The organism is Pseudodesulfovibrio nedwellii, assembly GCF_027923765.1.
Lineage (GTDB): Bacteria > Desulfobacterota > Desulfovibrionia > Desulfovibrionales > Desulfovibrionaceae > Pseudodesulfovibrio > Pseudodesulfovibrio nedwellii.
In genome coordinates, this window is record NZ_AP026709.1 from 2,382,304 (window position 1) to 2,439,974 (window position 57,671).

The window sequence follows — 57,671 nt, forward strand, 5'->3', positions numbered from 1 at the left end:
ATGTCCGGGAAGAGGAAGTCACATTCTCCGGTCCCGCCAAAAACATTGAAGCCGGGATATCCAGACCACCCTATGGCGAAGGCCATGAAGGTGTCGTCGTCATCCATGGTCCAGATTGTGTCAATCCGGGCTTGGTGCAAGGCTTTACCCGCACCTTGTCCATGCATGACCTTGCCACTCTGCATTTTATTCCACGCGGTTGCATGAACGAAGAGCCAACTCCCGGCACAACGGAAGAACTCGTTCAGGATACGACTGCCGCACTGGGCTACTTTGCCGGACGCAAAGAAATAGATGCAAACCATGTTGGTATATGGGGCAATGGTCCGGGAGCACCCGCTGCAATAAAGACCGCAAGTCGAACCAATCCAGCCTTTTTGGTCTGCGTTCTCACGGATACTGTCAAGACTGACGACATCCCTGATCGAAAAACTCTCTCCCAACTAAAAACCCCTGTCCTGTGGTTGATCACAGGCCGAGATACCGCCAAATGGACCCCACTAATTCGCACGCTTGAAGCCTTCCGCGACAAAGACAAACGTCCATTTTCAATCATTGTGGCCCCACTCAAGGCAAGCCAGGACGTACTTGATGCCAAAGGCGAACAATCCGCTTGGGTGGAACAAGTCGCCGACGATCATGCCTCTCTCGCCGCATCCTGGATCCACAACCTAAAAAAATAGATTTTACCCATATCGGGATACTTCCTGCCTTCCATTTGTCATGCGAATACGCTATGGCTGATAGAATGACGATTTCTTGCGAATCGTCTCTATCAAACCAGATATACAGCAACAAAAAAATACGCCAGACATGAATCGGAATCACGCATCCCTTAAGCCAAGCCCCCAACTATTTGAGCACGTTCTCGATGCCTCAGGTGTTGCTATGGCCATACGGACCGTTGACCTGAAACCTATCTTTGTGAATAAGGCTTTTGCTGATTTTTTTGGATATTCGGTTGCCAAAATGTTTTCTCTGCCCCAAGAAAAAGCCCTCCCAGAAGAAACCATGGCCCTGTACGCAACACACATTCGTCCAGCACTGCATACTGGACAAAGTTGGGAAGGCGAATACTTCATTCGCAAAAAGGACAATGAGGTTATTCTGGTCTGGGGTCGATTCGATCCTGTGCTCGACGCATCCGGCAATCTGGCCAATGTCATTTCCATCATGCAGGACAACCTGACATGCACCAAAACCGCCAAAGCCCTCAAAGTCAGTGAAGACAAATTCCGTCTTCTCGCCGAGAATATCACCGACGTCATCTGGACAATGGATGACGCATACAATTTCACGTATGCTACCCCATCTGTTGAAGATGTCTGGGGCTACGCTCTCGAAAAACTCAAAGAGTTGTCCCTGCTCAAAATCACGTTGCCCGAGTCACATAAAATTCTCAAGAAAGCCGAAAAAGCCCGCTCCAGAGCCGAAGCGCAGGGTGACTTCGATCACATTAACCGACTGGAAATGGAACATTATCACGGCAAGGGCGGAACCATCTGGGTCGAAACAGCCGTTAGGCGACTCTTTACCGAGGACGGCAAACCCGGAGGATACCAAGGTGTTTCCCGCGATATAACCCTCCGCAAACAGACCGAAGCCGCATTATTCGAACGTGAATCCAGATATCGCACACTGTTTGAGGATTCTCCCATATCACTCTGGGAAGAAGATCTGTCCCGCCTCAAAATATATTTCGACGCCCTCAAAGAAAACGGCGTCACCGACTTCAGACAATATTTCTATGACAACCCGGACGCTCTGGCCAAATGTGCCACGCTGGTGACCGTCGTGGACGTAAACAAAGCCACACTGGACCTGTTATCCGCGAAATCCAAAGAAGACTTGTTCGGCAATCTGGAAAAAGTTCTGACAGAAAGCTCCATGGCCGCTTTCACCGAAGAGATGATCCTGCTCGCTTCCGGCGGATGCGAATATTGCGGAGAAATCACCAATCGTACACTGGAAGGTGAAACAATCTGGGTCGTGGTCCACTTCTTTGTCCCCCCGGAGTACAAAGACTCCCTGGCTCGCGTCATAGTTTCATTACTGGATGTCACACCGAGAAAACGGGCTGAACAGGCTCTCATGGATTCTGAAGAACGGTACCGGGTACTCGCGGAAAATTCCCAGGAAGGTGTCATCGTTATTCAGGATCGGGAAATTAAATATATAAATGAAAGCATGACTGAAATATTTGGCCTTTCAACGGAAGAACTTGAACAGGTTCATCCTCTTGAAATGGTTCATCCCGAAGACAAGCCTTTCATTCACGAACAATTCAAAAAAATGTACGAGGGCAAGGAAAAGGAAGGGTTTGCCACATTCAGAGTCATAACCACACACGACGAAATCAAATGGTTGACCATCTCAGTCAAACCTATCATGTGGGAAGGCCAGGAAGCACAGTTGGAAATTTTCACTGATATCACGCACCATAAAACACTGGAACGTGAGCTTTTATCCACCCATGCCCAAATGGAAGACCGCATCTCAAAAAGGACCGCAGAGCTCTCCGAAGCCAATGTCCAGCTCAAGGCTTTGGCCGAAGAACGAGGAAAAGCCCAGCAACGCATCCTTGCCCTGACCCAAGAATTAATCCGTATACAGGAAGACGAACGGCAACGAATTGCCCGGGATCTTCACGACAACGTCGCCCAAAATATTTCCTCCATCATGCTGAAGATGGAAACGTTGTTTGACGACCACTCATGTGTCGACGAAAGACTCCGTAAACGGAGCGAATCCGTAACTGACATTCTCAAGGAAGTCGTCGCTTCGGTACGAGACATTGCATATGGACTTCGACCTCCCGCACTGGACCAGTTGGGTCTGGTAAAATCCTTGCAGCACCTCTGCCTCGAAGCAGGCAACAAGCATGGTTTTGCAGTGGATTTCGTAGCCACGGGTGTCGAAGATATCAGCCTGGATTTTGACAGCGAAATTAACATCTATCGGATGATTCAAGAAGCCGTCAGAAATATTGTACGCCACGCCCACGCGAACAAGGCGACAATCCGTCTGGTGAAGAGTCATCCCGACATCTTCATTCGCATTGAAGATAATGGGCAGGGATTCAACGTTCTGGAACGCCAGGCAAAAACCCTGACTGAAAAGCGCATGGGATTGCGCAGCATGGAGGAACGAGCACGCCTAGTCGGCGGCTCCATGGAGATCCAATCACTGGTCGGAACCGGAACCCGCATAATTTTCCGACTGCCTACACATCATTCCAGGAGACATACAGACTATGAATATCATGATCGTTGATGACCACCCTCTATTCAGGGAAGGTCTCAAAGCCATCGTCAACCGGGACAATCGCTACACAGTGTGTGCTGAAGCCGGGAATGGCAAAGAAGGCATTGCCATAGCCAAAGAAAGTCATCCAGACATCATGCTGGTGGATATTTCCATGCCTGAAAAAAATGGCGTTCAGATGATCCGTGAACTCAAGTCTTCATTACCGAAAACACAGTTCATCATCATTTCCATGCACTCTGAAGCCGACTACATCGTGGAAGCCTTCCGAGCCGGAGCCACAGGATACATGATCAAGGAATCTGCTTCATCCCAACTCATTAAGGGGCTTGATACCGTCGCAGCAGGTGAACTTTTCCTGGACAACGCACTCTCTCAGGAAGTGGTATTCAAACTCCTGCAATCAAAACCAGACACTCCCGACGGCAGCAGTGACCCTTACTCTACTCTGACCCCCCGAGAGCAGGAGGTCATGCGCATGCTGGCGGAAGGGCTGACAGCCAAAGAAGTGGCAGAAAAGCTCTTCATCAGCCCCAAAACCGTGGAAAATCACCGCACCAATCTCATGAAAAAACTAGGCCTCAAAAGTACGGTAGAACTTGTCCGTTACGCGGCCCGACTCGGCCTCATCGACATAGAGACCTGGGCCATCTGACACAGTGCCCTACGAAAACACCCCCGGCGACAATGTCACCGAGGGTGTTTGTGTGGACAATGGTATCAAGAAAAATCACCCTTGGGAGATGGAAATCCTCTTGGGCTTGACCTTCTCGACCTTGGGCAGATGCAACTCAAGCACGCCGCCGTCAAGGTTGGCTTTGATCCGTTCTCGATCAACAATATCGGTAATGGAAACGGAACGAACGTATTCACAATCGCCGAATTGCATCTCCACATACTGCTCACTGGGATGCCGGACCAAACTCGTCCTACCCGTGACTGTCAACTCGCCTTCTTGCAAATCAATAGTCATGTCCTCGCGTCGAACACCGGGCATATCCATATAAATATAAAATCCATCCTCGCATTCCAGAATATCCGTGGCCGGACGATAGCGAGCCATGCTTTTGTCTTCTTTCTTCATAATATTGCTCATAGCCATGCCCTCCCTTACTCCACGCTGATGCTGATGTTTTTTGGTTTTACTTCCTCGGACTTGGGCAAAGACACGGTCAAAACGCCATCCTTCATGGACGCTGTGACAGCATCTCTATCCACTGGAACTGAAATGTTGACAACTCTGTGGAAAACACCACTTGGGCGTTCCTGTCGAAAATATTTTCCTTGTGGAGCTTTGCGCTCGCCCTTGATAACCAAAGTTTTGTCAGTCAATGTCAATTCAACATCGTCGATGGACACGCCAGGGACTTCGGCCCGCACATAAATATTTTCCTGATCATTGCTCAGATTGAGCGGAGGGTAAGCCAAACGCCGATCATCGCCCATGGGAGATCGCAGAAACTCTTCGAAAACCCGATCAAACCGGGACGGGAAATTATAGAGAGTATTAAAATCAATAACCATGAAAGGTACCTCCTTTTCTTGCGTTCCACAAAAAAGTAGGCACGTTTTTTTTGTCGTCAAGTCCACTTGTGGGGAAAAATTGCTCCGCACCCTTTTCCGGGGGCGGAGCAACACATGACAACGATGATCAAAAGTTCTTATTTGGAGCTGGTCCAATCCTTTTCAGGGATGGCTTCGTCCACCAACATGATCGGAATCTCATCCTGCACGGGATACACGATCTTGCACTTGGCGCAGGCCAATCCGTCTTCACCGGGCTTTAACTCAAGTTCACCCTTGCATTGAGGGCAGGCCAGTATATCCAATAGTTCCTTATTCAGAGACATAGGTTCCTCCTTGTACTCGCCTGACTCTACCCGCCGTGCCGCTCACTGGCAACTGCCATTGTGCACTTTACCAGACACCATGGAAACGCTACTCTACAGCGTTCAGTTACAGACTGTCCCTTAAATTATAACCCATACCCGAAAATCATGAGCATAGATTTACACTCCCATTCCACGGCTTCTGACGGTACTCTGTCCCCCACCGAATTGATCAAGTTGGCTAAGGAGTCAGGTCTCGACGCCATTGCCATCACTGATCATGACACATTTCAGGGCGTTCCGGAGGCTTTGGCCGCAGGCGAAAAATACGGCATTGAAGTCATCCCGGGCGCCGAATTAAGTCTTGAATCCCCGGAGGGCACAGGTTGGATTCATGTCGTCGCTCTGTGGCTGCCTGAAAATGCCATAGAACTCCAGGAAGCCTTTGACTGGGTGCAGGAAGGTCGCAAAACCCGCAATCAGGAAATCGTCGAAAAGCTGCGCACTCTAGGTATTAATATCACCTATGAAGGTGTTGCCGCCCGCGCCAAGGGAACTATCGGACGCCCGCATTTTGCTCAAGAACTCATGGCGCTTGGCGTGGTTTCATCCATCGACGAAGCATTTAAGGTATGGATCGGTGACAACGGACGCGCATACATCCCCAAACGCAAACTCACCCCGGAACAGGCATTTCCTATTCTCAACAAAATCGGGGCCACCTCCATTCTCGCCCATCCCTTTGCCCTTGGTCTAAATCTCAAGGACACGGAAAAAGTCGTTAAAGATCTCATGGAATTCGGCCTGGACGGTATTGAAGTCTATTATACCGAACACAGCGACGCAGAAGTAAAAGCATACAAGGAAATGGCCGAACGCCTCGGTCTGCTCCTCAGCGGAGGCTCGGATTTCCACGGTTCTGTTAAGCCGAAGATTCGACTCGGCAAAGGCAAAGGCGGCCTCCACGTCCCCACCGAACTGCTCGAAAAAATGAAAAAGAATCGCCGCTCAAAAGGACTTCCCATATAATCTTGCCAACTGACTTCAAAAACACTTTCAATGAGACCAAAACACAGTTCTGGTCTCATTTTTTTTATTTCAACAGATTTCACACCTCGCGAAGCGACACATAAAAATTAGGAAAAGGAAGAAATGGGGTCTGGAAAAAGGGGAGGAAAAAGACCTTTCCAAAGGGTTTTCCCTTCCCTTCCCCCAGCCGCCCGGAGGCCTCAAATTCCACCTAGCGCACCTGTGCAGTTTAATGTAGCGTGGCGACCATGCCTGAGACTCGTACATATATACCTGAATTGCTGGCGCCTGCGGGCGACATGGAGAAGTTGGAAACCGCCATTTTATATGGTGCGGACGCTGTCTATCTTGGCGGCGACGGCCTAAACCTGCGTGCAGGGGCTGGCGGTTTCGACAAGGAAAGCCTTGCGCTGGGATTGGCAAAAGCCAAAAAAGCGGGCGTAAAAGCCTATTATACGTTGAACGTATACCCACGTGAATCGATGATGATGCAAGTCCATGAACAAATAGAGACTTTGGGTGAACTCCAGCCAGATGGCGTGATTGCAGCCGACCCCGGCGTGATTCGCTTATTGCGGCGTGAATTGCCCGAGATTCCGGTCCATGTTTCCACACAGGCCAACACATCCAATTCTGAATCTGTCCGTTTCTGGCGAGAAAACGGTGCCAGACGAGTCAATGTTGCTCGTGAACTCCGCTCTGGAGAATTAACGGAAATGCTCGATGCGGTTCGAAAAAAGATGCCGAACATGGAACTTGAAGTCTTTGTCCACGGTTCCATGTGCATGGCCATATCAGGCCGATGCTACATGTCCGCCCTGCTCAATGACCGTCCCGGCAACCTCGGTGAATGTTCGCACCCATGCCGCTATGAATACCGCCCCACTTCCGTCACCTTTGAAGAACGTACCCGCCCCGGTGAAAATCTCTGGGAGATCCGCGAAGAGGGCGAAGCTCCACCGAATGATTTCACCTTTGAAACACCCTCGGAAGACTTTACTTTCGCCCCTCTTGGCGACGACGATATAAAACCCGCACCTCCGGCCGACCCGGCTTTATCCATAGCCTTGGACGCTGAACGGTGGACCAAATTTTTCGCGGCGGAAGACTTGTGTCTCCTGCATTATCTGGAATGGTTTGCACGCATGAAAGTCGCGTCCGTAAAACTGGAAGGCCGCACCAAAAGTTCTGCCTATCTCGCGCAGGTCGTGGACGCATACCGAACCGGCCTAAACGATGTCGCTGCCAACCAATTCCAAGCTGAAAAATACCTGGCCGAATTGGTCAATGCAGCGACACGCCCTTTGACCACCGGTTTCTTCGACCCACAGAATCGAGGCGCCATTGCCGAACCACCGGCCCCCGGCGAAAAACGTTCGGTTCTTGGCCGCGTTCTCGAACCGGCTGGCGATGGCAGATGGCTCATCCAGACAAAGTCACGCTGGACCACATCCGAAGATATGGAACTTCTCATCCCCGGCATGATCCGCCCCCGCCTTTCTCGCGAAGACTACGGTGTAGAAAACGATCAGGGCATTGGTCTTGACGTCTCCCACCCCGGCCAAAAAGGGCTGCTCATCTGCGACCACCCGGACATCAAACCCGGCATGTTCATCCGCAAACCTTGGGACCTCGATACAATCGAATAACACCCGATCCCCCCAAACAATTCACTTCGCCGAAGGCGCACCAAAAAGTTTAGGAAATTCTTAAGAACCCTTTTCAAAGGGTTCTTAAGCCCCCGGAGGGACCGCCGGTAGGCTTTTATTCTTTCCCGACATATAGTGCGTAGTAACCGCTTGGTACGACAACCAGCGTAAACAGCGTTGATGCCACCAAACCAAATATCAACGCCCATGCCAATCCCGAGAAAATCGGGTCCAAGGTAATGGGCCACGCACCAAGCGCAGTGGTCAATGCCGTGAGCACGATGGGTCGCATACGCACCGCGCCGGACAGAATAATGGCATCTTTGAGCGGCTTGCCGTTCTTGACCTCGGTCTGAATGAAATCGATGAGTACCAATGAATTTCGGATAACAATACCACCGAGCGCAATCATTCCGATCATTGACGTTGCAGTGAAGAAGACCGGATCTCCGAATTCGCCGATCTCCCCACCCGCTATTATGTTAAGCAACCAGAATCCCGGCAAAATACCGAGCAGGGTTAACGGGATGGCCGACATGATAAGCAACGGCATGATGAATGACCCCGTCTCGGCAACAAGCAGAATGAAAATACCGAGCAATGCAGCTGCATTAGCCAACCCAAGATCACGGAACACATCAAGAGTAATCTTCCACTCGCCTTCACCCGCCCATTCAGCACGGGTACCTAGCGGCATGGGGTTTTCCTTCAGTTGCGACTGAAGATCAAGCACGGCCTCCCCCGGCGGGATACCTGCCGTGTCACCAAAGACATACGCTAATCGCTTCAAATTCTTATGATAAATAGGCTGCTCCGAAGAAACCTCGCGAAACCTCCCCAACTCAGCTAACGGGACCATGGCCCCGGACGCACTTTTCATGCGTAATTCGCCGAGCGTGTCAGGACCGGTCCTCAACCCGACCGGCAAAACCATGCGCACAGGCAACGGCTGCCGTTCGCGCTCCATGTGAACAGAGGCCGGGGTTGCACCGGACAGGGCCAGGCGGAGCGTATCCACCACATCAGCAGCTGTTACGCCATGCAAAGCGGCCTTTTCCTTGTCGAGAACAAAATCAACCATCATCCGATCAGTCTCGGCAGAATTATCCAAATCGACCAAACCGGGCTGGGCCGCCATAAGCGACTCCACATGCTTTGCCCCGTCGATGAGTACGGAATAATCCAGTCCTGGCCGACCATATATTTCAGCGGTCAAAGTGGAGATAACCGGCGGACCGGGTGGCGTTTCGATAAGCTTGAGCCGCGCACCATGGCGGACAGCGATTTCATGCAAATCGTTTCGCAGTCGCAAACCAATACCGTGCGACTGCATATCCCGCTCGGACTTGTCCGCCAAATTCACTCGAATGTCGGCTAGGTTCGAATGCTCGCGCCAGTAATAATGACGCACCATACCGTTAAAATCCATGGGGGACGGCGACCCGGTGTACGTGACGAAATTGGTCACCTCCGGTACGGATCGAAGATACGCCTCAAAATCACGTACAGTCCGATCAGACCGCTCCAGTGTCGTGCCTTCGGGCATGTCCACAAGCAGTTGAAATTCGTTTTTATTGTCAAACGGCAGCATTTTGAGTGGCACCAACCGCATAAGCACCAAACCGGCACACAAACCAAGCCCTACGAGAATGCCGCCCAGCAACAAACGGCGATTCCGGGACGATTCAAGAAACGGAATAATAACCTTGGAATACACCACGAGAAGTCGGGCGTTCACCCCCTGCTCCGAGGTTTTCCCTTCCTTGGCTTTTGCCGGGGCACGATTCCTGAGCAATAGATACGCCATCCACGGAACCACTGTCAGAGCGGCGACAGTAGAAAAGGTTACGGTCAGCGGCACATTGGCGGCCATGGGAGCCATGTATGGTCCCATCATGCCGGTGATGAAGAAAAGCGGGGTAAAAGACACGATAATTGCCAAGGTGGACATGATGACGGGCGGCAAAACCTCTTTGACCGCATTCAACGTGGCTTCAAGCGGCGACCGAATACCCATACGAATATGCCGCTGAATATTATCTACATTGGTAATGGGATCATCCACGACAAGCCCTAATGACAAAATCAAAGCAAACAGTGTCACCCTATTGATGGTGTAGCCAAACAAGTAATTAACAAAAAGGGCCAAGGAAAAACTCATGGGCACGGCCAGAGCCACAACAAGAGCTTCTCGCCACCCCAGCGCGAAAGCAAGCAGGGCCACAACCGTAATGATGGCGAACAAGAGCGAAGACAACAACTCGTTGACCTTGGACTGAGCGGTTTCGCCGTAATTACGGGTGACTGTAACGGTTACACCCTCGGGCAAGATCGTCCGCTCAAGCTCCCGCACCTTTTTGATAACTGCATCCGCCACGCCTACCGCGTTGACGCCTTTTTTCTTGGCCAACCCGATGGTTACAGCTGAACGCGAAGTGCTTTCGGCTTGCTGGTCGATCTTAGCCAGATACACGTCGGAAAAACCAATCCGCGAATAACTGGTCGGTTCCTGTGGCCCGTCGATAACATCCGCTACGTCTCGAAGGTAGACCGGCTTGTTGTTGAACACGCCCACCACAAGGGAGGCCGCATCTTCCGCATGGAGAAGAAAGGACTGACTGACCAACTGCGTCTCAACATCACGCCTAACAAACCGCCCCGCAGAAAGTGAACGGTCTGCCCCCTTGAGTGCTGTGTAGACTTCCAACGGCGATACATTAAACCCGGCCAAACGGTCAGGGTGTACCTCCACCCGCACCTCACGACTCCGCCCGGAATGCAGGGAAACGCGGGACACATCCTCGACCTCGGCCAGTCGATGAAAAAGTTCTTCGGCCATGCGCCTCAAATCAAAATCCGAATACCGCTCTTCAAATCCAAAATCTGCATGCAGCGTCAAAGCCACAATAGGAACGTCATCGATTTCAACGGGTTTTACAACCCATCCGGCCACGATATCAGGCGCTAAATCACGGTTCTTGAGGATAGTATTATGCAACTTGATGAGCGAATCCTCACGATCCTCACCGACAAAGAAACGAACCGTGACCGCTGTCATGTCCTTGGTGGAAGTTGAATAAACATACTCCACCCCATCGATCTGCCAGAGCAGCCGTTCAAGCGGAGTGGTCACAAGCTTTTCCACTTCCTCGGCACTGGCTCCCGGCACCTGCACCATGACATCTGCCATGGGAACCACAATCTGTGGTTCCTCTTCACGCGGGGTAATGAGAATGGCAGCCACTCCAAGCAGAATCGCCGCCAAAGCAACAATGATGGACATCTGTGATGTCAAAAAATATCGGACAATAGACGGCAACAAGCCTTTTACCGGAGGAGTCTCCATGCTCATCACTGGCCTCCGCCAACCGCAAGACCGACGGTTTCTCCGCCGGACAGGCCAGACAATATTTCTACCCGCTGATCGTGAACTTCACCGGTACGAACATACACCGATTGCCAGCCGGCTTCAGTCTTGACCATGACTGTTTCAAGCTGCCCGACGCGCACAACTGCGGATTCTGGTACAAGTATGATCTCTTCTTCACCCAACGGCACCATCAACCGACCAAACATACCGGGGTACAAACCAGGGACAACAGGCAATCGAACCTGAACCAAAAAGGAACGGGTCACAGGGTCGGCCAACGGCTCAATCTCATCCACCGTTCCGACAAGCGGTTCGGTTCCGTCCAAAGCCGAAACGATCACGGATAAAGAATCACCAAGCCGCACCTGACTAATGAGAGATTCACGCACCATGGCTTCCAATTGCAGAGACCCACCGGTCTGCAAACTCAATAATTCCTTGCCCGGAAAAGCCAAATCACCGGGTTCAGCCAACCGTTTGGCGACCTCGCCCGATTCCTGCGCTTTGATAGTGGTATATCCAAGACCGATCTCAGCCTCCTGCACCACTTTACCCGCCTCACGAGCACGTGCCTGCGCAGCAGCCACGCCCTGTTCAGCCTGTCCCAACCCTGCCTTGGCCTGAAGATAGGCAGACTCGGCTTTCTCCACTTCCTCGGCTGTGACCACCTTCTGATCGTGCAATGTACTCATACGCTTATAGGTGGACTCAGCTTTGGCAAACGCAGCCTTGGCAGCAGCCAAAACATCACGGGACTGACTGACCATACTGGAGGCTGAAGACTCGGCCTGTCGCGAACGTTCCAGACGGGCCTGGGAAGCTCGACTATCCAATACGACCAGATCATCCCCGGCCTTGACGGTATCACCGGGGCGCACCAACACCTTAAGGACACGGCCTGTCACCTGAGCCTCGACGCGAGTGTCAGTCTTGGCCTTAACCGTCCCCACGGCCTCATGCAGCCGAGGCAATGAAATGCGCTCGACCACGACAAAAGAGGCGGGATCATTGGCTTGACCATGCTTTACGGAAGGGGCCTCATCAGCACCGCAAGCCGACAAGCACAAGACAAGTAAAATAAATAATGAAAGACGGGATATCGTATTCTTCATGTGAACACGCATATCATAAGAGGGAACCTAAAGACTACAATTAATAATGATTCCTATGGATTTCTACAGCATAGACTATGATTAAACAAAAGACGCAAAAAAAGTGCGCCTTGCCTATCCAGGCCATCCCCATCCGGGGCTTCACGCGCACACTATTCTTTGCATGGTCGCGACTCGTTTCGCTGTTTTATGGTGTGAAATGGTTTAACGGACATCACCCTCCGTTGCGGTAATCCGACTATGTCATGGACCCGTCCATCTTGGGTCCTTCCGCTATTTTATAAATAAGCATTAATCACCTGATGTCCAGAGGTACCCAGACTTGAAAAAAGTTATTTAACCTGTTTGATGATGGCACCGCGTTCACGGTCAGGGACAAGCTCAAAAATACGCTGAGCTGAACCGGCAAATAAATCAAGCGGATGGTGCGAAATTACAAGGAGTTGTAACTCAAGGCGATCAGCAATTTCCCCGATAAGTTTCATGAATTTCGGAATAAGCGCGGGCTTGAGCCAACAATCCTGTTCATCAAGAACAAGGAAAGGCCGGTGCTGTTCTTCAGGCAACTGCGACAAAGCGATAAGCCGCAATCCCACAGAGAGGATATTACACACCGAGCCACCCTGACCGGTCATGATATCCTCTATCTCATCTTCCTTACCCTGATTGCGAATCTGGAATTGAATCTGGAGACGATTGTTTTTGACCTCGCGCAAAGTGGTCACGACACGATCCTGCCCCAGAATCTCACGAATGGCGTGGGTCAAATTGGCTTCAACCTCGTCAAGAATCTTGCCAAACAAGGCCGTGGACAACTCTTCAAGCGTATCCCGAGCCTTTGGGGCGAGCGTCAAAAAATCCCGCACTCCACCAAGAGATTCACGCACGCGACCATGTTCGCCGTGCAAGGTTTCGGCCAAAGCCGATAGCCTGTCCAGACGACGCTCAGCCTCACGCAATTCGCCCCTAGCTTGCTCAAAAGGCACTACTTGCCGCCTTCCACTGCGTTTTCAACGTCCGCAAGATCGGCTTGTATTTGTTGTATATGCAAACGATATTTTGTGACAACATCTTCATTTTGCAGTCTTTTTTCTTCCAATAACGATTGGAGTTCCTTGATGTCGCTGGTGCCGTATTCTGCCATGGCCTGCTGTTTCAAAGTCTCCAACTGGCTCGTTAAGTTGGCCACATCCTGCTCGGTGCGCACCTTGCGGTCACGCAGTTGTTCATAGTGACGTCGCAGTTCGTTAAGCTCCTGTTCTACAGCGGAATCCCTGCTTGTCCCAGTTTGGTTGGGGTTGTTAATCACTGTGTATGACCTCCTCGTAAAGTTCCCAGATGAGCTTGCCCTCCGGGGTCTGTGTACTCAGGTTTTCTTCAAGAAATTGTTTCAGGCCAGTGCCTTCATGCGTCCGTTGCCACGCAAGCCGCTCCAATCCATTGATAAAATTGGATTCACCCTCGTCCTCATGTTCTTCGGTAGGCAGTTCCTGATCCGGGAACACCTTGTCGAACGTCTCGAATGGCACCACCCATTTCTCCAGATCATCGCAACCGGGCGTCCAGATGGCAGCGGCAGGCTCCCGTTCCATGGAACGGCGGGTGAAAGTCAACCGCGTAATATTGCCGGGGTTGGCCCATGTGGTCTGCCCCTTGGTGATGGTCGTCTGTGGGCGGTGAATATGCCCGTTCACCAACCAGTCAATGCCGGGAAGTTCCTTGATCGTATAGGCTCGGTCAATAAACTCCGGGAATTGAATATTATGATGCGTGAGCCAGATGACCGTATCAGGGTCATCTGGTTGACGATCATATTTCTTAGGAAGCGGGGTGCCGTCCGGGCTAGCACAGACCAAAACCTGTTCATCGTCGGTCTCAAGAATGAATTGCGGACTGCTTTCTTTCATCAGCCGGACCACTCCGGCGGCCTCCAAAACCGCAAGAGTGACATCTTCAGTAAAACGGGACTGATATTTGTCATGGTTCCCGACCAATGCCCAGACCGCTGAATCACCGGTTCTTGCCCCAAAAATCCGTATCAACTCCACAAGCATCTTGTTGGAGTTGTCACGAGGCCAGTGGAAGAGGTCTCCCAAAAGGACCGGAACCATGCCGAGAGCCTCAGCCTGGTCGAGACAGGCCTCAACCTTGTTCATGATCTGATCGAGATAACCATCAAGCCTCTGACCCGGCGGATGGTCCGCCAAATGGGGATCTGCGATGAAGAACAGACCATTGCCGTGGATATGGTCAACCGTCATGACGACACCCTTGATCAATGAATGTTGCAGTTGTCATATCACCACCACAGGTTGGACAGCAGCCAAGCTGTTTTATACGTTCTTCCACGGTCTCTTCAAGCTTCTTCAAGCTGTTCTCCAACTTGGATAGCCCCACATTGGCCGATTCGAGTCTTGCTGACAGATCATCCATGGCGGACAAGGTACCATCCAATCCTTCTGTTGACTCGACAGAAGGCGGCTCCACAACCTTCCGCAAGATGTTTTCCCAGCGCGATAAACGAGAACGTCGATATTGAACAGATATAAATTCATCAATAAAAGCAGTCATATCATCTGTCGATTCAGGAGAGGGAAAGATTTCAAGATTTGCAAAAACCGTTGTCTGAACTTCAGCCTTCCGCAAACTTCGGTCCGCCGAATCCAGTTTTTGCATCAGCACAGCGAGTGCGCCCGTATTTTCAAGAGGATCAGGCTGTTGCAGTCCGTTCAAAGCCTCAGTGTTGCCTGACGCGTATGAAAGTCGACTTTTAACAGTCTTCATTGATGAGATCAATGCGTCCAACACTCTGACATCATGAGCTTTCGGAGGATCAAGAACACCATCCAAGGTCGTCTTGCATTCTGTTTTTTTCAGGAGTGTATCAGACAGTTTTTCCTGTCTCTCAAGTATTGATTCCAGTGCCGGAATAATTTTGTCGAAGTCGATTGCGGTTTTTTCCAATTCACGAGCTGCCAAAACTTGCAAATCAATATCAGGCAAGGGGGCCAAACGATCTATAACACCTTCAATTCTTTCGGTTTGCCCCTCCAAATCACGAACCTGCCGCTTGGCGTCTGTTGTCTGACGCTTCAACAAGTTCTGCATGGCCAAAAGATGGGCGCTTTCCGTGGATGCGGCAAAAAAAGCGGCGGCGTTACTTGCAGGTTTATTCAACAAAAACACCGGTTCTCGCTGATTACCCACATGAATATCAACCGGATCGCCGGATTCAAGCTCCACCAGGTCCAATCTCAAGGCAGCCCGGATATCTTCCGGTGGAATTCTCCCGAATTTCCAATACTCTTCAGGCTCTTCGGCGCCGGGCTTCCAGAGCTCATACCCGGAGGACCGTTTCTTACGTACCCAGACAACTCTGGTTCCATCGTCAAGCTCAACACTGACCCGGGCTTCTTTGGCACCATGCCGAATGTTGTGGCTCGGCACGGGATTAGTTGCCAGACAGCGCAACGCCTCCACCACAGCGGATTTTCCGGTATTATTTCGGCCGGTCAGGATGGTCAGACCACTCCCGAGTTCCAACTCGGTATGCTCATGAGCCATAAAGTTATCGATTATGATTTTTTTAATCATTATTTATGGATATCTCGGCTTATCGTTACCAATCCTAAAATATTCTTCAACACCATATTTTCGCATCCGCTCATTATTCATACGCCATATTTGCGCTAGCCTATCAGGCATTCCGTGCTCTTCACACGGGAATTTTTTACACTCAAAACAATATGTAACGTTATGCTCTCGTGCACACGCAGGGACAGCGCACGCCTTGAATAAACAGCCTGATTCACGGCAACCTGAACAATGCCCGGAAGCAAAATAGTCCAGCAATTCAGTAAATGGCTGACATTGCCGAAAAACAGCATCGGTCGATTCAAAACGTTTGGCGTATTCTCCAAAGTTGACACCAAGATGCTCTTTCAATGCGGCACTCACCTCTTGAACAGGACCACCTGCATACGCTACGCATTTGCCGCACATCAATCCGCATGAGGCCAACCGTGATGCCATGAAATCTTCCGATCCGACAAGATAGCCATGTTCCCGCAGGATGAAAAGAGAGGTCTTGATCGCAAAGACAACCATTTCAACACATTTTGAATGCAGGTCCAGACGCTTGTATCGCTTCTGTCCTTCCTGAGTGGAAAAATCACATTCAATCAAGTCAAAACAGTTGATACTGTTATATTTATCAACGAAGATTTCTCTAAATTCCTGAACCATGACATACACGGGGTCCAAGTCCGCCCCCGATTCCTGGCGACCTGCATACAAACCGAATCCCATTACAGCGCCGGTCACAGCACCACACGGCCCGCAAGTACGCCCCATGCCGCTACAAAAACCCGTAGCCATTGCTACGGCCTCTTTCGAATCCCTGCCACCAGCTTCGGCAATAAGCTTCAACACAGTCTCGGCACACAGGAATTGATCGCCCGAGAACAATTTTTCCACGCGTTTCTCAAGAATATCAGCCATGAGGCATCATTCCGGTATTGCAGGCCAGATACGGACAAAATTCCACAGCTTCAGGTGTCATACGAGTCTCACGACCTTTTCCCTCATGAAGAATCAATGGAGGCTCGACCGTAAGCCCATGTCCGCCAGCCTTCATTGTCTCCATAAGGACCATTTTGGCGTTATCACCCTCACGGCTATGAACCAATCGCATTCGCTTAGGGACAAGGCCTACTTCGGCCAGATCAACCATCAGTTCCGGCAGTCGTTCCGGCAGATGAACAAAGAAAAATTTACCTCGCGTCTTGAGTGCCACGGCAGCACATCGGGCAAAAGCCTTGAAGGTTCCTTGTGCCTCGAAACGAGCAGTTTCACGCCCAGCCCCTTGGCTCGTTTTTCCCTTTCCTAATTCTCGATACGGCGGATTAGCTACGACAAAATCCACTACTGAATCAGGTCGCCATTCAGCCACGTCACCCTGCTGCAGCGTAAACTTATCGATAAGGTGAAGGTCGATACGATTTTCCTCGGCAACACCTATGCTTTCTGGATTTAACTCAACACCAACAATTGTCATTCCGGGGTGACGAAGGAGCATTCCAATACCAATAACCCCACACCCGCAGCCGAGATCAACACCTGTATGCCGGCGACCTGCGTGGGCAAAACAACTCAAGAGCAGAGAGTCCAATGAAAAACGGTAACCACCTTCCGGCTGCACGAGTCCACGCGGAAACAATTCGCGTCTTTTGAGTATGGCTTCCGTGTCGATGCCAGCCATTATGCCCCCTTCGATGTTTTGCCGCGCCGGATTCGCGCCTTGATCATATCCGCGAAAAGTTTAGCCTCGTTCTGACGCAGAAGAAAGGCCATCCCAATATACACAACGACCCAAACGGGAATGAGGAACAGACACCACGGGGTCCATGCTCCGGTCATGTATGCCCCCCAACCAATCAAGATGGACAGAACTGCAGTTTTAACAGCTGAAACGGCAGGCAAAAGGCGTGTCCTCCGCTTGCGGGTCAAAAACAGATGCAACAGGACAAAATTCAGGAGTGAAGACAGACTTACAGCCAACGCCAATCCAACGTGGGCCATGGACTGCATAAGCCAGACGCCTAGGCCGACATTGGCTATCAAACAGGCAACGGCAATCTTTACCGGTGTCTTCGTGTCCTCCAAGGCATAGAACCCGGCAACCAACGGGCGGGACAGGGCAATAAACGGCAAACCGACGGAATAGGCGACAAGAGCCTGCGAGGTCGCTGCAACTGCCTCTGAAGTAAAGGCCCCGCGCTCAAAAAGCAGGGCGATAACCGGCTCCGCCAACCCGATAAGGCCTGCGGCAGCGGGCAAAGCAATAAAAAGTGTCAACCCGAGCGAGACGGACAAGGCCTTGTCATATTCTTCCAGCTCATTGCGCGCAGCCAACTTCGCAAGGCTTGGCAAGGCCGCAGTACTGACAGCTATCCCAAACACCCCTAGGGGGAACTGAACCAACCTATCGGCATAGTACAAATAGGACACAGACCCCACTGGCAAAAATGAAGCAAGGAGTGTCCCGAGCAAAATATTCAACTGATAAACAGCGGCTCCGAACACCGTCGGAAGCATGAGTAATCCCATACGCGCCACGCCCTTGTTGCGCCACGCCCATGGACCACGCCATGAAAAACCGGCCTTCTTCAAAAAGGGTTGTTGCAAAAACCACTGAGCCGCTCCGCCGATCAACACGCCGTAAGCCATGCAATAGGCCACGTTGTACCCCATGAAATACCCAAACAACGCAGAGCCTATCAATGCCACGTTCAGGGCCACGGGGGCCAGTGCCGGAGCAAGGAAATGACCTCGCGAGTTAAGAATTCCCATGCACAACGCCACGCCGCAAATAAAAATGACATACGGGAAGCAAATACGAACAAGATCTATGGTCACCTGAAACTGCTCGGCATTATCAATAAAGCCGGGAGCAATGGCCATGGTCAAAGGCCGAGCCAGTATTTCCACAAGCACGGTGATGGCGACAAGAATTCCGACCAGCCAAATCATGGCGGACCGGGCCATGGCTTGAGCTGCTTCCTCGCCCTCTTCCTCAATGGTCCGCGAATAAACAGGAATAAAGGCCATGGTCAGCGACCCTTCGCCAAAAAGCCGCCGCAAAAGATTCGGAATACGGAAAGCCACGAAGAAGGCATCGGCAAAAAGCCCGGCACCCAACGCAAAGGCGACGATGATATCCCGGACAAATCCCAAAATACGAGAAATCAGCGTGGCTCCAGCCACGACAGCCGCATTTTTCGCTATTATTTTTGCGTGTTTATTCACTGTATCCTCTGCGCAATGCCTTCAATTTTTCGCCGGCATGGCACACAGTTGTAAACATTATTGAACAAGACAATCCTTTCCTTGCACTCTTTATCTCTTCCAGCGTTAAACCGCTAGTTTATCGCTTTGGCTGACAATGCGGACAAAAAGTAGACGTCCGCCCCGCGACCTTCACGGCTTGCAAAAGGGTGTCACATCGAGCACATTTCTGCCCTTTCTTGCCGTACACATTAAAGCTGTTTTGAAAAGCCCCGGCATCACCGTGGGCATTGACATAATCCGAAATGGAGCTGCCGTTTTCGCGAATCGCCAGTTTGAGAACCGCCTGCAATTCTGAAAACAACTTCAACGCCTTGACATGACTGACTTGATGGCCTTTTGTTTCAGGATGAATTCCCGCTCGAAACAGGGACTCATCTGCATAGATGTTCCCCACCCCGGCTACCACCGATTGATTAAGCAGCAGCCCTTTTATCGCGATCTTCCTTTCAGCGATTCGTTCAGCCAATTCAGCGGGAGCAACCTCAAGTGGCTCAGGTCCGACTTTTCGTAAAAACTCCCAATTTTCAAGCTGTTGGGCTGTGAATAACTTAACGTAACCGAACTTGCGCATGTCAGAAAAAATCAACCATGACCCGTCATCAAGGATAAAAACAATCCGGTCATGCTTATGAATATCACGATGATCACCATGGACCACCCGACCCGTCATTTTGAGATGAAATACAAGCGTGGTGTCATTCGCCAGTTCAACGAGTAAAACCTTGGCTCGACGATATGCCCGACGAACACCCTGTCCCAGAACACCGGGCACAATGATTTCCGCAGCATCACTCAAACGGGTGAGACCCGGAATTTCCACGGATACAATAGTGCGCCCCGTCAGGGTGTCATTCAACCCACGGGCGATGACTTCAACTTCAGGCAGTTCAGGCATGGTTAGGTAGGTACCTGAAAACGGTTATGGTGAAAAGCTCGACCAATGAAAGCGAAAGTCCGACTAAAACCTATAGCCAAGACGAAGACCTACATTGTCCATCCCTTCATTTTCGTTGGCGATATAGGCATTTGACATGTGTTCATACTGCACGGAGACATTGACCTTTTCCGTTAAATCATAGCCTAGGGCTGCACCAAGACGGAACAAGACAGGAGAACCAAGGGACTTGCGATCCGAATCGTCGGTACTACGCTTGCCATTGTTGACAGACAATCCGAGGTTGGCGTCCATGAAAAAATCATCAAAAAGCCCCCACTCCCAAGTCAATCCGCCATAGGCGTGCGAAGTATTTCCAGACATATTGACCGTTGCCCCAAGATGGGGACGAGGGGACCAGATCGCTTCCAAACATGACGGGGAAATAAAAAGGACTTCTCCATTGAGATCAACGCCACTTTCCCTATTAAAACTCCAAAAAGAGATGTCATGTGCATAAACCCCGCCTCGGACTTCAGACAGGATGGACTCCTCCGCCTGCGCAGGGAAGCTCACAAAGACGACTATCAAAACCACTATAAAGGCAAATACAAAACGGCCCATATTCCCTCCACGGATTCAAAAACATAGAGCATATGGAACGTGACGGGAATATTTTCTGTCAAATCAATCGACTATCAACGACAAAAGACATCAAGCAGAACCTGTTCATCCGAGGGCTGTGCGCTGATCCAATAAGCCAGATCGCCTACATACCAAAGAAGGTGCACCTGCCCCATCCCGGTAAATCGATAGACTGACGCACCATTTTTCTCCAATTTTTTTGGATTTTTGAATGGTGATTTCGGATTGTCATACATTTTGTGAACCATGACGCCGATCTGTCGACGCGCTTCATTTTCAGAAGACACACGAGAAAGCCACACTTCGGCCGGACGGACCTTACCGGCATCCTCTGGACGGGCATACCGGGCAATGGCACTGGCCTCAGCTGACAGGGTCTTACCATGCAACTGGTCCACTTCCGCTTGTGCTTGCTGACCAACAACAAGCTGCACTCGATCCAAAGTACCAACTTTTGTCGGAAAAAACTCAGACAAGTCATTGCCAAAAGCCACCAATGGCGTCCATAAAACGACCAACAGAACAAGAACAGCACGACGTATCATTATTTATCTCCACTTTCATCTGATTCGATTTTCATCTTTTTCTTCATAGACTTGGGAGAACCAAGCTTCCCCACATTAGCGGTAAACTCTTCATCACCGCGCCGAACAGTAAACACAAGCTCTTCTCCTGCTTCGTGCACCTTGAATCCCGCAATATGCAAACTGAACAAATGTTCCAAAGGAACTCCTGAAGCCTCGACAAGCAAATCTCCAGGGCGCAGACCGGCCTTGGCCGCACGAGACTTTCTCTGGACCGACTCGACAAGAAGGCCGCCCGTTCCAACGGCCGTTAGTAATGCCCCCATCTTCGACTGGTAACTGTCTGGAGAATAAAAGAAAACATCGCCCGCATCGGCATAAAATTCGTCACCACGCCACGGCATAATGGACAAAACCCGCGCGCCCGGATCAAACCGCCTGATGCGCATGGCAATGCCCCACGCCTGCTCAACATGTCCGGCCCCAGCAACAATCAGTACCGGCCAATCATACTGATGGCGCACCCTGACGGCCTCTTCGGCCATCTTGGAATCCCAAATGGACTGGATCAAATGAAATCGTTCCCGTTGCACTTCGTCCTCAGCATCCTTGGATTCATGCTGCCTAAAAATTTCATCAAGCACAGCCCGTTGGTCACTGGTCGGCGGCACGATGACCTTGGGCAAAAAGGCCTGTTCTTCGTCGGAAAGCGCTTCAAGGCCCTCTTTGGATATTTTTTTGGTCACAAAAGTGGGAACATTCAACCCCGCCACAGGCACACTGTTGCGCTGAGCAAGTTCAAAGTGCCCACGGAATAAAGAAAATGGGTATCCCCATTTTGTTGACCATTGCAGTTCTTCGGCCAGGTCCTCCAATTCAACCTGCCCTTTTCCAAAATCATCGAGCACTTGCTGCATGTCCACGGCCACCATTTCCAACCCAAGTGAAAGGCCTTCACCAGACTCGGAAAGTCCCGCCAAAATACGTTGTTGAACCTTGTGGTCCCATATGTTTCGATGCCCCTCCCCAACAAGGACATAATCATAACTATCTGCCATTGCTATGATCTCTTCAAAAGGCACCTGATCACCATATTTGGAGATAAATTCTCCTTTCTGCGGGAGAAAAGTCACCCGAAGAGGCTCCACAGGCAAAGGTTCAATAGCTTTTTTCACACACGCCCCCATGGACAAAAGCAGACTCAGCAACACAAATAACGTCACGTTGCATTTTCGTGCTCCATTCAAAATATATTGCATCCTTTCCCCTCAAATTCAGTCTTGAAAATCACCATGCCAAATTGCCATTGGCAGCCCGGTTGCATCAATTTCAGGAGAATCAGGTATCGACCGCAGCCGTCCGCCCCCTTTCCACGCCGTAACAGCCAGCACGCAGGCGTCAAGAATATCATCACCAGCGACTCGACTTGCTCTATATTTCAACCGGATGGCTTCAACAAGCGAACGAAGATCACACACCTTTTTTTCCAAAAGGACAAACCGATCCACCATCCCCAAAACATCTCTCTTCGGGAAAGGCATCGGCCCCCCAAACAATTGTGAAAAACACAATTCAGGGTGTGATTCATAAACTCTGTGGCGGGCTTCGACATTTCCTTGCAGAAACCCATCTACTTCATATATCTTTTTCACAATACACAAGGATTGTTCGGATAACGACTTACCGGAAAGTTTCTGACTTATCAATTTAGCTTCACGCTTTGATCCGGCATAAACAGCCTTGCGAACCGGAGTATTAAAGACACTGCTCTTACGTTTTCCCAACCTCTCTCGAGTCAAAACATCGGCCTTTCTCGTTCCTGTTTCAGGAAGTCCAATAGGGATTCCACCAACACGGCTTCAGCGTCCTTATGCTTGTCCCACAGCGCAACAAATTCATCATACAGAGCAAAAGACCACACCCCGTTGATGACCCAAACAGCAAGCCCCCCGCCCTTGCACCCGTCTACGCCTACGTATTTCATCATGCATATATACTCTTCCACCAACATCCCCGCAACCAGATGCACAATTCAGCACAGCCCCCGCAAAACGACACCAAAGAATTTCGGGAATGAAGATTTGAGAAAAAGACAAAAAAACCCGCACCGACTGTTGCCGGTGCGGGGTGTAATTTTCAACAACTCGCGCCTAGTCCCAGGTGCGCTTGTCTTCAATGGGTCGGATCTGCGGAGGCAGGGTCCCGGGTGCAAGCACCTTGAGGATCGGACGAAGCTTGATCTTTTCACGGAACAAATGAAGCAATTCATCTTCCTGATTGAACTGTCCGGCTTCGATGGAAAGAACCATCTCATCAATACCACCCGGGTTGGTGACTTCGATCTGCCAACGCTTGACCTCTTCGAAGCGGGCCATGACCTGCTCGACCTGATGCGGATAGACAAACATACCCTTGATGCGGGCGGTGGTGTCAACGCGACCGACGATGCCGCCGAGACGGGGGCTGGTGCGGCCACAGGCGCACGGTGAGCGATCCAGATAGCCGAGATCGCCGGTGGCGAGTCGGATGAGCGGATAGGTGCGGTTAAACGCGGTAACAACGATTTCGCCAACCTCGCCGTCCTTAAGCGGGATACCCGTGTCAGGATGGCAGATTTCAACGAATGCACGGTTGGAAAGGTGCAGACCGTTCTTGTGGAAGCATTCGTAACCGATACAACCAACGTCTGCGGTGCCGTAGCCCTGACGCATGATGCAGTCGAATTTCTTCTCAAGAGTGGAACGCATCTTTTCGGAAAACTTTTCGCCAGTGACAAAAGCGACTTCGAGGAACAGATCCTTACGCAAAGACAGGCCCATTTCCTCGGCCTTCTGTGCCAGGTGCATGAGATAGCTGGGGGTACCGACGTAGCCGGTGACGCGCAACTTCTGCATGATCTCAATCTGGGAGTTGGTGTTACCGGGACCGGCAGGCACCACGGCGCAGGCCAGGTTACGAAGAGGTTCTTCGAACATCAGACCGGCGGGAGCCAGATGGTAGTTGAAAGTAATCTGAGACAGATCACCGGAACGGAAACCGGCGGCATAAAAACCTTCGGTCCAACCCCAGTAGTCTTCGGAACGATCTTCGGGATCAAAGATCGGGCCGGGAGACAGGAAAACACGCTGCAATTCGCCCAGGTCCTTGGTCAACAGTCCGCCGAGACGGGGACCCATGGACTGAAGAAAGATCAGCTCTTTTTTCTTGATGATGGGGATATGCTTGATGTCGTTGAGCACGCGGAACTTGTCCACATTGAACTGTGCGCGGTCAAAACGCTTCTTGACGTCTTCGGAGTAACGGTAGGCATATGAGAGCAACTCCTTAAGCTGAAGCTGATAATATTGCCTACGTTCCGATTCGTCGAGTACCTCACGGCGGGAATAAATACCCTCGGTGCGATCCTTTCTGGTCATATGTATACTCCTTAGACTGGATGGTGTGCCATTTTTGACAGGGAGCGGGACTATACCATGTCAAAATTAATTTGCAAGGAATATTTTTTTTTGGTCGATATCTCAGCTAGTTAGAAAAAAAACCTTCTAAAAAGCAACTCTTTTTTAAAATAAACTTGACACTTGATAACCAACTGGATAGTGATACGTTCCTCGGAACACGGGTCGTTAACTCAGTTGGTAGAGTATCTGCCTTTTAAGCAGAGAGTCACTGGTTCGAGCCCAGTACGACCCACCATTTCCGTCCCCATCGTCTAGTGGCCTAGGACTCCGGCCTCTCACGCCGGCAACAGGGGTTCAAACCCCCTTGGGGACGCCATAAGAATTTCAAGCGGTTACAGTGAATGCTGTAGCCGCTTTTTTCGTTGCGTGTAAAATTTCGTGTAAAACGATGCTAAAAGCCCCGGAGATTGTTGTCTCCGGGGCTTTTTTCGTATTTTCATTATAAATATGCAACCACCCTCTTGGCAAATGGTATAAAATATAGAACTATGCAGCAAAAGTTTGATTTCAAAATATAGCTAGGAGTTCCAATGGACAGCGCGATGAAGCTCGGTCAGACCACAAAAAGAAAAAGCCAAAAGCCATATGACAAGATCATAGACAGAGAAACTAATGAGTTGGTTATTGCCTTTTGCGGAGCTGCGGGGAGTGGAACTACAAAGATTGCTGAAAGATTAAGGAAAGAACTGGAAGAGCGAGAATACACCGTCCGACCTATTCAATTAAGTGCCCTTATTAAGCGACACTCCAAAAAGGGTATTGATGAAAAAGATCATGCAAAACGCATCCAGATGCTGCAGCAAGAAGGAACTGAACTCAGGACACAATATGGCGAAGATGTCTTAGCAATGCTCTCTATCAAAGACATAAAATACCACCGAGAAGAAACCCATCCATCTACCGGAATCTTACAAGATCCAACAGAAAGAAGATATGCAACAATAATTGATAGCCTTAAACACCCACACGAAGAGCGCCTTCTTAGAAAGGTGTATGGAGACATGTTTTATTTATTCGGGGTTCTTTGTCCTGAAGATATTCGCATCCAACGGCTACAGCATGAAAAAGAAATGAGTCCGGCAACAGCTCATACGATCGTTGAAACAGATAAGTCAGAAGAAGAAAAAAAAGGGCAGCAGTTACTCGACACAATTCATTTATCGGATTTTTTCTTTCGGAATACAGATGTAGACAGCAAAGAAATTAAAGCAAGCCTTGTGAGATTTGTAGACCTCATATTGGGCGCAAATACCATTACACCCACTGTTGAAGAATACGGAATGGCTCTAGCATATTCTTCATCGTTGCGTTCTGGATGTATTTCGCGACAGGTCGGTGCTGCAATTGTCAAAGATGGAGATGTAATCGCAACGGGTAGAAACGATGTCCCTCGTTATGATGGAGGCTTGTATACAGCTACCGATTCTCCTGATGGACGTTGTTTTAAATGGGGGACTGAAACCTGTAGGAACGACGTGAAAAAACAAGTCATGAAAAGAAAGATGCTTGGATTGATTAATGATGAATTGCCAGAGACAAGCAGCTTGGATGAAGAAAAGTTCAACAAAATATGTAAGGCTGTGGGTATTAATAACATTATAGAATATTCAAGGGCTATTCATGCTGAAATGGACGCGCTAACGACCTTGGCTCGAACGGGAAGCTCTGGAGCTAAAGGCAGTACTTTACTATGCACGACATACCCCTGTCATAACTGTGCCCGCCACATCGTTGCTGCGGGCGTACGCCGCGTTTTTTACATTGAACCATATGAAAAAAGTCTAGCAACCGAACTGCATAATGATTCCATCAGCACGACAGATAAACCATCTGAAAAACCCAAAAAACTGGAAATCGTTGCCTTCGAGGGGGTAGGACCTACGAAGTACTCTCGACTTTTCCGACAAATGGATCGCAAGGACAAGCGAACTTGTGGCGTAGAGGAAATTAACACCAGAAAATCAAAGCCGTTTTTAGGTCACGCTCTCGACCGTTTTACCGATTACGAAGCGAAAGTTGTCGATTATCTTTCCGAGATCAAACTTGACCAAAAAAGATTGCCCGAATAGACAGACACTCTTTACAGCGTATTAAAAAGTAGACTTGTTTTTTTTATATTCATCACATAGATTGTGAGAGAATGAACAAGGGAGAGAGTCATGGGTAAGCCGAGCAAGCGAGATGACCAGTACAAACTCCCACTCGACCCGCCACCTAGTGGATCAAGTGATCAGGTTTGTTTGTCAAATTCACAGAAATCTCAAGACGAAGGGAATTATTGTAAGGTTTTCAATTTTGCTTCTGCGGTCCAAAAACGTGAGTCTAAACGAGAGGATGAAGTACTCCAAAGAATTTTAGCTCATTCAGAAGCACTTGAATGGTAAATCCTTCTACAATCACATAATTCGCCTTTTTCTACATAGTATAGGGCTTAATAAGACACTGAAAAGCCCCGGAGAACCCACTCTCCGGGGCTTTCTTTAATATTAACCGAACACGTCCTCCAAGACGTTCTTTGTGATGCCCAGCCGGGTATGTATCGGGTCGTGGTCATCGGATTCTTGTGCCGCAGTATGGCCTGATTGGTGGGGATGTCCACACCCAAGGACAAAACACAACCTTGTGGCGGCACAAGTAAAAGATATAGAGGCCGAAGCTCAGGCTTCCGAATCCCCATCGGCTTTGCGGGTGGCCTGCACGACCATGACCTCGGCTTAGTTCGCTTTGGCTGGCGAGACTATGACACCTTCACCGGCAGATGGACTGCGCCTGATCCCATCGGCGACAAGGGCGGCGACCCGGATTGGTATGGGTACTGCTTGGATGATCCGGTCAACGCCAATGATCCGACTGGGCTTTTGGCCTTCCTGCTGCCCTTTGCCGCAGGCATGGCCGGGGCTACCGCCATCGGCAGTACTGGAGCGTATGCGGCAGCGAAAGTTGCTGATTGGTTCGGCTCGAAAACCGATAAGGATTATGGGAAAAACAAGCCCACGGCCACCGAAGGCGTCCACAATGCCATGGATAAGGTCATAGGAATCAACGCCGGCATCGTTGGTACGGCTGGAACGGCTGGAGCGGCTGGAGCGGCTGGAGCGGCAAAGGCGGCTCCGGCAGTAGCCGCAACAGGAAAATCGCTTATTAATCAAGGAAATAAGGCTGTTAAAGCTATCGGCGACAAAGCAAAACAAGTCGCACGAAACCCAAAGGTGAGCAAGCTGGGCAATGCTGCTGGAGATTCTATAAACTCAGCACTGCCCACCGGAACACCTGCCCCTAGTAAAGCTGGATATGCAGGCGGCATATATGGACACTTGTTCGATGTCGAAGATCAGGTAAATGAAGGAATCGGATGGATAAAAAAACAACGAAAATAAAATGGCTCCCCTTGCTTGGAGGGGGAGGTCTTTTTGTCTACAGCTTCTTTATGTCTCCAAAAACAATGCGAGCATACGGAGATATCCCCGTGCCCGAATATGCAAATTGGGTATGGGGGGGACTCGGCCTGTTACTTGTTTGGTATGGAGCCATAGGGCATAGGCTTCGCTACAATACGAAAAAGGGCCTCAAAATATGTCCATCATGTCAAAACCTTTGGCCCAACGACAAACAAAACTGCTCCTCATGCAATGTCCCTCTTGAGCCTCTGGAAGGCTTTTATGAACGACACCCGAAACTAAAAGAATAGCAAGAGGAGGGCCCGGTTCTTTCCCCGGAGCCCTCCTCTGTTATTCCCCAAAAACATCCTCAAGCACGTTCTCGGTGACACCGAATCGCAGATACCGAGTTGTGATCATCGGATTTTTGTGCCGCAGTATGGCCTGAATCGTGCCCCCCCTCTTTGGGATACTAAAAGAAAAATCAACGGGTTACACCGAAAGATGCAACCCGTTTTCTTATTTTATCGATGAACCCCGCTGGCTCGCCTCTGTTTCCGGCTTTCAGCGGTAAGTCAAAAGCCCTACAGGAATATTTCCGGCTCTTTCGGCTCGGAACACTTTTCGTGTAAAACCGTGTTTATCTCACGTATTTTTGGAGCATCCCAGAAGCGGGCCTGAGTAGGGCAGGCCTTGATGCATGCCCCACACCAAATACAGCCTGTCACATCGGTTTCCACACCCGTTTCGGTCACGCTCACGACCTGTGAGGGACACATCTGAGCGCACTCGCCACACAAAGTACACGTGTCCTTATCAGTAACCGGGCTGAACGTGGATGGCGGCATGCCATCGCGGTGGGGGGTATTACCGGGGACTTCCAAAGTATCAAGCTGCCCCAGCGTTGCAAGAGCTTGTATTTTATCGCGAACCTGAGAACCGAAAAGGTGAGCCTTGTCGATGTCCTTGTCGTTTGGACGTCCGGGGGCAACCGGAAGTTCGGAAGAGGAATAGGAATGCTGTGCGATAAATGCACCTGCAGCGCAGGGAACAAATCCCAGTTCATCAGTCAGATTACGAAGCTCCAGCAGTGCGTCTTCATAGGCTCGATTGCCGTACACGGCCACGAGAACGACGGGACGGCCTTCGCCCTGAATATACTGACGAAGACGCTCCACCGCCAAATTGGGAACCCTCCCGGCATACACCGGCACACCAACGATTACGACCTCTCCGAGGGCTTTTACAGATTCGCTTTCCACAGGGAATGTTAGGTCGGTACGGGTGACAGAGTCAAAACCCATGCCCTCGGCAACAGCCTCGACAACCTTCAAAGTCGATTTGGTAGGAGAAAAGAATATTATTTGTCCGGTGTTGTATTTCATGTTTAGCTCCTTATTTTTTTTGGGATACTTATGCCTTTCGATGCATGAATGCAAACAACGTCCATTCACATGTTCCTGAGAAAAGGTTCTCTATGCCTTTTCATATTCATGCAACGTTCAGCATCGCGTTCCTCAAAAATGCCAAGAGCTAACCGTAGAACCGGCCTTGGCTATCAAGACCTCGCCTCTAGTACGTCACTCTCTATCAACAGACCTCAACGCCTCATAGGGGGCATCAAGCTCAATGCCGAAGTACGTCTTCAGGGCATCCATATATTCCTGCCCTTCGGGGAGTTGTATTTCGTTTTCCTGTCCATCCCGAAACAGGGTGAGCCTGTTGTTGAACAATGTGACCATGCCGTCCTCAAGAGGTTTCATGGCGACACGAGAGGTGGTGAAAAATGAATTGGAATTGGTTGACGTGTAGTGGGCGCCGTAGTTGATGTCTCCCTGGCAGACGTGCTCCATGTCAAAACTGTAGAGGTTCTGCCATCCCTCTTCAGAACGCGCCTGAAGCATATTCCCGAAAACACCGCCGTCGACCAGACGGATATACTTCCCGCTAATATCCTGAATTGTATCTCGTTCAAGCAGATAGGGACCACGTGGATTATTCTTTCCAAACCCCACATCCACCAACCATTGACGGCCTTCCACATTCACAAGGGAAAGCTGGTGGCCTCGCCCGGAGGGTTGCCCCGACAAATGAACCCGAGCCAAAAGCGGACGGGCGTCGAATCCGAAAGCACGAAGTGCCATAAGCAACAAACCGTTCAGCTCAAGGCAATAGCCACCACGGGGGCGGCGTACGAGTTTATCAAAGAGATTTGCCGGATCGAGGTCGACGCCTCGGCCTAGTTGGATGTCAAAATTCTCGAATGGGATGTTGTGAAATTGCGCCCGTTGCAAGGTGTGCAGCCCCTCCGTCGTCGGCAATACTTTTTCTGAAAAATGCAATCGCTGAAGGTACGCTGTCGAATCGAATTCGAAGACTTTCATTTGTTGCCCCTGTTCTACGAAAAAAATTTTCTCCAGACACTACATACTCATCCCGGTGGATTCAAGACGAAAGGATTAGCAGGCCTCTTCGTATGATTAAAGCCGTTCCAAATGTATTTACTCTGTCTCCTATGTTGAAACACATCGTCTGAAGCAACAACATCATTTGTTACAGAACCTCTCACGCTAGCAACAAGGACGCCCTCTATGCACATAACAAAGCCCTTGGGAAAATATCCAAGGGCTTTGTTCATAGTCTCAGGCCGACGAGATTCAAACTCACGACCTCGAAATCAGAAACTGCCATTCGGAAAAAACAATCCCGAACGCAATCCGATAACAGCTCTAGCAACAACTAGGGCTTGTACGTTTGTTTGGCCTTCATCAACTTCAACTCCTTGTTAGTAAACGGTTCGGAATAAACGCCGAGTTGTACCAGTGGAGGATCTTCAGGAGTGAAAACTACCCATTTGCCATTTTTCTTTTCCAAAAACGGCCAATCCAAAAGAGTCGGAGCCAAAGGTACTACGCCCTTCTTAAAAGTAAGCTTGCCATTTTCAAACACCGCAGGAGCATACCGTTTACCTTGAGCCAAACTCGTCACCGCCTCGGTGCCATGGCATTGCTCGCACTTACGACCTTCGGGCAACACTGAATGGGTAAAATACGGCACATAGGTCACAAACGCATAATTATCCGGTCCGACCAAAGTTTGCATTGTGCCGCTAGTGACTTTGCCGTTGTACTTGACCAACAACAGGAAATCCTTGGTTTTGGCTGCAAAACTCTCGGACTTCTTCCCGGTTTCCTTGAGCACACCAAAATGACAGTTGTAGCACGACATGGAGTTCGACACGTGACATGCAGTGCAATCGAGCTTGGCCTTATGTACCATATGAGACTTCGTGTCTGGGATCTCGGGCCCTTCGCTCTCTGTTTTAGCGTGGCAATTGGTACATTTGGTATCCATGGCTCCCGGCGCACGCAAACTTTCGTAGCAAGTGCCGTCACCGTGTACCTCACGCTGAGAATGACAATCCGCACACTTCATATCTTTCATATGGACACTTTCAACGCCTCGCGCCTTGTCCATGCCGAACGTCGCTTTTTCCCGAGAATGACATCTCAGGCAGGTGTCAATATTTCGGGCCTGTTCAATGGAGTAGACGTATCCACAATCCGTTTTCTTCAAATGGCAATCGTTACAAGAGGACACATGGCAACTCTTACACCCCAAATCTTTGTAAGGGACCCCCGTGACAGCACTGAAACCGTCCTCGGCATCATACCAACGAGCCATGCCTCGAGTGGTATGATGCAGGCTTGAGGCAAAACACTCTTCTTTGCACTTCGAATCCTCGGCAAAGGGTGTTCCTGTCACCAACGCACAAACCCCTGCAATCAATAAAAAACAGAACAGCACTGCCCGCATTACTCCCTCCTTGTTCCAGATAGAAAGATTCCATTTCCCAGAGTGCTCCAGCCAAAATGACACGGCGTCCCAACTGACTTTTGCACTGCGTATGGCCCATCAGGATACCAAGGAAAAGCAACAGTCATGCCATGATGTATTTTTATAACACTCTAATTTTTATGACTTTTTGTCGCGATGAGAATACGAAGACCGAACGGATTCATGCAAAATGCACGATGGCAAAGCTCACAACTTGCAATATGCACTATTAGCGGATAATAACAAAAATGGGAAAAATCTTAACAGAGAGCATTCCTGTGAAAAAAGCATCTCGCAATCGTTTCCATGACACTATTCTCGATTCCATCAACGAGGGGGTCTTTACCGTGGACCTGGAACGACGAATACTGTCTTTCAACGCTGCAGCCGAACGCATCACCGGCATCTCGCGCCACGAAGCCAAAGGGCGCAAGTGCAGCGAGATCATCAGGGCAGACCTCTGCAAAAGGTCGTGTGCCATGGAGCAGACGCTGCGTTCGGGCACTCCGGTGGTCAACGCCACCACGCACCTCTCCACGGCCCGGGGCGAACGCGTGCCAGTTCGCATCGCCACGGCCCTTTTGAAAGACGAGAAGGGAACGGCTATCGGCGGAGTTGAGACCTTTCAGGATCTTTCCCAAGTGGAACAGCTACGTAAGGAACTCAAGGCCCGATACACGTTCGAAGACATTATCGGACACAGCTCGGCCATGACCAAGATATTTTCCATTCTCCCTTTGGTATCCGAAAGCGAAAGCACAGTGCTCATCGAAGGAGCCACAGGAACCGGCAAGGAACTTTTCGCCCGCACCATTCACAACATCTCTCCCCGCAGAAACGGTCGTTTTGTAGCCGTCAATTGCGCGGCTCTGCCAGACACGTTGCTGGAATCCGAACTGTTCGGCTACAAAGCCGGGGCTTTTACCGACGCCAAGCAGGACAAGCCGGGCCGATTCACCCTCGCCGAGGGCGGGACCATCTTTCTGGACGAGATCTGCGACCTCAGCCCGGTGGTCCAAGTCCGGCTGCTGCGGGTCTTGCAGGAACGATATATCGAACCCTTGGGTGGAGTAGACCCGGTCAAAGTGAATGTACGCATCATTGTAGCCGCCAAGCGGGATCTGACCCAACTGGTTGAGCAGGGCACATTTCGGGACGATCTGTATTATCGCATTCGAGTTATACACATGGTCTTACCACCTCTTGTGGAACGTCGTGGCGACATCCCCCTTCTGGCCGACCACCTAATAAACAAATTCAATCAGTTACAAAACAAAGCGATAACAGGTCTTTCGCAACGCGCAATGACCAGGCTCCTTGAATACAACTATCCGGGAAATGTACGTGAATTGGAAAATGTCATTGAACAGGCGTTCGTGCTCTGCCGGGGTGAACGCATCAAATACCACCACCTGCCCCGGGAGTTACGCGAAAACGATTCGCCCCTTTACGGGCACAAACAATCCTGCTCCCTCAAGGAAATGGAACGGGCCCTCATTGGCAAAGCCCTGCAACGTCACAACGGCAACCGCAAGCAAACCGCCAAAAGACTTGGAATAAACCCCAGTACTCTGTATCGAAAAATGCGCAAGCTCAACATTTCGTTTCCAACTCACGATGTGTAAAGAAATACCAGACTCTCCTAAACAGGAGTTCCTATGAAGAACGTATACAGCTTTAAATCCAAAGCCCTTCTCATAAGTCTTGTCGCTCTTCATATATTCGCCGGATTCTTGGCAGGTTCCTTTTTCCCGCCCGGTCCTTGGGTTGAACAACTTTCCAAGCCTTCTTTTTACCCCCCTCCTTTGGCTTTCCCTGTTGTCTGGTCGCTTCTCTATGCTCTTATGGGGGGCTCTGTTTGGCTTCTCTTGCACTCTGACAAGCAGGGCAAAGGAAAAGCCCTCTTATTATATACGTCCCAACTGGCAGTAAATTTACTCTTCACACCATTGATGTTCGGTCTGCGCAATGTGTTTTTGGGCTTTTTGGATGTCCTGATTCTATTACCATTATTGGTTGTAACGATTGTTGTGTTATACAAGTTCTCTCCAAGGGCTTCATTGCTCCAGATTCCATATCTCCTCTGGGTCGGTTTTGCTCTGACCCTCTCTTTCTCTCTATGGAGATTGAATTCGTAAAAGCGCTAATGCCGGAGGGCATCATGAAAAAACAGGAAAACCAAACAAACGGTAAAATAAAATTGGGAATTGCCAAATGTCTGCTTGGACATAAGGTGCGATACGATGGTTCTCAAAAACTTGACCGCTTCCTGCGAGACACCCTCGGAGGATACGTTGAATGGGTGCCTGTTTGCCCTGAAGTCGAAACCGGCATGCCTGTTCCGCGGGAAGCCGTCAGGCTGGTTGGAGACGTTGATGCTCCGAGACTGGTTGGACGCAAGACCGGAGAGGATTGGACCGACCGTATGCAAAAATGGGGAAGCAAACGGTTGAAGCAACTCGAAGAGCAAAACATCTGTGGCTATGTCTTCAAATATGGCTCCCCTTCCAGCGGAATGACTCGTGTGAAGGTATATGCAGATAATGGAATGCCCCGGCTTGAAGGAAACGGAATGTGGGCGCGCATGGTCATGGATCGCTTCCCTCAATTGCCATTCGAGGATGATGGACGACTCCATGATCCAAGATTAAGGGAAAACTTTATATCGAGGATATTCACGCTCAAACGATGGCGGGAAACAATGGCCACCGGCCACACGCCCGGAAAACTGGTCGAATTCCATACAAGACACAAGATGCTGATCATGTCGCACAACGAAGTGATATACCGCGCTATGGGGAAACTGGTCGCTCAAGCCGGAACCGACAAAACCGATGTTCTTTTCTCGCAATATTTCGAGATGCTTTTCAAGGCCCTTTCCTACAAACATACAGTGAAAAAAAATGTCAATGTCCTGACCCATGCCGTCGGTTTTTTCAAAAAGGATCTTACATCCTCCGAGAAAGTCGAGCTACTTGAACTCATTGATCAATATCAGAAAGGACTTGTCCCACTTATCGTTCCCATGACCATGATCAATCACTATGTCCGAAAGTATGGAAAGGAATATTTGGAAAGACAGTATTACCTGCATCCCTATCCAGCAGAGCTCATGTTAAGAAACCATGTCTGATACAAATAAAAATTCAAGCGTGGAGTAGAACGATAAGGTTTTTTGCGTTCTCAATTCTACGGGACTGTTGACGGATCTTTTTTCTCAACAGGATAATCCCCAATATTTCAATCTTAAAAACGAGTTACAGTATATCGCTGTAACCCGTCTTTTCATCTTCACGAGATCTCCACCACCTATTGCCCCCTTCATACAAGCCGATTCTTCGATAGATACATCGGGTTTCCTTTTTTTTATTCATGCTAAGTCTTTTCAATTGTCGTTCTTTTTGTAAACATCCTTTCTTTCCGACGGGTACAGGCTCGCCATACTATATATTCAGGAGACTATTGATGAACGCCAAAATCGGACGTAATGATCCCTGCCCCTGCGGTAGTGGTAAAAAATACAAGAAATGCTGCATGAATACGACAAATGCTGAAGATCTGAATCTGTCAGAAACCTATTTCAAACGCTATAAGGTCCGCCTGAAAACACCGGAACAAATCGAAGGAATACGTCGCTCCGGTAAACTGGTCATGAAAACGTTCGATGCCATCAAAGACATGATCAAGCCCGGCGTGCAGACCGAAGAAATCAACAAGGTCGTCCACGAATTCACCATCAAGAACAATGCGCGTCCCGCGCCGCTGAATTATCATGGATTCCCCAAAAGCGTCTGTATCTCGCCCAACGAGGTCATCTGTCATGGAATTCCCGGTGAATACACACTCAAAGACGGCGACATCGTCAACGTAGACATCACCTCCATTCTCGACGGCTACTATGCGGACTGTAACCAAACATTCTTCGTAGGGACGCCCTCCCCGGATGCCCGCAAAATCGTTGATGTGGCCCGTGAATGTCTGCGCCTTGGCCTTGAGCAGGCCAAGCCCGGCAACATCATCAATGATATATCCACTGCTATTCAAGTGTATGCCGAAAAACAGGGATGCTCGGTGGTACGCGAATACATGGGCCACGGTGTCGGCATCGAATTCCACGAAGCTCCCAACGTTCCCCACTTCCGTTCTCAATGGGGCAACGTTCCCCTCACACCGGGTATGACGTTCACCATCGAACCGATGATAAACCTCGGTAACAAGGAAGTTCGTGTACTCGATGACGACTGGACCGCCGTGACCAAAGACGGCTCCCTTTCCGCCCAGTTTGAACAGACCATCGTCATCACCGAAGACGGTTTCGAAAGCCTGACACCGTTCGACTTATAAAACTGTATTCAAAAAAAACACGCCATCCTTGATGTGTACATCAAGGATGGTTTTTTTATTTTTCATCCATAAATTCAGTTCAAAAGCCTCAAATCATCCGCCCCGTATACCATCTCACCTCTCGCGCAATTCCTTGTCTTCAGATTCTCCTGTGGACTTTTCCTTTCAAACGCTTGTATGGTTTTTTCCAATATTAATTGGCTTGTCTGGCATTTGTTCTGTTTGAAAACCATGGGGGTGTGATGGAGTTGTTACGAGCGAATCCGTTCATGGCACTGTTCCTTTCTCTGGCCTTTGGCTATCTGCTGGGGAAAATCAAATTCGGCAAATTCCAACTCGGGGGCATTGCCGGAACGCTGATAGCCGCCGTCATCATCGGGCAGATTGGCCTGAAAGTTGATGAGGGCGTCAAAAGCATCTTCTTCGCCCTGTTCATCTATGCCGTTGGATACAGCGGCGGCCCACAATTCTTCAGTTCCATCAATCGCTCCACCATAAAATTTGTTTTTGCCGCCATAATGATGACCGTGACCGGTCTGCTGACGGTTCTTCTTTTCGCCCAACAATTCGATCTGGGAGTCGGACTGGCCGCAGGGCTGGCCGCTGGTGGCCTGACCCAATCCGCAATCATCGGCACTGCAGGAAGTGCAATAGACCTGCTAGGGTTAAGCCAAAATGCAATAAACAGCCTGAAGGTCGACATCGCGGTGGGCTACTCCGTGACATATATTTTCGGGTCACTCGGACCAATTCTCTTTGTGACAGCCATTCTGCCGATGCTCTACAAGTGGGACATCCGCAAGGAGGCCAAGGCCCTTGCACACAAACTCGGCGGTGGCGGTCTCGAACTAAATGAAGGCGAATACCTTCCTTTGTCCCGCATCGTTTCCCGCGTCTATCGTGTTGCCGAAGACGCACCGGTTGTCGGACACAATCGCAATTTTCTTGAAGACTTGCACGACGACATGATTCGTGCTGAATCCGTCATGCGCAACGGGACAGCCGTCGAGCTTGATGACACCTTCAGCTTCCAGCCAAACGATCTGGTCATGGTAACCGGCCTGCGCACGACATTACAAAAATGCTCGCCATCCATAGGCCCGGAATACGAAGACGAAGATGATCTCTTCACGCTGGTCGAAGAATCCCGCAAGATTTTCGTCACCAACAAGGCCTTTCATGGGCGCACTCTTGAAGAAGTCCATCACCGCGGCGAAGGGGAACACTACGGAATCTATTACACAGCACTCACCCGTATGGGGCACGCCATGCCCTTGCTGCCCAAAACCGAGGTGCATGTCGGTGACGAAATAACACTCAATGGTTCCAAAAAGGACCTCGACAAGGTGGAAAAAGCCATCGGCTACAAGTCCCCTTCAGTCCACGCCACGGAGTTCATGACCTTTGGCCTTGGCATGGTTGTCGGTTACCTGATTGGCCTTATCTCATTCCATGTCGGTTCTGCAGAAGTGACGCTCGGCAGTGGCCTTGGTTGTCTCGTCGCGGGTCTCGGTTTCGGTTTCCTGCGGATGAAGCACCCCCATTTCGGCGGCGTTGACTCTGGCGCAGTCAGTTTCCTGCAAAGCTTCGGCCTGGCTGTGTTCGTCGGTGTTGTCGGACTCAATGCAGGAGCAGAAGCCCTGACAACCATCCAGAAGCATGGCGTCACCCTTCTTTTGCTGGGCGTGGGGGTCACCATGATCCCACAGTTCGTGACATTCCTGTTCAACTACTATGTATTGAAGATCAAGAATCCGATTATAGCCCTTGGAGTGGTCACCGGTAGTCGAAGCGCAAACCCAGCGTTTTCCGCGCTGCTCGACAAGACGCAAAACGCCACACCCGTGGCTGCATTCACCGTGACTTACGCCATTGCCAACATCATGTTGACACTCTGGGGGCCGGTCATCGTCACGATTCTTCACTGATAACAAATCATAATAAAATTACATACAAACTCGCAGGAAGGAGAAAAACATGAGTCCCAAATTGAGCCCTTTTGAACTAAAAGACACATTGATCGAACTTGCTGGAAAAGCCAAAAACCACGTCATGCTCAATGCAGGACGCGGCAACCCCAACTTCCTCGCTATCCAGCCACGCCATGCCTTCATCCGCATGGGCGAATTCGCTTTGGAAGAATCCAGCCGTTCCTACGCATATCTTTATGGTGGGTTCGGCGGCGCGAGTGACAAAAAACACATAGGTGCACGGTTCAGCGAATTTCTCATTCGCAATGAAGACAAAAAAGGCACCCATCTCCTGCGCGCCGCGTTCTCGTATATGCGGGATCAGCTCGGTCTAGATTATGACGACGTGGTCTTTGAATTCTGCGAAGCCTATCTCGGCTGCAACTACCCGGTTCCGCCACGAATGCTCACCTCTATGGAAAAAGTCGTGCGCGAATATCTGGTCAAGGAAATGTACGGCGGCAAATCTGCCTTAAATGATTTCGACATCTTCGCCACCGAAGGTGGCACTGCGGCCATGACGTATATTTTCCAATCCCTGAAGCGCAATCACCTCCTTGCTGCCAAGGACAAAGTCGCCATTGTCACGCCGATCTTCACACCATATCTGGAAATCCCGGTCCTGCCCGAATACGGACTGGAAGTCCTGACCCTTGAGGTTGAAGAAGAACTGGGATGGCAGTTGAGCGAAAAAGCGATCAAGCAATTGGAAGATCCGGCCATCAAGGTTTTGTACGTGGTCAATCCGTCCAATCCTCCGTCCGTGAAAATGAGTTCCAGCGTCCTTGAATCCGTCGCCAAGCTGATCAAGGAAAAGCGTCAGGACCTCATGGTCATCACCGATGACGTATACGGCACCTTTGCCGACGACTTCCTGTCCCTGGCCGCCATGGTCCCGGAAAACACGTTGCTCGTGTATTCCTTCTCCAAATACTTCGGTGCAACCGGCTGGCGGCTCGGAGCCATCGCCCTTGCGGAAAACAATATCTTCGACAAAAAGCTCGCAGCTCTCGGCAATGCAGACAAGGCAGTGCTGGCCGAACGGTATAGTTCACTCACGGACGATGTCCCCGGCCTGAAATTCATCGACCGCATGGTGGCTGATTCCCGCGCCGTGGCTTTGAACCACACGTCTGGCATCTCCCTGCCCCAACAATTGCAGATGGCTTTCTTTGCCTTGTTCGCATTGGTGGACGGCCACGACGAGTACAAACAGGCCACCAAGAACCTCATTCGCCGTCGTTACGACCGCTTGATGGGCAGCATCGGTGTTGAGACTGAAAAAGACGAAAACAGCGTTGAATACTACACCCTGCTGGATTTGCAGGTACTCGGTGAATACTTCTATTCCAAGGAGTTCGGCCAGTGGGTCGTGGACAACAATCAGGACATGGAATTCCTGTTCACCATCGCCAGAGAATGCGGCATTGTCATGCTACCCGGTAACGGATTCGATGACTCCCACCCCTCGGCCCGAGTCTCCCTGGCTAACCTCACGGAATGGGAATACGAAACCATCGGCAAAATGACACGTCAGGTACTTGATGAAATGTATCAGACGTACAGTTCCAAAAAATAAATCACTCCTCTAAAAATCAACGGGCTACAGCTATCACTGTAGTCCGTTTTTTTTGAGGGATATTTCGGCCTCCAACAGCACTTAATTCAACGCCGTCTGTTTACAGAAGATTCTCCGTATTGTATCTCGGCTAGAACTCGTACCGAGGAGCAAGACAGAATGCATTCCAATAACATAAACCCAGAAAGAACCGTTACCGACCTTTCATACAGCTTGATCACATCAGGTTATTCCACCACTGGCGTCGCCAATATCGTTCTGAATTACGCCAAAAAAATCACGGACAGCACTATTGGCTATGCGTCGGTTATTGATCCACTCACCCGAAACAATATCTGTCATACGCTCACGGGCATGATCGGCGACTCTTGCGAAATCCCTCCCAGCAAAACCGGCATTGTCTTCCCGGTCGCAACAACCGGTGAATATCCAACCCTCTGGGGCCACGCACTCAACACACGCACGCCCTTTTACAGCAACACTCCACAAACGCATCCCGCGTCAACAGGATTGCCGTCCAACCACGTCACCATCGAACGATTTCTCTCCGTCCCTGTCATGCTGAAAGACCATCTCTGCGGACAGATCAGTCTGGCAAACGCAACCCGTGAATATGATGATGACGATCTGGAAATCGTTTCACAAATAGCCCTGCTTTTCGCACACGCCCTGCAACGCTTCCTGCTGGAAGACTCTCCCACTTTGAATATTCCGACGGAACAGCCCCTTGTTCAAAAAGAAACACCTTTCAAAAATACGGACACGGTAGAGGAACGGCCCCATAACATTCAAACGACCATCAAAAACAATCTCAAGCGGCTGACCACCCCGTACATAGAACAATTGATGCAGACCGAGCTGACCAGCACCCAACAATTCCTGCTCGAAAAATTGCAGGAAAATCTGGAAGGATGTGCATCGTCGCTCCTTTCTCATACACGGCTCCTGAATGTCACGTTCACGCCTCAAGAATTTCAGGTCGCGGTACTGATCAAGTCCGGCCTAAAAACAAAAGAGATATCAGACCAACTCGATATCTCCATCAATGCCATCAACTTCCACCGCAAAAACATCCGCAAAAAGTTGTCCATCAGCAACAAGCAAGTCAACCTGCAAACCTACCTGCTTTCCCTCGAAGAATGGTAGGAGGAGACTACCAATCAACTCCTATTCATTCCCATTGTTCTCCCCCTAATACTCTCTATACTTCAGCATATCGAAGACTCACACTAACTTGATAGGAGTTGTGGTATGCTAAGTAAAACCCTGATTGTAAACGGGATTGCCAGAGACATCGTTGCTGACGGAGAGACGACACTTGCTGATATCCTGCGCAAGAATCTGTCCCTGACCGGCACCAAAGTAGGTTGTGACACAGGCCATTGCGGAGCGTGCAGTGTCATCGTTGACACTAAGCTCATTCGTTCCTGCTCATACAAGTTCAAGCGGCTCAAACAGCACGCCACAATCACCACCATCGAGGGTGTCGGCACACCAGACAACCTGCACCCCTTGCAACTCGCCTGGATTCTCCACGGCGGTGCCCAGTGTGGATTCTGTACTCCCGGATTCATCGTCTCTGCCAAAGCGCTTTTGGACCTGAACCCCAACCCGACCCGCGAAGATGTCCGCGATTGGTTTCAAAAGCACAAAAATGCCTGCCGTTGTACGGGCTACAAACAACTCACCGATTCTGTCATGGACGCGGCAGCCGTCATGCGCGGAGACAAGGATATCAAAACTCTGTCATGGGAAATGCCCGAAGATCAACGCATTTGGGGGACTCGCTATCCCAAGCCGTCTGCCGTGGCCAGAGTCACTGGCATGACCGACTTCGGTGCGGATAAGATTCTCAAGATGCCTGAAGACACCTTGCATATGGCACTGGTTCAGGCGGAAGTCTCTCACGCAAACATCATCTCCATCGACACCACTGAGGCTGAAAAAATGGAAGGCGTGTTCAAGGTTGTCACGCACAAGGATGTACCGGGCAAAAATCGCATCACCGGATTGATCACCTTCCCCACCAATAAGGGAGACGGTTGGGATCGTCCCATTCTCTGTGACGAAAAAGTTTTTCAGTATGGCGATGCTCTTGCCATTGTCTGCGCAGACACAGAAGCACATGCAAAAGCCGCAGTCTCCAAGGTCAAAGTCGAACTTGAACAACTACCGGAATACATGAACGCACCGGCAGCCATGGATGATAACGCCATGGAGATTCACCCTGGCACACCGAATATCTATTTTGAACAGACTGTCAAAAAGGGTGAGGACACCCAAAACATCTTTGAAAAAGCACCGGTCGTAGTTGAGGACGATTTCTACACTCAACGTCAGCCCCACATGCCTATTGAGCCAGATGTCGGGTTTGCCTACTTTGATGACGAAGAGCGTCTGGTCGTCCATTCCAAATCCGTTGGCCTCTACCTGCATCACGCCATGGTTGCCCCCGGTATCGGCATCGAGGCAGACAAACTCGTCTTGGTTCAAAACCCCGCTGGCGGCACTTTCGGATACAAATTCAACCCGACCATGGAAGCACTGCTCGGTGTCGCGGCGCTGGCAACGAAACGGCCTGTGGCTCTCTGTTATAGTTATGTGCAGCAACAGATTTATACAGGTAAACGCTCCCCCTGGTTCTCCCATCTCAAATTAGCCGCAGACACGTCTGGCAAACTACTCGCCATGGATAGCGACTGGACTGTAGATCATGGTCCATACTCGGAATTTGGAGATCTGTTGACCCTGCGAGGCGCTCAGTTCATCGGTTCGGGCTACAACATTCCCAGCATCAACGGCATCGGCCGCTGTGTTGCCACCAACCATGCTTGGGGTGCCGCCTTCCGTGGTTTCGGTGCCCCCGAAGGGGAATTCGGCTCCGAAGTTCTCATGGACGAACTGGCAGAAAAACTCGGCATGGACCCACTCGAACTACGCTACGCCAACGTCTATAGAAAAGGGTCCACAACCCCCACAGGCCAAGAACCTGAAGTTTATTCACTGCCTGAAATGATCGACATCCTGCGCCCGATATACAAGGAAGCGCAGGCAAAGGCCTCAGCCAACTCTACGGAGATGGTCAAACACGGTGTAGGCGTTTCCATTGGCATCATCTGCGCAGGACTGGACGGCCCGGACCATGGTTCTGCGGACATCGAATTGAACGAAGACAACACCGTCACCCTTTACACAACGTGGGAAGATCATGGACAAGGCGCAGATAGCGGCACGACATGCACGGCACACGAAGCTTTACGGCCGCTCAAACTCATGCCGGAAGATATCCGTCTCGTTTTGAACGACACAGGACGTTGTCCTGACGGTGGCCCTGCTGGCGGCAGTCGTTCTCAGGTCATTGTCGGAAACGCAATCGTCGATGCATGTAAAAAACTGTTGGCAGGCCTAAAAACTGACGACGGAGCTTTCCGCACCTATGACCAAATGGTAGAGGAAGGCCTTCCTCTTCGATACAGCGGTTCATGGACCGCTCCAGCCGAAGCCTGCGGCCTCGACGGACAGGGAAACCCCTTTGTCTTCTATATGTATGGTCTGTTCATGGCCGAAGTGGCTGTCACATTAGAGACCGGCGTCACGGAAGTTGAAAAGATGACACTGGTCGCAGACATCGGCACCGTAGGTAACAAGCTCATCGTCGATGGTCAGATGTACGGCGGCATTGCACAAGGTATCGGCATGGCCCTGTTCGAAGACTTCGAGGACATCAAGAAGCATTCGACAATGCTCGGAGCTGGTTTCCCCTACATCAAACAAATCCCGGACGATATGGACCTGATCTACGTGGAAACGCCTCGCAAAGAAGGACCTTTTGGCGCATCAGGCGTAGGAGAACTTCCTCTGACCACGCCTCATGCCGCAGTCATCAACGCCATCACTCAGGCATGTGGTGTCCGCATCACCAAACTTCCAGCCCGACCTGAAAAAGTCCTTGCCGCATTGAAGAATCAATAAGCATCACTGCCAACAGGGAGGGGTATCAACAATGCCCCTCCCTCCATAAAACACGAGGTTATTGACTCATGAAAACTGTCCCTGTTCAAAAAGCCATCGGCATGGTCCTATGTCATGACATGACACAAATTATACCCGGTGAAATCAAGGAACCAGCTTTCAAAAAAGGCCATGTCATTGCTGAAGAAGACATCGCCAAACTTTTGGAGATAGGCAAAGAGCACATCTATGTGCTCAACATGGAAAAAGGACACATCCACGAAAACGAAGCAGCGGAACGCATTGCCAAAGCTGCAACCGGACCGGGGATCACTCTTTCAAATGTCAGCGAAGGAAGGATAAACTTCATCGCTTCACCCGGTCTGCTCGATATCAACACCGAAGCCCTGAACCGCATCAACTCCATTGAAGAAGTCGTTCTTGCCACCATGCACGATGGTCAGCAGGTCACGGAATCACATCCCGTTGCCGGGACACGAGTGGTCCCGCTGGTCATTGATGAAAAGAAAATAGAACAGGTTGAAGCGATCTGTGCCGAGTACCCATATGTGGTCGGTATTCGTCCATTCCAACATCACAACGTGGGGCTGGTGACGACAGGGAGCGAAGTCTATCACGGACGCATTACGGACAAATTCGGTCCAGTCATCCAAAAGAAATTTTCCACACTCGGCTCCTCAGTCATGGACCAGCGTCTGACCTCCGACGATCCATCCATGACCCGTGACGCCATTCTCGCCTTCATTGCCGAAGGCGCTGAAATGGTCGTGGTAACTGGTGGCATGTCCGTGGACCCGGATGACCAGACACCTACAGCCATTCGAGCAACAGGAGCCGATGTCGTCACATACGGCTCCCCAACATTCCCCGGCGTCATGTTCATGCTGGCAATCAGGGACGACGTGCCCATTCTGGGCTTGCCCGGATGTGTCATGTATTACCGGGCATCCATTTTCGATCTCGTAGTTCCTCGTCTCCTGGCCGGAGAAGATGTCACGCGAGAAACAATCGTTGGCATGGGGCACGGCGGCTTCTGCGCAGGCTGTGACGTTTGCCGGTATCCTACCTGCCCCTTTGGCAAATAACATTGAACTTGTGCTCTATTCACTCTTCCCTGAAACAAAAAAAGACCGACCAACAATATTTGTTGGTCGGCCTTATGAATTTGATATGTATTAAGCGTTTTTGACGTAAATGATGGACTGGGTGCTCATTTTCTTGATCACCTGTTTGCCCTTGGCCTCGGCCTGCATCAAGAGAATTTCCTTTTCGCCGAAACTGAGTGCGCCTGTCAGACAGACGTCAACACAGACCGGGTCCAAACCGTGGGTCACACGATCATAACAAAGATTGCACTTGTGTGCGTAATTCTCTTCCTTGTTGAACTGAATAACGTTGTAAGGACACTTTTCGATACATTCGCCACAACCGGTACACTTCTCCGTATCGATAAGCACGATGCCGGTCTGTGGGTCCTTGGATATAGCGTCGTATTCACACGCCTTGGCACATGGATACTTCTTACAATGCTGACACATGACGACCCAATAGTCTTCACGCAATTCAGGATAGGTTCCTTCCAACTTACTTTCCACCCGAAGATAATTGGCCATGGCTCCGGGTTGATCATTCTCGTGGTCGATTATTTCATGATGATTCCGGCAAGCCACGATACAGGTTTTGCAACCGATACAGCGGTCCAGATCCACCATTATGCTGAGTTGTCTCATTTCTCACCCCTCTTATTTGTATATCTTGACTCGAGTCGAGACATGCGCCTCACCACCGCGCATATCTTGTTCGTCCAGCGTGGAGCCTGCATCGGCAATCAATTCATTATCGCTGATCCATTTGCCGCGAGATGCCACTTTGCCCATGGTCTGACCAAATCCATGAATGATACCTGCGCAACCAGGAACAATTTTTTCAGTCAGCATGACAGGGACCTCAACAGAACCTGTACCTGATGCCATGGTCACGGTATCGCCATCAACAATACCGAGTTTTTTCGCATCAAGAGGGTTCAGGAGACAGGGGTTAGCGTCGAGACCGGATACGGGGTCACGAAGCTGTGCGTTATTCTGGGACCATGCGCCGGTATTATTCAGAAAAATAGTCCTGAAATTAACAAGAATGAATGGGAATTCATCTTCGCCGCGACGATATTCCAGCGGCAATTCGGGGCTGGGCCACTTCTGACCGATATCCTCATACATCTGCCATTCCAACTCGATTTTGCCGGATGGCGTATTAAACTTGCCGTCATCTTCATATTTACGGAAACCAACAGCGCCCGGAGACCAAAGGCCACCGTTCTCCTGTAATTCCTTGACGGACATACCCACACCGGACAATTCGATGTCGTAATATTCTACATCATCCTTGAAGGCGAAGTACTCGGGGAACATGCGCTGACCAAGCTCGATAAAAACACGGTTGGCATGACGGGACTCGCCGATGGGCTTGACCACGGGTTGGCACAGTGCAGCGCAATGGCCAAAGTTATACCACCATGGCATGTAGAGCAATTCCCACCGCTCAAAGTTGGTCTGATCAGGCAAAACGAGGTCGGCCCATTTCATGGTTTCGGACGGCATGATTTCGGTCACGACAAGCAGTTCCAGCTTGTAGTCACCATTCTCGTCCTTCATGGTCACGGCCTTGCGCCATTCGCCTGACCCCATTTCGGACAGAGCCGGGTTGCACTCCGAGGCAAAGAAGACTTTGAGGGTGTCGTCCTTGATGGCCTGTGCCGCATACCACGTCGGTTGCAAAAAGAAGTTGTAATTATCGAATTTTTCCCTGTTGTTACCCGACCGATGGTAGCCAAGTTCCGTGACGTCTGGTGCCGAAGGAACAGGTTCAACCGGTGCCATGGGTGCGATCTCGGGCAGCGGCTGGCCGCCGGGGTTATCCAAATTGCCGGTAATGACAAGGAAAATGGTCCAGGCGTGACCCCAATCCATGGCGTTCCCGTACATGATGGATTTGAACGCGTCGATACACGCACTGGGAGCATCGGCAACCATCTTGGCAAGCTTGATGATATCCTCGACCGGGACATCACAGATTTTGCTCATGGCTTCCGGCGTCTTGTCCTTGATGTATGCCATCAGGCCGTCCATGTCGCCTTCACGAACCCACTTGTCACAGAACTTCTTATCATGCAGATCATTCAGCAACAGGTAGTTACAGACACCCAAAAACAGAGATGCATCGCCACCCGGCTTGATGGGAATCCACCAATCCGCCTTGGAAGCTTCCGTACGATAGATTGGATCGATGACAATGAGTTTGGCCCCACGCTCCTTGGCGTCGAGGATATAACCAGGAACAGCAGCATCATCCAGACAACCAAAGGGATGACGACCGGACAGGATCATCAGGCCACCCTTGGGGACCGTATGATACATCGGGGCGATGTGATGATTGGGAAAACAGCCGAACGTATGCATCATGGCCATGATTTTCCCCGAGTCACAATGGGGGAGACCCGTGGAAATGAACCCGCCGCTGGCATTCACAAAACGCCATTTGGGATCGGTCACGGAATGCGGAAACATGGAGTAGGTGAATTTGTGGGCCTCGCCACGATCACGCAGTTCGGTCAGCTTTGTTTCCATGATGTCCATGGCTTCGTCCCAAGTAATGCGCTCAAACTTTCCACTGCCGCGTTCTCCCACACGCTTCATGGGATGCTTGAGACGCTCAGACGAATACAGTGAGGTAATACCTGCCATCCCCTTGACGCAGGCCTTGCCGCGCCCACGAGGATTTCCCTTCACTTCTTTGACGACACCATTTTCTACACGCGCCAAAATGGCACATTCAGCTTTACACTGATAGCAGACAGTTGGAATCCACCCATCTTGATACATAACGTTCTCCTGTTGTTATCGCAGAAAACACATTTTCATTTACTTTTTATGACTATCTTCTTTAAAGCGGTATTTTTTTCTATACGCATTCCCGATGATCCAAATAAAAGCCCATACAGCTATAAAGACGCCCCAAATTAACGGATTGAAAGGACTGTAATCGAAGTTCATTCCACCTCCTTAAGTTCCCCGTCGGCAGCCATGAGTTCATGACGTTTGCGGTACAAATCCTTGAGTTTGAGAGGATCTGCCACCAACTGGAACACGACCGCCACGAAAAGCGTTCCACCAATGGCATTACCCATGACCGTAAAGAGTTGATTATGCGCCCAACCAAACTTGCCGAACCCCCAGTGCATCAGCACTGGAACGACGTTGTTCATACCGGAAACGGCCTCAACCCACATGTCTTGTTGGAAAAGCGGCACGGCCAAAAAACCGATGTTCGCTATACAGTGTTCATTCATTCCTGCCACAAATGCCAGAGGGCCATATGCAGTCAGGACGATCTTGCTCATGTCGTCATTAGTTTTCATGAAAAGGATAGCTGCGGATTGCAGGGTCCAAGTACAAATTATACCCATGACAAAGATTTCCATGGCGGTCTCGCCGGTCTTTGCCAAGCCAATTTCATGGGCTCGCATAAGCCAAGGCAAAGCGTGATAACCGCCGCCTTTACTCATAATCCACATGAACGTCATGGAGCCGACGAAATTACCAATATACCCCACAAAAACACCACAGACGAACTGTCGCCAAGTGATGCGATCCTGGAACACTCCAACCAACCCATAGGCCATATCTGCAGTGACAAGCGTCATGCCGCTAAACATGATGATGACCAACGAAAACATGAACACGAGTCCCATGAGCAGATTGGCCAAGCCCGGTGCCAGATTGCTCGGCACTCCGGCAGAAACAGCCAATGCCAGCATAGCGCCAAAGCAAACAAATGCCCCTCCCGCAAATGCGGATATGGAAAAGGCCAACGGCCTTTCCCGAAGCATTCCCCACTTCTTGTCGCACACGTCTGCGACTTCCATCAGATGTTTTTCAGAACTCAAAGGCATCCAATTCTCCCATTCGATAAAATGCGCCTCTGATACAAGAACGCATCCCTTCACTCTCTCCGCAATCGCTTGCATGGTTATCCTATCTTTCCACCAGCCAGCGCCGTGCACTGCGCGCAGACGTTTTTGCCGTCCACACAAATAAGAGCCATGAGCACAGGAAAAAGTTACCTGTATAAGGAGAAAATATGAAGTTTTTATAAAAAAACAAACAAAAAAGAGGTGTTGGAAAATATCTTTTTTTGAAGGGCAGGCTCGAAAAGAAAAGAATGATCTCTCTTCAACAGAATTCATCACAGACGAATTCATCGAGATCACATGAGGAAGACAGTACACCACTGGCAATGGCCAATTGCATAAACTCATGAATACGCCCCCGATCAGGACTCAAATCATCAAATGTGACAATTTTTTCTTCAAGAACTTTGGCTGCAAGATCCCGAGATACGCCAGTATATACGGCCTGGGTCGCGGCACAGTAATCAATATCCGTATGAAGTTTGTCTCTGGCCTGATATAAAATGCGGACATAATCACTCACCAGTTCAGGATAAGCATTAAAGAAGTCCTCACGAACGGCAACCACACAACAAATATGTCCCGGCGCAATCTCCTTGGAACGAATCTGCACATCAGCTCCGCCTTCACTAACGCACTTCGTACTCCACGGTTCGGCACAAAAAAAGGCGTCTATCAACTGTCGCTTCAAGGAACTGATGACGTAGGAAGGGTTGGTATCGGCAGTACTGACATTGCCCCAATTCCCCGGTTGATCCTGAGCCAACTTGCCGAGCAGGACACGATGCGTGGAATATTTGCCAGGGACGCCCACAAGTTTTCCCTGCATCTTTTCAACGGAAGTTGTCAGTGAACTCCCATCGTGATGCCCATCCATAATGTATTTAAGCGGTGTCCCGGAATTGCACAACTGCATGGCCAGAGGTGCCATGATAAATGCCGCGTTGATTGTTCCCTGACGCAAAGCATTGGCAAGCGCGGTCCAAGACAGAAAGCGCTTCATATGAATCCGGGAATTGCGTCCCATGCCTAGGCGATGGGCTACCATGCCCAGCAAATGATCCGATATGGGAAGATAACCGACCTTGATGGCGGGTTCACTGACATGCTTTTCCAACATATTAGAAAGTAATGGGCAAGCACTGTGCAACCGCTTGCGTACGGTTCCTCTTTTCAAGGAAAGGGCGTCAGCGACTTCTCCCACTGAATAGCCGGATTCGAAATACAGTTGGCAGACATCCCGCAAGGGCGCGGACAATTGAGAAATGGCATGACTTGCCGCAGAACGAAAACACTTGGATTCGTAACTCAATGAAGGGTCAAAAGACTTCGGGGCAAGAGGTTGAAATCGAGCCAGACCATCCAAAGAAATTTCTCGCCCTCGAACCCGCAACTGACGATGACACTGAGACACGACTATCGCCCTGAGCCATGCCGGAAAACGATCCACTTCCCGCAGTTGATCCAGCCGTGAATAGGCTATGAGTAAGGACTCTTGAACAACATCTTGTGCTTGATCATCGGAGCCAAGCATACGGTTGGCATGAGCAAGGATGCCGGGCATCAACCCGGTAATAAGCTCGTTCATCCCGCGAACATTCGTTGGTTCTTCAAAGCATCCCATGGTTCGGACGCGCTCCATGTTCACTTGCTCAACTATTCAGACCTATTACGTATAGCGGTATATCAAGAAAACACAATAGTCGAGAAAAAACGGGGAAGCCAAACCCTCTTTCACTTTTCATGGAAAAGAACACGACATCAAAACAACAGTTTAATATATTATTTTAAATACATAATGCCATAAATTGCATTCTCCAACCTCGCATAAAAAATAAAATATATAATATGACTAAAAGGTCTAGATGGATATCTTGAGCGTAAATAAAACTTTAAGGGAGTATCGTATGGCGTTCAAAGATCTTTCACTAAGGATAAAAATCGGGGGAAGTGTTTGTCTTATCGTTTCCCTCATCCTCGTGGTGTACACAGCGATTGTCGTCTCAAAGACGCAAACCATTTCTATCGATTCCGCCAAGGAAATCGCGGATGAGATGGCCAACCGGTATGGCAATCAAGTCAAAAACAACATTGAAAAAGCACTTGATGCCGCTATCACGACATCTGCCATATTCGGAGGCATGGTCAAGGACCGGGATATCATCGATCGCACCATCATCGACGAAGTCCAAAAACAAGTCGCTCTTTCCGATGATACTTTTTATGGCATTCAGTCCTGCTTCGAGCCAAATGCCTTGGATAACAAAGATGCCGAATTCCATGCGACAGGCGACCCCATGTGGGAACACATGGGTGGTGCTTACGGTAACTACTGGTGGAAGGAAGGCGGCACACTAAAAGTCGTTAACCTCACCTCATACGATTATCCGAATACACGCGCATGGTACAAAGGCCCTCGAGACAAAGACGGACCGTTCCTGACGGAACCGTATTACACTGAGGTTGCCAAGACGAACATGTCCACCATCAGTGTTCCCATCCGGGAAAACGGCAAGTTCATCGGTATTGTCGGCATCGACTTTGTTCTAAGTGCTTTCCAAAAAATGGTGGATGGAATTAAACCGATGGAAAGCGGTTACGCCTTCATCGCTTCAAATAAAGGCTACTGTGTAGCCCACCCGAACAGCAATATCGTGGGGAAAAATATCACCGAAGCTTTCCCGCCCGAATTAAAGACCACGATTCTCTCTTCGCTAGAAAACGGCAAGAAGTTTGAGGGCTTTATTGTATCGCCACTAGACAACATGGAATACCTTTTCGAATTACAGCCAATTCTGGTAAACGGAACAGGTTCCCCATGGTCCATTGGTATCGCCATTCCCAAAGACAAAATATATGAAGATGCCGATGCATTCCTGCAGTTAAGCGTTATCTTGACCATAGCCGCAATCCTTCTGGTTGTGGTTGTCGTTGTTCTACTCGCAAGGGCCATCACCAGTTCCCTGATCAAGGCCGTCGAATTTGCCAAGGAAATTGCCGCAGGCAATCTCATGGCGCAACTCGATATCAACCAGAAAGACGAAATTGGTGTCATGGCCTCAACGCTCGCGGAAATGGGTGCAAACCTCAGAAGCGTGGTTGGTGAAGTACGCGGTGTGACCAATAACGTCGCCTCTGGTTCAGAAGAGCTCTCTTCTACTTCCATCGCGCTGTCGCAAGGCGCAACGGAACAGGCTGCCTCCATTGAGGAAGTTTCCTCCAGCATGGAAGAAATGGCCTCCAATATCAGCCAGAATGCTGAAAACGCCGCCCAGACACAAACCCTTGCGGACGGCGCTGCCAAGCAGGCAGAAGAAGGCGGCGAAGCCGTATCCGAAGCCGTCACAGCCATGCGGGAAATCGCTGACAAGATCAGTATCATTGAAGAAATAGCCCGACAGACCAATCTACTCGCCTTGAACGCGGCCATTGAAGCAGCCCGCGCAGGCGAACACGGCAAAGGCTTTGCGGTGGTCGCAGCCGAAGTCAGAAAGCTGGCGGAACGCTCAGGTGTCGCAGCGGGTGAAATCAGCCTGCTGGCAACCGAAAGCGTAGACGTGGCTGACCGTGCAGGCGAACTGCTTGGCAAGTTGGTCCCGGACATCCAACGCACAGCTGAACTGGTCGAAGAAATCACCACTGCCAGTAATGAGCAAAATGCAGGTGCCTCCCAGATCAATACAGCGATTCAGCAACTCGACAGCGTTGTGCAGCAAAACGCCGCAGCCTCGGAAGAGATGTCTTCGACATCATCCCAGCTGTCCGCTCAGGCCACACAGCTCCAGTCCACCGTCTCCTTCTTCAAACTTGATGAAGGCGGTTACCAGCAACCCCGGCAAGTCGTAGCAACCAGGAAGCCTGCACAAGCGCTGAGCACAACACAGTCTGCTCCTCAGGCCCCAACCCAGAGCACACAAGGTGGTGTCGCATTGGAAATGAATGAGGACGAAGACTTCGAACGGTTCTAACAACAAAGAGCCGGATACCATCAACGATATCCGGCTCTCTTCCAACGGATTCAATTCTTTGGATGCCGAGACTCCCCGGCATGCAAAGAATAACGAAAAAGGCCCCTGCCAAAACAGGGGCCTTTTAATTTCATAGATAAACCCGATTATGCTTTCTTTTCCCATTCCTCTACTTCAAAGCCCTCGGGAACTTCTTCCCAACCGGAGAACATGGCTGCAATATGCGCGGTGACAGAATGTCCGGTGGTCGTCATGTAAACGTGAACAATGAGGAAGATAAGGATAGAAAACCCGCCAATCAGATGCAACAAACCTATCACTTCAAGTGAGAGGAATGACAACCCCCAATTGGCCCAATCGTTGTATCCCCAGTACAGGAAACCAGTCACCATCTGGAATGGCAACAGCATGGCCGTCAATGCCAGATAGGTCAGTCGTTGCATGGGATTATGCTTTGCGCTCTTGGACTTGTGCACAGGGTGCTCTTCTCCCTTGAAGATGCCTGATCCATAATACATGGCCACCTCGAAAAGCTTCTTGGTGGTCGGAATGTATTGTTTGTATTCGTGGGTTACGAACATCCAAAAGGCAAAGAAGAAAAACATGCCGAGCCACAGCAGCCCCAAGGTGTTGTGCAGATCAACCGCCCCCATAAAACCAAACAGCTCAAACGTGCCATGCACTTCAAAACCAGTGGCCAGAAGCAGGATAATCATGATGGCCTGAAACCAGTGCCAGAAACGCTCAAACTTGGAATACAGGTATATTTTTTTCATTGATTGTTGACTCATGGACTAATCCTCCTTCCTTCTGAGACCGGAGACAAAGCGCATAATACCATGAATGATAACAGCCAATAATGCGGCTCCTGCGCCAAACCACCCTGCGGAATCCACAAGCTGATACTTGTCCCGACCCGGCATATAGAATCCCGTCAGGTCCTTGAGTCGCCCTTCAGGATTATGGCACTGGGCGCACTTCAACGCGTTCTCACGGGGTGCAACCATATGCGTAGTCGGGAAAGCGTATGTCGTCTCCACAAACCCAAATTCTCCACTGTACGTCTGTCCGGCATACTTCATACCCACTTCAATGGCCTTTTCCCAATCAAACTCCTTCCAGTATGCAGTCTTGTCCTTCTTGTCGAAGGGGAAGAGATGCGGAATGACCATGGTCTTGTTGACCTTATCATATGGAGACATGGCCCGGTGCACCTTGAACGGCATGATGCGGGAATTCGGATCGTTCCTGTCACCATTTGGCCGGTTCAGCCAAACTTCTTCGGTAGGATCAATGGCATCTTCCGTGGTGACATGGTCCATAGTTCCGTCGAACCAATAATATTCAGGTACAACATCCTTTTCCCAGACAAACTCCCCTTTCTTCTTCAGGAAGACAGGCTTGCCATCTGGTCCCTTGATCTTGGCTTTGCCGTCCATAAGTTGCCCTGCCTTGGACCAATCCCACCACATTTTGGTGGATTGGGCACGAGCAAATTCGGGAATATGGCATGACTGACACGCCACCTTGTCGGTGTGATCATTCAACTTGGAGAACATACCACCGCTCATGTGGGGCTGACTGCCGTGGCAGGATTCACACATGATCTTGTCGCCAAGGTCATCCTGAAGCAGACTCTTGCGTTCCAAAGCCGCAGGCTTCTCATAAATACGCCCGGCGACATGGTGGTTGCGTGTAGTGTGACAACGGGTACAGGCAAAGTCCTGACCGCCGGACTCCTTGGTCCCCATATGGACATCGAGATTCTTGTCAGGTTTGACCAAGGAGGAATCAAGATCGCCGTGCTTGACCGCATCAGCCCCACCACCAAAGAAATGGCAGGAACCGCAGTTCTTGCGTTCCGGACGGCCAACGGATTGGGCAACCTTGGCCCAGTCAGGTGCATAATAGGTCTTGCCGTTTGATTTGAAGACCACGCCCTTCTGCGTACCCGGATTTTCCGGGTCCTCGACATATTTGGCGGGATAACCCGCACCGGACGGAAACTTTTTGTAGGTTCCGGTTTTTTCGTGACAGACAAGACAGTCGACTTTCTCCTGAGAAGTAAAATCAAAACTGTTGTCCTTCCATCCATAACCGGCATGACATGATGTGCAACGAGCCTCGTTGCTTGCGGTGTTTATTCAAAAATTGTTGACGGATATTCCGCCCTTGCCGAACTTTGCCGGATTTCCGGCTTCGTCTTCATCCCGCCATGTCCAATGAATGGTCTGATGAAACTGCAAAGCCGCCTTGTTATGACAACCGAGGCAGGCTTGCGTGACCTCTTCAGGTCGCATGGTCTTTTGTTTTTCCGGATCAAATTGCAGTTGTGCGAACTTGCTGTGATCAGCCGTGATAGTCTGAATAAGCGGTTTCGCCTTGGTCGCCTGAATGGCCAATTTTCTGCCCGGCGCGTTCTCGTGCTCCACTGCGGCCCATGCGCTCCCGGCATAAACCATCACGAACAACACCGCCAGGACCGTCAACAGCCATCGCCGATTGCAAATGGTCATGTTCAACCTCCTGTTACTCTCGGTACCCCTCCCCGGAGGCCCATGCGCTCCGGAAAAAACTTTCATCTGTCTATATGTGCATGTTTTCATGTTTGATGTCCATATTTCATGAAATCGATCAATCATCCCTTCACCGGGACTGTAACAGCACCTTGCATGGACTCGGCTTGTGAATCGCCAAAGATTTTCGGAGTGAAGCGGACGTACCAAGCAGCTGACTGAACCTGAATGACATACGCCATGGCTATAACCAACGCGGCATCAGACCCTTTTGTGCCAAAGGCATTAATGGCAATTGCCAATGCAATGGAAAGATTACGCATGACCGAGCCATAAACCAATGCAATAGCATCACCACGCGACAAGAAGAACTTGCCCACCACGGTACTCAAAACAAAATTCACGCCGTAAATAATCACGAGCGGGACAAGGATATCGAGCAGTACTTCGGGAGCCGAGGCAATAGTCTTTGCCTTGAGAGCCAAGGCCACAAACACGATACCGAGAACGCCCAGCGTGGAAAAAGCCGGGAACTTCGGCCCGATTTCTTTCTGGAATAATCCTTGACCATAACGGCTCACCAGAAACCATTGAGTAAGAAAACCCAAAACCATGGGCAAAAACACAATGAAAACAATCTGCCTGAATACGGCCAAAAGGCTTATATCAATGGTCGTCCCCATGAAGGCCTGTACATAAAAAGGTGTGGCCAAAGACCCCAGAATCAGACCTATAACAGTCATTTTAATGGCAGCAGACATGTTCCCCTTGGCAAAACCGGTCCACGAAATGGTCATACCACTCGTGGGTACCAGTCCGGCCAAGAGCAGACCGAGGGCCATGTATGGATTGTCTTTAAAAAAGAGGAGGCCAACGCCAAAGGCAAGGAAGGGAATCAGCCCGAAATTAATGAGCTGAGTAAGTATTTGCGCCTTGACGTCGCCCCCCTCAAAAACCTTCCTGATCTTGAGTGTGACCATCATGGGATAAACCATGAGGAAGGTGAATGGAACGATCATGGATTTAAGCCAGCCGGTATCGGCTGACACTCCGTAAACAAACCCTGCCACCATCATCACAGGGATGACGACAACAAGATTTTTAGATATTTTCTGAAGCAATGCGAACATGAATATTCCTCGCTTGGACAATCAATCCTGACCGGAGTCGCCCATTTCGGTTTCACGGCACTCGGGGTCGGAACAACACGGAGCCTCACCGTCACGGTACACAACCACTCCGTTACGCACCGGCTCTACGATGAACCGTCTGGTACAATCAGAGCAATTGACGTAGAAAGGACGGTAGTCGCTGTATTCAGCGGTTTCCTGACCAACAGAACAATACGGACAATGAACGTGGGCACTCATGACGACCTCCTTGATATGTCTCAGTGTCGCCCTTAAAATAGACCGATCCAGAATATGCGGCATTGATCTCGATCAACACAAACGACTTTTTCAGGATTTTTGATGAAAAAAAATGAACTCAAGGACGCAATCCGGGATTTTCCGGTATTTGCCAAACTCAAGGAAGAGCAGCTCGACCGACTGGCTTCACATGCAGAAATCATGGAATTCCCCAGAAAATCACTGTTCTTCAGTGAAGACAAATCCGCTCAGGGCATGCATGTACTGCTCTCGGGACAGGTGAAGCTGTTCAAGCTATCCGAAGACGGCAAAGAACAGACCATCTTTGTCTTCGGGCCAGGAGAGCCGTTCTGTCTCTGCTCCACGTTTTCCGATGGCAAGCTTCCCGCCAATCTCGGAGCATTGGAAGACAGTAAAATCCTGTACATAAACCCGGATGAATTCGAACTGTTGGTCCGGGAAGACCCATCCATTCTGCTCGTCATGATGCGGGTCATGTCCCGTCGCCTGAAAGAAGCCATGGACATGATCGATTCCCTGTCACTCAAGCAGGTGCCGTCCCGATTGATGGCCTACTTCGAAAGCCGTCATCAGGAAGGACGTGTCACCCTTGATCTGTCATACCGGGAACTCGCCAAGATCATCGGCATCACTCCAGAGGCCCTCTCGCGCACCCTGCATAAAATGGTCGATGACAAGCTGATCGCCATGGATGGATCAGACATAATGCTTACAGGTACAGACAAAACAGACTGAACATCATAGAGTGTCATCAGCACCAATCAGAGGAGGGGACCATGACCGAATTCAGAACGGAAACAGACAGCCTCGGACCGATTGACGTTCCGGCCAATGCATTATGGGGAGCGCAGACACAACGCGCCCTGACCCTTTTTCGAATCGACAACGAACGCATGCCACAGGAAATGATCGTCCCATACGCCATTCTCAAAAAGGCATGCGCGCTCGCCAACCATAAAAAAAAGCACCTCGACACAAAAACCAAAGACTTGATCGCGCGAGTCTGTGACGAAATCATCGATGGACAACATCACGACATGTTCCCGCTTCCGGTCTGGATTTCCGGGTCCGGCACCCAATACAACATGAACGTCAACGAGGTCATAGCCAACCGGTGTTCTCAACTTGCCGAGCACCCCCTCGGGTCC

Annotated in this window: 49 protein-coding genes and 2 tRNA genes (2 of these 51 only partly in view); 21 read left to right on the forward strand and 30 right to left on the reverse strand. The window is 50.2% G+C overall.

From position 1 onward, the window contains the following. From SYK_RS11210 to SYK_RS11220, 3 genes are all read left to right on the forward strand, one after another. Positions 1-683 carry the end of a hypothetical protein gene (locus SYK_RS11210; protein WP_281760355.1) on the forward strand. Its footprint begins 769 nt before the window's first position, so only the last 683 of its 1,452 coding nucleotides appear in the window; the start codon falls outside the window, past its left edge; the stop codon is at positions 681-683. A gap of 130 nt (positions 684-813) precedes the next feature. Beyond that, positions 814-3,273, forward strand: coding sequence for a PAS domain-containing sensor histidine kinase (locus SYK_RS11215; RefSeq protein WP_281760356.1), 2,460 nt, complete (start codon positions 814-816; stop codon positions 3,271-3,273). Beyond that, positions 3,254-3,919, forward strand: coding sequence for a response regulator (locus SYK_RS11220; RefSeq protein WP_281760357.1), 666 nt, complete (start codon positions 3,254-3,256; stop codon positions 3,917-3,919). The genes SYK_RS11215 and SYK_RS11220 overlap by 20 nt, the downstream gene beginning before the upstream one ends. Positions 3,920-3,994: 75 nt before the next feature. Here SYK_RS11220 and SYK_RS11225 read toward each other — a convergent pair whose 3' ends face one another. From SYK_RS11225 to SYK_RS11235, 3 genes are all read right to left on the reverse strand, one after another. Further along, entirely contained in the window at positions 3,995-4,360 is a 366-nt protein-coding gene (locus SYK_RS11225) for an Hsp20/alpha crystallin family protein (protein WP_281760358.1), read from the reverse strand. A 14-nt stretch (positions 4,361-4,374) separates the two neighbouring features. Continuing rightward, positions 4,375-4,788, reverse strand: coding sequence for an Hsp20/alpha crystallin family protein (locus SYK_RS11230; RefSeq protein ID WP_281760359.1), 414 nt, complete (start codon positions 4,786-4,788; stop codon positions 4,375-4,377). A gap of 137 nt (positions 4,789-4,925) precedes the next feature. Continuing rightward, the gene (locus tag SYK_RS11235; RefSeq protein ID WP_281760360.1) at positions 4,926-5,114 is read right to left on the reverse strand and encodes a Trm112 family protein; all 189 of its coding nucleotides are present in this window, start codon (positions 5,112-5,114) and stop codon (positions 4,926-4,928) included. Positions 5,115-5,261: 147 nt separating this feature from the next. On the opposite strand from SYK_RS11235, the gene SYK_RS11240 reads away from it, so the two are divergent. Further along, positions 5,262-6,122 carry a PHP domain-containing protein gene (locus tag SYK_RS11240; protein WP_281760361.1) on the forward strand — a complete coding sequence of 287 codons (861 nt, stop codon included), beginning with the start codon at positions 5,262-5,264 and terminating at the stop codon, positions 6,120-6,122. Positions 6,123-6,370: 248 nt separating this feature from the next. Beyond that, the gene (locus SYK_RS11245) at positions 6,371-7,771 is read left to right on the forward strand and encodes a peptidase U32 family protein (protein WP_281760362.1); all 1,401 of its coding nucleotides are present in this window, start codon (positions 6,371-6,373) and stop codon (positions 7,769-7,771) included. 115 nt (positions 7,772-7,886) lie between these two features. Here the strand turns inward: SYK_RS11245 and SYK_RS11250 are convergent, their stop codons facing one another. The 16 genes from SYK_RS11250 to SYK_RS11325 form a co-directional block, all read right to left on the reverse strand. Continuing rightward, positions 7,887-11,123 (reverse strand): efflux RND transporter permease subunit, encoded by a 3,237-nt coding sequence (locus SYK_RS11250; protein ID WP_281760363.1) that lies wholly within the window; start codon positions 11,121-11,123, stop codon positions 7,887-7,889. Beyond that, on the reverse strand, positions 11,123-12,253 hold the full coding sequence (locus SYK_RS11255; protein WP_281760364.1) for an efflux RND transporter periplasmic adaptor subunit: 1,131 nt from the start codon (positions 12,251-12,253) through the stop codon (positions 11,123-11,125). The genes SYK_RS11250 and SYK_RS11255 overlap by 1 nt, the downstream gene beginning before the upstream one ends. Positions 12,254-12,585: 332 nt before the next feature. Next, positions 12,586-13,239: a P-loop NTPase family protein gene (locus SYK_RS11260; RefSeq protein WP_281760365.1), complete on the reverse strand. Its 654-nt coding sequence runs from the start codon at positions 13,237-13,239 to the stop codon at positions 12,586-12,588. Next, the gene (locus tag SYK_RS11265; protein WP_281760366.1) at positions 13,239-13,562 is read right to left on the reverse strand and encodes a hypothetical protein; all 324 of its coding nucleotides are present in this window, start codon (positions 13,560-13,562) and stop codon (positions 13,239-13,241) included. Before SYK_RS11265 ends, SYK_RS11260 begins: the two co-directional genes overlap by 1 nt. Further along, a complete protein-coding gene (locus tag SYK_RS11270) occupies positions 13,555-14,514 on the reverse strand; it encodes a metallophosphoesterase family protein (RefSeq protein ID WP_281760367.1) in 960 nt (319 codons plus the stop codon). The genes SYK_RS11265 and SYK_RS11270 overlap by 8 nt, the downstream gene beginning before the upstream one ends. Beyond that, positions 14,504-15,847, reverse strand: a complete 1,344-nt coding sequence (locus tag SYK_RS11275) for an AAA family ATPase (protein ID WP_281760368.1) — start codon at positions 15,845-15,847, stop codon at positions 14,504-14,506. Before SYK_RS11275 ends, SYK_RS11270 begins: the two co-directional genes overlap by 11 nt. Positions 15,848-15,850: 3 nt before the next feature. Further along, complete coding sequence (locus SYK_RS11280; protein ID WP_281760369.1) at positions 15,851-16,753, reverse strand: C-GCAxxG-C-C family (seleno)protein; 903 nt, start codon at positions 16,751-16,753, stop codon at positions 15,851-15,853. Then, positions 16,746-17,513 (reverse strand): tRNA1(Val) (adenine(37)-N6)-methyltransferase, encoded by a 768-nt coding sequence (locus SYK_RS11285; protein WP_281760370.1) that lies wholly within the window; start codon positions 17,511-17,513, stop codon positions 16,746-16,748. Before SYK_RS11285 ends, SYK_RS11280 begins: the two co-directional genes overlap by 8 nt. Beyond that, positions 17,513-19,060: a murein biosynthesis integral membrane protein MurJ gene (gene murJ / locus SYK_RS11290; protein WP_281760371.1), complete on the reverse strand. Its 1,548-nt coding sequence runs from the start codon at positions 19,058-19,060 to the stop codon at positions 17,513-17,515. The genes SYK_RS11285 and murJ overlap by 1 nt, the downstream gene beginning before the upstream one ends. A 118-nt stretch (positions 19,061-19,178) precedes the next feature. Beyond that, the gene (gene mutM / locus SYK_RS11295; RefSeq protein WP_281760372.1) at positions 19,179-19,997 is read right to left on the reverse strand and encodes a bifunctional DNA-formamidopyrimidine glycosylase/DNA-(apurinic or apyrimidinic site) lyase; all 819 of its coding nucleotides are present in this window, start codon (positions 19,995-19,997) and stop codon (positions 19,179-19,181) included. A gap of 63 nt (positions 19,998-20,060) precedes the next feature. Beyond that, complete coding sequence (locus SYK_RS11300; protein WP_281760373.1) at positions 20,061-20,600, reverse strand: acyloxyacyl hydrolase; 540 nt, start codon at positions 20,598-20,600, stop codon at positions 20,061-20,063. Between the two features lie 74 nt (positions 20,601-20,674). Then, the gene (locus tag SYK_RS11305) at positions 20,675-21,166 is read right to left on the reverse strand and encodes a hypothetical protein (protein WP_281760374.1); all 492 of its coding nucleotides are present in this window, start codon (positions 21,164-21,166) and stop codon (positions 20,675-20,677) included. Beyond that, complete coding sequence (locus SYK_RS11310) at positions 21,166-22,404, reverse strand: ChaN family lipoprotein (RefSeq protein ID WP_281760375.1); 1,239 nt, start codon at positions 22,402-22,404, stop codon at positions 21,166-21,168. The genes SYK_RS11305 and SYK_RS11310 overlap by 1 nt, the downstream gene beginning before the upstream one ends. Positions 22,405-22,419: 15 nt before the next feature. Continuing rightward, positions 22,420-22,944, reverse strand: coding sequence for a DUF429 domain-containing protein (locus SYK_RS11315; protein ID WP_353618224.1), 525 nt, complete (start codon positions 22,942-22,944; stop codon positions 22,420-22,422). Further along, positions 22,941-23,132, reverse strand: coding sequence for a DUF429 domain-containing protein (locus tag SYK_RS11320; RefSeq protein ID WP_281760377.1), 192 nt, complete (start codon positions 23,130-23,132; stop codon positions 22,941-22,943). Before SYK_RS11320 ends, SYK_RS11315 begins: the two co-directional genes overlap by 4 nt. A 163-nt stretch (positions 23,133-23,295) precedes the next feature. Further along, positions 23,296-24,561 carry a phenylacetate--CoA ligase family protein gene (locus tag SYK_RS11325; RefSeq protein ID WP_281760378.1) on the reverse strand — a complete coding sequence of 422 codons (1,266 nt, stop codon included), beginning with the start codon at positions 24,559-24,561 and terminating at the stop codon, positions 23,296-23,298. A 201-nt stretch (positions 24,562-24,762) separates the two neighbouring features. On the opposite strand from SYK_RS11325, the gene SYK_RS11330 reads away from it, so the two are divergent. From SYK_RS11330 to SYK_RS11345, 4 genes are all read left to right on the forward strand, one after another. Next, a tRNA-Lys gene (locus tag SYK_RS11330) sits at positions 24,763-24,838 on the forward strand. Positions 24,839-24,843: 5 nt separating this feature from the next. Continuing rightward, positions 24,844-24,919: transfer RNA gene (locus tag SYK_RS11335), tRNA-Glu, on the forward strand. Positions 24,920-25,133: 214 nt separating this feature from the next. Next, entirely contained in the window at positions 25,134-26,672 is a 1,539-nt protein-coding gene (locus SYK_RS11340) for an anti-phage dCTP deaminase (RefSeq protein WP_281760379.1), read from the forward strand. A 522-nt stretch (positions 26,673-27,194) separates the two neighbouring features. After that, on the forward strand, positions 27,195-27,980 hold the full coding sequence (locus SYK_RS11345; protein WP_281760380.1) for an RHS repeat-associated core domain-containing protein: 786 nt from the start codon (positions 27,195-27,197) through the stop codon (positions 27,978-27,980). A 584-nt stretch (positions 27,981-28,564) separates the two neighbouring features. On the opposite strand, the gene SYK_RS11350 is transcribed toward SYK_RS11345, so the two are convergent. From SYK_RS11350 to SYK_RS11360, 3 genes are all read right to left on the reverse strand, one after another. Further along, complete coding sequence (locus SYK_RS11350) at positions 28,565-29,365, reverse strand: 4Fe-4S dicluster domain-containing protein (protein ID WP_281760381.1); 801 nt, start codon at positions 29,363-29,365, stop codon at positions 28,565-28,567. A 195-nt stretch (positions 29,366-29,560) separates the two neighbouring features. Then, positions 29,561-30,364 (reverse strand): arylamine N-acetyltransferase family protein, encoded by an 804-nt coding sequence (locus SYK_RS11355; RefSeq protein ID WP_281760382.1) that lies wholly within the window; start codon positions 30,362-30,364, stop codon positions 29,561-29,563. 355 nt (positions 30,365-30,719) lie between these two features. Continuing rightward, positions 30,720-31,796 (reverse strand): cytochrome c3 family protein, encoded by a 1,077-nt coding sequence (locus SYK_RS11360; RefSeq protein WP_281760383.1) that lies wholly within the window; start codon positions 31,794-31,796, stop codon positions 30,720-30,722. 299 nt (positions 31,797-32,095) lie between these two features. Between SYK_RS11360 and SYK_RS11365 the strand changes: the two genes are divergently transcribed. From SYK_RS11365 to SYK_RS11400, 9 genes are all read left to right on the forward strand, one after another. After that, positions 32,096-33,442: a sigma-54 interaction domain-containing protein gene (locus SYK_RS11365; protein ID WP_281760384.1), complete on the forward strand. Its 1,347-nt coding sequence runs from the start codon at positions 32,096-32,098 to the stop codon at positions 33,440-33,442. 33 nt (positions 33,443-33,475) lie between these two features. Beyond that, positions 33,476-33,955 carry a TspO/MBR family protein gene (locus SYK_RS17725; RefSeq protein WP_353618225.1) on the forward strand — a complete coding sequence of 160 codons (480 nt, stop codon included), beginning with the start codon at positions 33,476-33,478 and terminating at the stop codon, positions 33,953-33,955. Positions 33,956-33,978: 23 nt separating this feature from the next. Beyond that, a complete protein-coding gene (locus SYK_RS11370) occupies positions 33,979-34,950 on the forward strand; it encodes a YbgA family protein (protein WP_281760385.1) in 972 nt (323 codons plus the stop codon). 332 nt (positions 34,951-35,282) lie between these two features. Continuing rightward, positions 35,283-36,161 carry a type I methionyl aminopeptidase gene (gene map / locus SYK_RS11375; RefSeq protein ID WP_281760386.1) on the forward strand — a complete coding sequence of 293 codons (879 nt, stop codon included), beginning with the start codon at positions 35,283-35,285 and terminating at the stop codon, positions 36,159-36,161. A gap of 242 nt (positions 36,162-36,403) precedes the next feature. Continuing rightward, on the forward strand, positions 36,404-38,089 hold the full coding sequence (gene aspT, locus SYK_RS11380) for an aspartate-alanine antiporter (RefSeq protein ID WP_281760387.1): 1,686 nt from the start codon (positions 36,404-36,406) through the stop codon (positions 38,087-38,089). Positions 38,090-38,138: 49 nt separating this feature from the next. Further along, complete coding sequence (locus tag SYK_RS11385; protein ID WP_281760388.1) at positions 38,139-39,710, forward strand: bifunctional aspartate transaminase/aspartate 4-decarboxylase; 1,572 nt, start codon at positions 38,139-38,141, stop codon at positions 39,708-39,710. 159 nt (positions 39,711-39,869) lie between these two features. Further along, the gene (locus SYK_RS11390) at positions 39,870-40,856 is read left to right on the forward strand and encodes a GAF domain-containing protein (protein WP_281760389.1); all 987 of its coding nucleotides are present in this window, start codon (positions 39,870-39,872) and stop codon (positions 40,854-40,856) included. Between the two features lie 105 nt (positions 40,857-40,961). Continuing rightward, positions 40,962-43,682 (forward strand): molybdopterin-dependent aldehyde oxidoreductase, encoded by a 2,721-nt coding sequence (locus SYK_RS11395; protein WP_281760390.1) that lies wholly within the window; start codon positions 40,962-40,964, stop codon positions 43,680-43,682. A gap of 68 nt (positions 43,683-43,750) precedes the next feature. Beyond that, complete coding sequence (locus tag SYK_RS11400) at positions 43,751-44,767, forward strand: molybdopterin-binding protein (protein WP_281760391.1); 1,017 nt, start codon at positions 43,751-43,753, stop codon at positions 44,765-44,767. Positions 44,768-44,857: 90 nt separating this feature from the next. Here the strand turns inward: SYK_RS11400 and SYK_RS11405 are convergent, their stop codons facing one another. The 4 genes from SYK_RS11405 to SYK_RS11420 all read right to left on the reverse strand — a co-directional run bounded on the left by SYK_RS11405 (position 44,858) and on the right by SYK_RS11420 (position 50,290). Next, positions 44,858-45,412: a 4Fe-4S dicluster domain-containing protein gene (locus tag SYK_RS11405; RefSeq protein ID WP_281760392.1), complete on the reverse strand. Its 555-nt coding sequence runs from the start codon at positions 45,410-45,412 to the stop codon at positions 44,858-44,860. A gap of 12 nt (positions 45,413-45,424) precedes the next feature. Continuing rightward, positions 45,425-47,560: a molybdopterin-containing oxidoreductase family protein gene (locus tag SYK_RS11410; protein ID WP_281760393.1), complete on the reverse strand. Its 2,136-nt coding sequence runs from the start codon at positions 47,558-47,560 to the stop codon at positions 45,425-45,427. A gap of 167 nt (positions 47,561-47,727) precedes the next feature. Beyond that, the gene (locus SYK_RS11415) at positions 47,728-48,630 is read right to left on the reverse strand and encodes a formate/nitrite transporter family protein (protein WP_281760394.1); all 903 of its coding nucleotides are present in this window, start codon (positions 48,628-48,630) and stop codon (positions 47,728-47,730) included. Between the two features lie 280 nt (positions 48,631-48,910). Continuing rightward, the gene (locus SYK_RS11420; protein ID WP_281760395.1) at positions 48,911-50,290 is read right to left on the reverse strand and encodes a sigma-70 family RNA polymerase sigma factor; all 1,380 of its coding nucleotides are present in this window, start codon (positions 50,288-50,290) and stop codon (positions 48,911-48,913) included. Between the two features lie 265 nt (positions 50,291-50,555). On the opposite strand from SYK_RS11420, the gene SYK_RS11425 reads away from it, so the two are divergent. Further along, on the forward strand, positions 50,556-52,616 hold the full coding sequence (locus SYK_RS11425; protein ID WP_281760396.1) for a methyl-accepting chemotaxis protein: 2,061 nt from the start codon (positions 50,556-50,558) through the stop codon (positions 52,614-52,616). A 146-nt stretch (positions 52,617-52,762) separates the two neighbouring features. Here the strand turns inward: SYK_RS11425 and SYK_RS11430 are convergent, their stop codons facing one another. From SYK_RS11430 to SYK_RS11450, 4 genes are all read right to left on the reverse strand, one after another. Beyond that, positions 52,763-53,407 carry a cytochrome b/b6 domain-containing protein gene (locus SYK_RS11430; RefSeq protein ID WP_281760397.1) on the reverse strand — a complete coding sequence of 215 codons (645 nt, stop codon included), beginning with the start codon at positions 53,405-53,407 and terminating at the stop codon, positions 52,763-52,765. Between the two features lie 3 nt (positions 53,408-53,410). Further along, on the reverse strand, positions 53,411-55,132 hold the full coding sequence (locus tag SYK_RS11435; protein ID WP_431194110.1) for a tetrathionate reductase family octaheme c-type cytochrome: 1,722 nt from the start codon (positions 55,130-55,132) through the stop codon (positions 53,411-53,413). A gap of 122 nt (positions 55,133-55,254) precedes the next feature. Then, positions 55,255-56,262, reverse strand: a complete 1,008-nt coding sequence (locus SYK_RS11445; protein ID WP_281760399.1) for an arsenic resistance protein — start codon at positions 56,260-56,262, stop codon at positions 55,255-55,257. 21 nt (positions 56,263-56,283) lie between these two features. Continuing rightward, entirely contained in the window at positions 56,284-56,502 is a 219-nt protein-coding gene (locus tag SYK_RS11450) for a hypothetical protein (protein ID WP_281760400.1), read from the reverse strand. A gap of 102 nt (positions 56,503-56,604) precedes the next feature. Here SYK_RS11450 and SYK_RS11455 point away from each other — a divergent pair, with 102 nt between their 5' ends. Both SYK_RS11455 and SYK_RS11460 read left to right on the forward strand, forming a co-directional pair. Next, positions 56,605-57,258: a Crp/Fnr family transcriptional regulator gene (locus SYK_RS11455; protein ID WP_281760401.1), complete on the forward strand. Its 654-nt coding sequence runs from the start codon at positions 56,605-56,607 to the stop codon at positions 57,256-57,258. 41 nt (positions 57,259-57,299) lie between these two features. Then, a protein-coding gene (locus tag SYK_RS11460) for a class II fumarate hydratase (protein ID WP_281760402.1) crosses the window boundary here: on the forward strand, positions 57,300-57,671 show its beginning. The gene runs 1,023 nt beyond the window's last position; the window shows 372 of its 1,395 coding nt (coding positions 1-372); it begins with the start codon at positions 57,300-57,302; its stop codon lies off the right edge, out of view.

What these genes read in the sequence shown, in the direction of transcription:
- SYK_RS11215 (WP_281760356.1), top strand. Translation starts at nt 814, where the DNA reads ATGAATCGGAATCACGCATCCCTTAAGCCAAGCCCCCAACTATTTGAG.
- SYK_RS11220 (WP_281760357.1), top strand. Translation starts at nt 3,254, where the DNA reads ATGAATATCATGATCGTTGATGACCACCCTCTATTCAGGGAAGGTCTC.
- SYK_RS11225 (WP_281760358.1), bottom strand. Translation starts at nt 4,360, where the DNA reads ATGAGCAATATTATGAAGAAAGAAGACAAAAGCATGGCTCGCTATCGT.
- SYK_RS11230 (WP_281760359.1), bottom strand. Translation starts at nt 4,788, where the DNA reads ATGGTTATTGATTTTAATACTCTCTATAATTTCCCGTCCCGGTTTGAT.
- SYK_RS11235 (WP_281760360.1), bottom strand. Translation starts at nt 5,114, where the DNA reads ATGTCTCTGAATAAGGAACTATTGGATATACTGGCCTGCCCTCAATGC.
- SYK_RS11240 (WP_281760361.1), top strand. Translation starts at nt 5,262, where the DNA reads ATGAGCATAGATTTACACTCCCATTCCACGGCTTCTGACGGTACTCTG.
- SYK_RS11245 (WP_281760362.1), top strand. Translation starts at nt 6,371, where the DNA reads ATGCCTGAGACTCGTACATATATACCTGAATTGCTGGCGCCTGCGGGC.
- SYK_RS11250 (WP_281760363.1), bottom strand. Translation starts at nt 11,123, where the DNA reads ATGAGCATGGAGACTCCTCCGGTAAAAGGCTTGTTGCCGTCTATTGTC.
- SYK_RS11255 (WP_281760364.1), bottom strand. Translation starts at nt 12,253, where the DNA reads ATGAAGAATACGATATCCCGTCTTTCATTATTTATTTTACTTGTCTTG.
- SYK_RS11270 (WP_281760367.1), bottom strand. Translation starts at nt 14,514, where the DNA reads ATGACGGTTGACCATATCCACGGCAATGGTCTGTTCTTCATCGCAGAT.
- SYK_RS11275 (WP_281760368.1), bottom strand. Translation starts at nt 15,847, where the DNA reads ATGATTAAAAAAATCATAATCGATAACTTTATGGCTCATGAGCATACC.
- SYK_RS11280 (WP_281760369.1), bottom strand. Translation starts at nt 16,753, where the DNA reads ATGGCTGATATTCTTGAGAAACGCGTGGAAAAATTGTTCTCGGGCGAT.
- SYK_RS11285 (WP_281760370.1), bottom strand. Translation starts at nt 17,513, where the DNA reads ATGGCTGGCATCGACACGGAAGCCATACTCAAAAGACGCGAATTGTTT.
- mutM (WP_281760372.1), bottom strand. Translation starts at nt 19,997, where the DNA reads ATGCCTGAACTGCCTGAAGTTGAAGTCATCGCCCGTGGGTTGAATGAC.
- SYK_RS11300 (WP_281760373.1), bottom strand. Translation starts at nt 20,600, where the DNA reads ATGGGCCGTTTTGTATTTGCCTTTATAGTGGTTTTGATAGTCGTCTTT.
- SYK_RS11305 (WP_281760374.1), bottom strand. Translation starts at nt 21,166, where the DNA reads ATGATACGTCGTGCTGTTCTTGTTCTGTTGGTCGTTTTATGGACGCCA.
- SYK_RS11310 (WP_281760375.1), bottom strand. Translation starts at nt 22,404, where the DNA reads ATGCAATATATTTTGAATGGAGCACGAAAATGCAACGTGACGTTATTT.
- SYK_RS11320 (WP_281760377.1), bottom strand. Translation starts at nt 23,132, where the DNA reads ATGATGAAATACGTAGGCGTAGACGGGTGCAAGGGCGGGGGGCTTGCT.
- SYK_RS11325 (WP_281760378.1), bottom strand. Translation starts at nt 24,561, where the DNA reads ATGACCAGAAAGGATCGCACCGAGGGTATTTATTCCCGCCGTGAGGTA.
- SYK_RS11340 (WP_281760379.1), top strand. Translation starts at nt 25,134, where the DNA reads ATGGACAGCGCGATGAAGCTCGGTCAGACCACAAAAAGAAAAAGCCAA.
- SYK_RS11345 (WP_281760380.1), top strand. Translation starts at nt 27,195, where the DNA reads ATGTCCACACCCAAGGACAAAACACAACCTTGTGGCGGCACAAGTAAA.
- SYK_RS11350 (WP_281760381.1), bottom strand. Translation starts at nt 29,365, where the DNA reads ATGAAATACAACACCGGACAAATAATATTCTTTTCTCCTACCAAATCG.
- SYK_RS11355 (WP_281760382.1), bottom strand. Translation starts at nt 30,364, where the DNA reads ATGAAAGTCTTCGAATTCGATTCGACAGCGTACCTTCAGCGATTGCAT.
- SYK_RS11360 (WP_281760383.1), bottom strand. Translation starts at nt 31,796, where the DNA reads ATGCGGGCAGTGCTGTTCTGTTTTTTATTGATTGCAGGGGTTTGTGCG.
- SYK_RS17725 (WP_353618225.1), top strand. Translation starts at nt 33,476, where the DNA reads ATGAAGAACGTATACAGCTTTAAATCCAAAGCCCTTCTCATAAGTCTT.
- SYK_RS11370 (WP_281760385.1), top strand. Translation starts at nt 33,979, where the DNA reads ATGAAAAAACAGGAAAACCAAACAAACGGTAAAATAAAATTGGGAATT.
- map (WP_281760386.1), top strand. Translation starts at nt 35,283, where the DNA reads ATGAACGCCAAAATCGGACGTAATGATCCCTGCCCCTGCGGTAGTGGT.
- aspT (WP_281760387.1), top strand. Translation starts at nt 36,404, where the DNA reads ATGGAGTTGTTACGAGCGAATCCGTTCATGGCACTGTTCCTTTCTCTG.
- SYK_RS11385 (WP_281760388.1), top strand. Translation starts at nt 38,139, where the DNA reads ATGAGTCCCAAATTGAGCCCTTTTGAACTAAAAGACACATTGATCGAA.
- SYK_RS11390 (WP_281760389.1), top strand. Translation starts at nt 39,870, where the DNA reads ATGCATTCCAATAACATAAACCCAGAAAGAACCGTTACCGACCTTTCA.
- SYK_RS11395 (WP_281760390.1), top strand. Translation starts at nt 40,962, where the DNA reads ATGCTAAGTAAAACCCTGATTGTAAACGGGATTGCCAGAGACATCGTT.
- SYK_RS11400 (WP_281760391.1), top strand. Translation starts at nt 43,751, where the DNA reads ATGAAAACTGTCCCTGTTCAAAAAGCCATCGGCATGGTCCTATGTCAT.
- SYK_RS11405 (WP_281760392.1), bottom strand. Translation starts at nt 45,412, where the DNA reads ATGAGACAACTCAGCATAATGGTGGATCTGGACCGCTGTATCGGTTGC.
- SYK_RS11410 (WP_281760393.1), bottom strand. Translation starts at nt 47,560, where the DNA reads ATGTATCAAGATGGGTGGATTCCAACTGTCTGCTATCAGTGTAAAGCT.
- SYK_RS11415 (WP_281760394.1), bottom strand. Translation starts at nt 48,630, where the DNA reads ATGCCTTTGAGTTCTGAAAAACATCTGATGGAAGTCGCAGACGTGTGC.
- SYK_RS11420 (WP_281760395.1), bottom strand. Translation starts at nt 50,290, where the DNA reads ATGGAGCGCGTCCGAACCATGGGATGCTTTGAAGAACCAACGAATGTT.
- SYK_RS11425 (WP_281760396.1), top strand. Translation starts at nt 50,556, where the DNA reads ATGGCGTTCAAAGATCTTTCACTAAGGATAAAAATCGGGGGAAGTGTT.
- SYK_RS11430 (WP_281760397.1), bottom strand. Translation starts at nt 53,407, where the DNA reads ATGAGTCAACAATCAATGAAAAAAATATACCTGTATTCCAAGTTTGAG.
- SYK_RS11445 (WP_281760399.1), bottom strand. Translation starts at nt 56,262, where the DNA reads ATGTTCGCATTGCTTCAGAAAATATCTAAAAATCTTGTTGTCGTCATC.
- SYK_RS11450 (WP_281760400.1), bottom strand. Translation starts at nt 56,502, where the DNA reads ATGAGTGCCCACGTTCATTGTCCGTATTGTTCTGTTGGTCAGGAAACC.
- SYK_RS11455 (WP_281760401.1), top strand. Translation starts at nt 56,605, where the DNA reads ATGAAAAAAAATGAACTCAAGGACGCAATCCGGGATTTTCCGGTATTT.